This window comes from Pseudomonas sp. NPDC087598, assembly GCF_044743525.1.
Taxonomy (GTDB): Bacteria; Pseudomonadota; Gammaproteobacteria; order Pseudomonadales; family Pseudomonadaceae; genus Aquipseudomonas.
Map to the genome: position 1 here is coordinate 1 of NZ_JBIUWQ010000048.1, position 48,183 is coordinate 48,183.

Below are 48,183 nucleotides of genomic sequence, written 5' to 3' on the forward strand. Positions count from 1 at the left end.
CGCTGCACCTCCTCTCGATGTGTTTGGCTTCGCCAAACGGCGCTGCGCGCCTAACCCCCGGATGAACACCTTCGCTCGGCCTGCCGAAGGGGCTGGAGATCAACAGCCAAATCCAAAGCAGATCAAAAGATCGCAGCCTTCGGTAGCTCAGGGGACTGGGTACACCTACCAGAGTTTGGTTGGCTGTCAGGCCGCCATCGCTGGCAAGCCAGCTCCCACAGGGGTCGAGTACAACCGGTAGAAACAGGTCTACTGTCAGGCAGCCTTCGGTAGCAAGCCCCCATCCACAGTTTGAACCAGGCTCACCAACCAGCGCCTGGTCGGCTGTCAGGCCGCCATCGCTGTCACAAAAAAATGAGTACACCCCAAACGCGGCGCATGCCGCCCCACTCAACACAATGAGCGTTAGCTCGAGTACCGCTCTTGATCTAGAACGCCCGTCGGAAGGCTGAGTGGAGGGATTGATCCGGGGGTGGGAGCGCAGCGACCGTTTGGCGAGCCAAATGCATCGAGAGGAGGTGCAGCGAAGCAAACCGTAGGCGATGCGCCCGGATCAATCCCGCAGCGAAGGAACCCGAGCCTAAGCGAGGGCCGTACGTCAGGGTAAAGCCTTTTGGGTTACCTTTTCGGCGTTTGGAAAAGGTGACTCGCCGTCAGGGCGAAACCCTAAGAAGCCGTTACCGCAGCAATGGATCTGCCCCCCCAACCAATTGACTCAAATCCCCCCTCATGATCTCCTACACAACTTGTTACGGGTGCCCTTCACAGGGTGAAACGGGAAACCGGTGAATCATGTGCTTTACTCTTAAGCCATGTCAGTCCGGTGCTGCCCCCGCAACGGTAAGCGAGCGAAGCGTCAGATCCACTGTGCCAGCACGGCATGGGAAGGTGACGCTTGCAGGTCGGCCTGACGCCAACCCCTCGTGAGCCCGGAGACCGGCCCGCAACACACAGCCCGCATTTGTGCGTCGCTGAACATAACAAACCCGCGGTGGGCGGGCGCTGTTCGAACCCCTGCGTGCCCGACTCGCAAGGGTTTTCATGCGCTCTATTCACCCGCTGACACTCCAGAGGGAAGCGCCATGTCGATCATCAGCAGCACCGGCAGCAACACAGACAAAATCGCCAGCAGCACCACACTGAGCCAACGTCTGACCGCCGCCATTTTCGCGTCGATTCTCGGCGCCAGCCTCGTCTATTTCGCCGGTTTCTCGCACATCGAAGCGGTCCACAACGCTGCCCACGATACCCGCCACAGCGCCGCGTTCCCGTGCCACTGAGACCTGCCGAGATGATCAAACGAATTGCACAAACCGCAGGCTTCACCGGCCTGCTGGCCGCCCTGCTCCTCACGCTGCTGCAAAGTTTCTGGGTTTCGCCGCTGATTCTGCAGGCGGAAACTTTCGAGAAAGCCGAGCCTGTGGCTGAAGTCCACGAACACGCCGCCGGTGCCGCCGCACACACCCACGATGCCGAAGCCTGGGAGCCGGAAAACGGCTGGCAGCGCGTCGTTTCCACGACTGGCGGCAATCTGGTCGTGGCCGTGGGTTTTGCCCTGATGCTCGCCGGTCTCTACACCCTGCGCGCGCCGACCAAGACGTCGCAAGGTCTGCTCTGGGGTCTGGCCGGTTACGCCACTTTCGTATTGGCGCCGACGCTGGGCTTACCGCCAGAACTGCCAGGCACCGCAGCGGCAGATCTGGCTTCGCGACAGATCTGGTGGATCAGCACCGCCGCCTCTACCGCTGCCGGTCTGGCGCTGATCGCGTTCAGCCGTCACTGGCTGATGAAAATCCTCGGCGTGGCGATTCTCGCCGTGCCGCATGTGATCGGTGCACCACAACCGGAAGTGCATTCGATGCTGGCTCCGGAAGCCCTCGAAGCCCAATTCAAAATCGCTTCGCAGCTGACCAACGTCGCGTTCTGGCTGGCCCTGGGCCTGATCAGCGCCTGGCTGTTCCGCCGCAAAAGCGATGGTCAATACCACGCATGAGCAATGACAGCACAGCGCCGACCTTTGTGGTCGGCCTGGGCTGCCAGCGCGGCTGCCCTGCCAGCACGCTGCGCGCGTTATTCGATCAAGCCTTGCAGGCCCATCGCATCGACCTTCTGGCGGTCAAGGCTTTGGCCAGCATTGACTTGAAGCGCGATGAACCCGGTTTACAGGAGCTCGCCGCCCAACTGGCGCTGCCCTTGCTGTACTTCAGCAGTGAAGAACTGGCCAGTTATCAGCAGCGACTGAGCCACCATTCGCAGATCGCCTACGAACGCACGGGTTGCTACGGCGTGGCGGAAAGTGCGGCGCTGGCCCTCGCCGAGCAACTGATTCAAGCCCCGGCAAAACTGCTGATTTCCCGACAAAAATACGCGCAGGCAACGTTGGCATTGGCCGGCGCTGCGTAAAATCCCGATAATCCCCGCCATCGATCATGAACAATCTTCATCTGAAGCGTTGCCGCGCCTCTTTTCCAAAGGATTCAACGATGACCGTTTACTTCATCGGCGCCGGCCCCGGCGACCCGGAATTGATCACCGTCAAAGGCCAGCGACTCATCCGCAGTTGCCCGGTCATCATCTACGCAGGTTCGCTGGTGCCGGCGGCTGTGCTGGCCGGTCATCAGGCTGAAACGGTGGTCAACAGCGCTGAATTGCATCTGGAACAGATCATCGAACTGATCAAGACCGCAGATGCCAAAGGCCAGGATGTGGCGCGGGTGCATTCGGGCGATCCAAGCCTGTATGGCGCGATTGGCGAACAGATTCGCTACTTGCGAGAGCTGGATATTCCGTTCGAAATCGTTCCCGGCGTCACCGCGACAGCGGCGTGTGCGGCGCTTCTGGGCGCCGAACTGACCCTGCCGGACGTCTCGCAGAGCGTGATTCTGACCCGATATGCCGACAAGACCGCGATGCCGGCGGGTGAAGAACTGGGCAGCCTGGCCCGGCATGGCGCGACCATGGCGATTCATCTGGGGGTCAATCATCTGGAGAAAATCCTCGCTGAACTGCTACCGCATTACGGTGCGGACTGCCCGATTGCAGTGATTCATCGGGCGACGTGGCCGGATCAGGATTGGGTGGTGGGGACGATTGAGGACATTGCCGGAAAGGTCGCGGCCAAAGGGTTTCGGCGCACAGCGTTGATTCTGGTTGGGCGCGTATTGGGGAGTGAAGTGTTCAGCGAGTCATCGCTGTATCGCGCTGGGCATGCTCACCTCTATCGCCCATAACGCACATGTGGCGAGGGAGCTTGCTCCCGCTGGATCGCGCAGCGATCCCAAAACCTGTCAACGCATTCATCACGGGAAAATGCATTGCCTGGGTTGTGACTGCTACGCAGTCAAGCGGGAGCAAGCTCCCTCGCCACAGCGCCGTTCTTTATTTCGCAGCGAACACCTTAGTAGTAGGCGTTTTCTTTCTGCGTGTGGTCGGTCACGTCGCGAACACCCTTAAGCTCGGGAATACGCTCAAGCAGCGTGCGCTCGATACCTTCCTTCAGGGTCACGTCGGCCTGGCCGCAGCCCTGGCAACCGCCACCGAATTGCAGTACGGCGATGCCGTCTTCAACCACATCGATCAGGCTGACCTGACCGCCGTGGCTGGCCAGCCCCGGGTTGATTTCGGTTTGCAGGTAGTAGTTGATGCGCTCGTTGACCGGGCTGTCGGCGTTGACCATCGGCACTTTGGCGTTTGGCGCCTTGATGGTCAGCTGGCCGCCCATGCGGTCGGTGGCGTAGTCGACAACGGCGTCGTCGAGAAACGCTTCGCTGAACGAATCGATATACGCGGTGAAGCTTTTCAGCCCCAGCGCCGTATCTTCGGGTTTTTCTTCGCCCGGCTTGCAGTAGGCAATGCAGGTTTCGGCGTACTGGGTGCCAGGCTGGGTGATGAAGACGCGGATACCGATGCCCGGGGTGTTCTGCTTGGATAGCAGATCGGCCAGGTAATCGTGGGCGGCGTCGGTGATGGTAATAGCGGTCATGGAAACTCCTCGCAGGCTTGGGCGCAGTTTACGCCAATCATTGCGTCGGACAAAGTCCTAGTATTTTTGTCGGGAAAGATTCTCGACAGGCTCAACCGTTGGTTCACGACCAATCCGCGCTTTAAGCCACCGATAGCTGCGCTTTTCTACCCATTCATAGCTCAACCACGAGCCCACGCCAATGGCCAGCGCGCAAACGACAAACATCAGATACGGGTTGATGCCGTAGCGCCGCGCGAGGAATCCACCAGCCGACAGTACCAGCACATGCATCAGGTACACCGAATAGGAGCAATCGCCGAGTAGCTTGAGCACACGGCTGCGCTCGACGTAACGCTCCAGCGCCATGCACGACATCACCAGAATTGCGCTCGGCACGCCCCAGTTGAGCAATCTCGGCGCCGGCGCCAAATGGTAAATCGCTAGCAACGCCACGACGATCCCCGCCACCGGCAGCCAAAGCCCGCCGCCAATCCAGCCGCGTCGATAGAGCATGCCGATACCAATCCCCAGCAAGAACTCATAAACGATGTCCGAGCGGTAGAACTCGCTGATCCAGCCAAACCCGGTCCACGCCTGACACACCGCAAACAGCAGCGCTGCGACCACCAGCAGGCGCACCTGCAAACGAAACAGCAGTGCCCAGGCAAACAGCAGGTAGAAGAGCATTTCGTAATTGAGTGTCCAGCCGACATTCAGGGTCGGATAGATCCCGTAACCGCCGGGGTTCTGCGTCGGAATGAACAACAGCGACAGCAGCAGATGGCTCCAGTCCAGCGTTTGATCGGGCAACAGTGGCTGGGCGAAAACCACCAACAACGCCATCAGCAACGTATACAGCCAATACGCCGGGACGATGCGAAACAATCGATACAGCAGGAATTGCCCGGGCCGCAGGCTTTTGTCTTCAGTCGAAAGAAAAATCACCAGACCACTGATGACGAAGAAAATGTCGACGCCCACCGCGCCCTTGTCGACGAACCACTGGCCCACCGGGCCTCGGGCTTCGAAGTCGAAAAAAATCTGCATGAAGTGATGGCAGACCACCGTCCACGCGGCGAGCGCACGCAGGGCCTGCACTGAAATCAACATCGCCCACTCCCATCACAATTCCTGAAGTACCACTAAACCCTGTGGGAGCGGGCTTGCCCGCGATGGCGGAGTGTCAGACCACATAAATGTTGAATGGGTCGCCCTCATCGCTGGCAAGCCAGCTCCCACAGGGAATGTGGGTCTAGTCAGAATTGGGACAGCAGATCACTCTCAAACGATCAAAGATTCTCGTAGCGGTTCATGTCCAGCACGCCCTCTTCCACCGGATCGGTTTCGTGCAGGTACTGGCTCAGATCGTGGAAATAGAACCAGAATTGCGGGTGGCTGCGGCGGATGCCCCAGCGTTCGACGATTTTTTCGAAACGATTGGCATCCTTGGCGCTTTCCATCGCATCGACAAACGCTGGCACCTGGTCGGCCGGAATGTTGAAGATGAAGTTCGGATAACTGCTGAGCACACCCGGATAAATGGTCAGCGTATCCAGCCCCGGCTGATAACGCAGCGACTCACCGAGCAAAAACGCCACGTTGCTGTGGGCGCGATTGCGCAGCAGGCTGTAGACCTCGCGTTTGCCGCTGGCGGTTTCGATGCGCAGCATGGTTGCTTCCGGCAATTGATCGATGACTTTCAGGCCAGCCGCCGGACGTGAGGTCAGGCGACTAAGAGCCTGTTCGGCATTCTGCAGCGCCGGATCAATGTTCGGCCGCGAGCAATAGGCGCCGTCACAGCGGTTAATTGGATCGGGCCGCGCATTGAGATCGCCATAACGCGCCAGCAACTGCATGGCGAAGTCGTATTTCGGGTCTCTCTCGTCGAGCTTCAGCGCGGTCGGCTTGTCGTCGTCGATGGCTTCATAGTCGAGCCACATCTTGAATTGGCCGCTGCTCTGGTACCAATCGTCGAGGTAGTCCTCGCGGGAGTTGGCCGGCATCAGGCGCAGAAAGTTCTGTTCGGCGCCGTTGCGGATCAGGTCGAAATACAGGCGGGTTTGTGCCTGATGCGAGACATTGCCGAACACATCGAAGTTGACCGCCAACTGGTAATAAGTGCGCTCCAGCAACGGATAGTCGAACAACCACATCGTCTGCGGCACTTCACCGATCAGGCCTTTGGTCACCGAGGCGCTGTCGAAGTGACGGAAAATGCTCAACAGCGCGTTGTCGTTGCCGGCCCACAATGTCGACCAGCTCGGCGCCGGTTGATCGGCGTAACTGTCGCGGCGCAGCGCCTCGTATTCGTTACGTTTGTCGCGATAGTTGTGCCACAGACTCAGGACGCTGCCGACATCGTCGTTCTGCCCGGGCATGGCCAACAGCGGCGTGGCCTGGCCGCGATAGTTGGGGTCGGTGATGTACAGGTCATGTTCAGGGGCCTGGAACAGCGCCCAGAAGTTGTCGCGGATCACGTCTGTGGCGATCTGCCCACGGCACACCGGGCCGCGAATAAAGGTACGGACGAAATACTCAGCGTTATCGAGCATGAACTGATAGCGCGCCTGCGCCGGAATCGCCTCAAACGTGGCAAACGGGTTGGCGCGGCTCTGCGGGCCGTAGCCGGGCAACGCGCTGACCTGCCAGTTGCCGTTGTAGAACAGGCTCTTGACCCGCGCCATCTTCGCCGCGCTGAGTGGATAAGTGATGTGGGTTTTATGCACGATCACCCCTTGCACCGGCCACAAGCGGTAGTAAACCTGGGTGCCCGGATCATCGTTGGGGCGGCGGGTGGCAATCAGGTCGATCGGCTGACCTGTCGGCGTGCGCGAGCGTACCCACTGGAAGAAATGCCCCGGCTCGCCATCCTTGAAATAGAGGTGCGCCAGGAACAAGTGCTCGAACAACCAGCGCCCGACCAGGCTCTCACGAGCGCCCGGTGCATTGAGCAGGTTTTCCCACTGGACGATCTGCAAGGCTTCTTTTGCACTTGGTGCCAGCCCTTGCTCGTCAATCGGCGCACCGGACGCCAGCCAGCGCTGCAACGTTTTGTACTGCTGATCGGTGAGCCCGGTCACCGCCAGCGGCATGCCTTCCTTCGGATGCGCGCCGGCATAGCCCTCGAATTCGGCGGGCATCGCGCACATGTTCTCGCGATTCAGGCCGAGCACGATGTCTACGGGGAGTTTGGCATTCGGCGTCAACGGGGTTTTGTGTCCCAGCTCAAGCATGCGCGCCATCAACGCGGCTTGACTGCCCTGAGCATCGAGCACCGAATAGAAGCCCTTCTGCTGCCAGGCACGTTTGCCAAAGGCGTCGTAGAACAGGCGTGTGGTCGGTGCGGCTTGCGTGCGTTCGCCATCATAGACCGGCATTTTACTTGCGCCACGTCCGGCGCCTTCGCCACTGCCCAGATTCAGCTGACAAGCAGAGTCGTAACACGCATGGCAGGCCACGCATTTCTCGGTGAAGATCGGCTGGATATCACGGGTGTAGGAAATCTTGGGTTCCTGCGCAGCGGCGCCCCAGCTGAGACACAACAAAAAAATGCTGACGACGCGGTACGACATGCCCTTGATCCCGATCCTGTAAAAAACGCCGCGATTCTACAGTATGACGCCCGCACCAACATGAGCGATATTCATGCAAAACCTCCACATGCTCTAAATCGGCACAGGTTTGTTATGATCCCGCTCCTTCGTAATGGTCTTTCCGAGTAGTCCAAATGTCCGATCGCAGCGTCCGCCTTCAAGCTCTCAAGCAAGCCCTCAAAGAGCGCATCCTGATACTCGACGGCGGTATGGGCACGATGATCCAGAGCTACAAGCTCGAAGAGCAGGATTATCGCGGTAAACGCTTCGCGGACTGGCCGAGTGACGTCAAGGGCAACAACGACCTGCTGGTGATCACCCGTCCGGACGTGATCGGCGGAATCGAAAAAGCCTATCTGGATGCCGGCGCCGACATTCTGGAAACCAACACCTTCAACGCCACGCGCATTTCCATGGCCGATTACGGCATGGAAGAGCTGGCGTACGAACTAAACGTAGAAGGCGCACGCCTGGCGCGCAAGGTCGCCGACGCCAAGACCGCCGAGAACCCGGAGAAGCCACGCTTCGTTGCCGGCGTGCTCGGCCCGACCAGCCGCACCTGCTCGCTGTCGCCGGACGTCAACAACCCTGGCTACCGCAATGTCACCTTTGATGAGCTGGTGGAAAACTACACCGAAGCCACCAAAGGTCTGATCGAGGGCGGCGCTGACCTGATCCTGATTGAAACCATTTTCGACACCCTTAACGCCAAAGCGGCGATCTTCGCCGTGCAAGGTGTGTTCGAAGAGTTGCACATCGAACTGCCGATCATGATTTCCGGGACCATCACCGACGCCTCCGGTCGTACCCTGTCGGGCCAGACCACCGAAGCGTTCTGGAACTCCGTGGCCCACGCCAAGCCAATCTCGGTCGGCCTCAACTGCGCACTCGGCGCCAGCGAACTGCGTCCGTACCTGGAAGAGCTGTCGAACAAGGCCAGCACCCATGTGTCTGCGCACCCGAACGCCGGCCTGCCGAACGAATTCGGCGAGTACGACGAACTGCCGTCGGAAACCGCCAAAGTCATCGAAGAATTTGCCCAAAGCGGTTTCCTGAATATCGTCGGCGGCTGCTGTGGCACCACGCCGGGGCATATCGAAGCCATCGCCAAAGCCGTGGCCGGTTACGCGCCACGGCAGATTCCGGACATTCCCAAGGCTTGCCGTCTCTCGGGTCTGGAGCCGTTCACCATTGACCGCAGCTCGTTGTTCGTCAATGTCGGCGAGCGCACCAACATCACCGGTTCGGCCAAGTTCGCCCGTCTGATCCGTGAAGATAACTACACCGAAGCGCTGGAAGTAGCCCTGCAGCAGGTCGAGGCCGGCGCGCAGGTGATCGACATCAACATGGACGAAGGCATGCTCGATTCGAAGAAGGCCATGGTGACCTTCCTCAATCTGATCGCCGGCGAGCCGGATATCTCTCGCGTGCCGATCATGATCGATTCGTCGAAATGGGAAGTGATCGAAGCTGGCCTCAAGTGCATTCAGGGCAAGGGCATCGTCAACTCGATCAGCATGAAAGAAGGCGTCGAGCAGTTCATCCATCACGCCAAACTGTGCAAGCGCTACGGTGCTGCGGTGGTGGTGATGGCGTTTGACGAAGCCGGCCAGGCCGACACCGAAGCGCGCAAGAAAGAGATCTGCAAACGTTCCTACGACATTCTGGTCAACGAAGTCGGCTTCCCGCCGGAAGACATCATCTTCGACCCGAACATCTTCGCCGTCGCCACCGGTATCGAAGAACACAACAACTACGCTGTGGACTTCATCAATGCCTGTGCCTACATCCGCGACGAACTGCCGTATGCGCTGACTTCCGGCGGCGTGTCCAACGTGTCGTTCTCGTTCCGTGGCAACAACCCGGTGCGCGAGGCGATCCACTCGGTGTTCCTGCTGTACGCGATCCGCGCCGGCCTGACCATGGGCATCGTCAACGCCGGTCAGCTGGAGATCTACGACCAGATCCCGGTCGAGCTGCGCGACGCCGTTGAAGACGTAATCCTCAACCGCACCCCGGAAGGCACCGACGCCCTCCTCGCCATCGCCGACAAGTACAAGGGCGACGGCAGCGTCAAGGAAGCCGAGACCGAAGAGTGGCGCAGCTGGGAGGTCAACAAGCGTCTGGAACATGCGCTGGTCAAAGGCATCACCACCCATATCGTTGAAGACACCGAAGAGTCGCGCCAGTCGTTCGCCCGCCCGATCGAAGTGATCGAAGGCCCGCTGATGTCCGGCATGAACATCGTCGGCGACCTGTTCGGCGCCGGCAAAATGTTCCTGCCGCAGGTGGTGAAATCCGCCCGAGTAATGAAGCAGGCCGTCGCGCACCTGATCCCGTTCATCGAACTGGAAAAAGGCGACAAGCCGGAAGCCAAGGGCAAGATCCTCATGGCCACGGTGAAGGGCGACGTGCACGACATCGGCAAGAACATCGTCGGCGTGGTGCTGGGCTGTAACGGCTACGACATCGTCGACCTTGGCGTGATGGTTCCGGCAGAAAAGATCCTGCAAGTGGCCAAGGAGCAGAAGTGCGACATCATCGGCCTGTCCGGCCTGATCACGCCGTCGCTGGATGAGATGGTCCATGTGGCTCGCGAGATGCAGCGTCAGGATTTCCATCTGCCATTGATGATCGGTGGCGCGACCACCTCCAAGGCGCATACGGCGGTGAAGATCGAGCCGAAGTACAGCAACGACGCGGTGGTCTACGTGACCGACGCCTCGCGTGCGGTCGGTGTAGCAACCCAGTTGCTGTCGAAAGAATTGAAGGCCGGTTTCGTCGAAAAGACCCGCCTGGAATACATCGACGTGCGCGAACGTACATCGAACCGCAGCGCCCGCACCGAGCGTCTGAGCTACGCCGCTGCCGTTGCCAAGAAGCCACAGTTCGACTGGGCCAGCTACGAGCCGGTGAAACCGACCTTCACCGGCAGCAAGGTGCTGGATAATATCGACCTCAAGGTGCTGGCCGAATACATCGACTGGACGCCGTTCTTCATCTCCTGGGATCTGGCCGGCAAGTTCCCGCGCATCCTCGAAGACGAAGTGGTCGGTGAAGCTGCCACCGCGCTGTACAAGGACGCGCAGGAAATGCTCGCCAAACTGATCGACGAGAAGCTGATCAGCGCCCGCGCAGTGTTCGGTTTCTGGCCGGCCAATCAGGTGCATGACGACGACATCGAACTGTACGGCGATGACGGCAAGCCAATGGCCAAGCTGCATCACCTGCGTCAGCAGATCATCAAGACCGACGGCAAACCGAACTTCTCCCTCGCCGACTTTGTTGCGCCGAAGGACAGCGAAGTGACCGACTACGTCGGTGGTTTCATCACCACCGCCGGCATCGGCGCCGAAGAAGTCGCCAAGGCTTATCAGGACGCTGGCGACGATTACAACTCGATCATGGTCAAGGCCCTCGCCGACCGTCTGGCCGAGGCTTGCGCCGAGTGGCTGCACCAACAGGTGCGTAAAGAACACTGGGGTTACGCCAAGGACGAAGTGCTCGACAACGACGCGCTGATCAAAGAGCAATACAGCGGCATCCGCCCTGCCCCGGGTTATCCGGCCTGCCCGGATCACACCGAGAAGGCTGCGCTGTTTGCCTTGCTCGACCCGCAAGCCGAAGAAATGCGTGCCGGCCGCAGCGGCGTGTTTCTCACCGAACACTACGCGATGTTCCCGGCGGCAGCGGTCAGCGGCTGGTATTTCGCTCACCCGCAAGCGCAGTACTTCGCAGTCGGCAAGATCGACAAGGACCAGGTGCAAAGCTACACCTCGCGTAAAGGTCAGGAGCTGAGCGTGACCGAACGCTGGCTGGCACCGAACCTCGGTTACGACAACTGAGTCCCGACCCGGGCATGAGCGCAGCGTGCGCCCATGCCCGTTCACTCACCCCCTCATTGGCGAGTTGACGGGCCCGGTTGTGGTGAGGACGGGCCAGGCAACTCCACCTCCTCAATCGGGACCAGCGCCCGCATCTCCATGCGCGACAGCTCCATCAGATTAGCGGTACTGGCAGTCGCCAACTCAACCTCGAGTTTGTGCAACGCCTTGGTGTATTGCTCCAGCGCGGGCCCCTCGGTTCTGTCGGGATGCGCCTCCTCGACCTCACCCAGGCGTGTGGAAGCGTTGCGCTCAACGACATCAAATGCGTCGGGATGGCGCTCGCGCAGATAACGCACCCAGTAATCACGCGAAATCAGATCGTTGATAAACACATCGCCTGCCTCATCGGCAAGCACCGAGGCACGCGCACTGGCGAGTTGTTGGCCGCGAATGGGCCGGCCGTACATCATGTGCTCGGGTTGCCCCGGCAACTCCAGCCCGTCGGGCCAACCCGAGGTCATGCCGATACGATATTCCAGACGCACTTCCGCCCTGTCCTGTCCGCGCCCGGCGCGTTCTGCCAGACGGTCGACCCGGCCCAGGCGAAACAGCCGGCGCGACAGATCGAGCAAGGCGCGACCGCGTTGCTCCGGCCGCTGGCGCGGGATATCGCGCAACGCGTTGTATTCATAGACCCGGCTTTCCAGTTCGCTGAATGACAGGATGCGTCCGTCGGTACAAGCGCCGTGGGTCTCGGCATTGATGAACAGCAGTTGCCGCAGTTCGGTGTTTTCCGTAGCGGCTTGTATGACTTGCCATACGCGGTGAGTCAGGTCGGCGCGTGACAGTCGGAAATCACTGGTATTGCGCAGCGTCGACAGCAAATGAAAAAACGCCTGGCGATTGTCTTCCTGGGCGAGTTGCATCCAGAGGCTGGTTCTGCTGGATCGCACATCAGCCCGTGTATCCACGAGCCAATGCTGCAAGGCTGAATCGGACACCTCAAGCGAGGGATTGAGCAGGGTTTCGATCGGCTCGACATTGGCATGAGTATCGTCGCCGCCGTCGCTGGCTCCATCGCTGTCGCCCCCTGAATCGATGTCGGAATCGAAATCACTGTCCGAATCGCTGATGAGCGCTCTGATGCGCAAATCGAGTTCCTCAGGCGATATGCCCATCACCGCAGCGTCGCCGTGCCGAGCGCTGTAATTGCGCATTTGCTCAAGACTCATGAGCGACAACTGATAAGTGTCGGTGAGCTGCGTGCCGCCGACCAGTGGTTCATGAGTGCCGTCCATCAGGCGTTCCGGGATAACCCTGAAATCGTTGCCACTGAGGTTCAAGGTCCGCAGGTTCGGTGCCTCCAGCAGCCCTTCCGGCCACTGCGCCAGACCGTTGTAAGCCAGATTCAGCATCTCGATACGGCTGAAGCTGCGGGCATCGAATTGATTGAGATGGTTATGACTTACGTCCAGCCAGCGCAATTGATCACGACCGGGCAACCGGTACAACGATTGCGCGTCCGAGAACTGGTTGCCGTTGAGCTCCAGGCGTTGCAGCCGGCCCATGCTGTGCACAGCCTCGGGCAGCGCGCTCAGTTCATTGCCGTTGAGCACCAACGTGCTCAACTCCGGGAAAGCACGCAAAAAGCCATTGGAGCCCTGCGCGGTGATTCGCGAGCCTGTCAGATTCAGCGTTCGTACATGGGCGAATTCAGCTGTCAGTGACGGTAGATCGCCGGTCCGCGGCCCCATCAGGTTGAGCACTTGCCCGGCGTCCGGAGTCAGCGCCGTGAGTCCGTCCTGCCAGCATTCGCGAATGCTCAGGGCCGCGAATCCACGTCCATCGGCACTGACCACCGCATGGGTCGAATGGGTCTCGCGGGTAAAGATCCAGCCATTGAGCTGACGCGTCAGTGATTCGCTGCTCAGTTGCCATTCGTCGAGACGGTTGCTGATCTGGCCGTCGCTCATGCCCGCGCTGCGCAGTCGCGAAATGCATTGTTCGGCCTCCGCTGGCGAAATGACCTGATTCAGATTCTGCAAACGTTCCGCCATCCCCGAGGCCTGCGCCCCGCTACTCGCCCGGCTGGGCAGCGGCAACAGGTACCCGGCGATGGACCTGGCCGTTTCGCTCGGAGGAAAGTCTGTCGGCACCGGTTCCAGCGCAAACCGTTGCAACGTCCCTACGGGCAAACCTCTGACGTTTTCAACGCGCAGTTGCGCCTCGCTCAGCGCCGTCTGGCCGGCGGGACTGAGTGTATTCCCTGTCAGGTTAATCTTGAGCAGCGCGTCGTTGTCGGCCAGAACCGACGGCGGCAGCGAATCGATGGCATTGTCGCGCAGGTCGGCCCACTCAAGCTCCGGCAAATGCTCGGCGCCGGCGGGCCAGGCCTGAAGTTCAGTGGCGCGCAGGTTCAGCGCCTTGAGACGCGTCAGCGGGGTGACGTCCAGCACCGTCAGCGGATTCTGGCTGGCATTCAAGTACTCAAGACTGGACAAGTGACTGAACTGGCTCTGTACGTGCGGCGTGACGGCAATGCGGTTTTGCGAGATATCAAGACGGCTCAATTGCGGCAAGTCGCCTGGCGCGAAAGGCAGCTCGCTGAAGCCATTGCCACTGATTTCCAGGGTCTGCGTGCCAGCGAAAGCCCGAATGAAATTGCCCACCTGCTCGACCGGCGCATCCAGCCAGCCCAGCCGCAAGGTGGTTACATCGGAGAATATTCCGGCCGGCAACGGCGGCAGTTCGCTGAGCTTTTCATAGCCCAACAGTTGCGACATCTGCACACCCGATGCGGGCAATTCGAACAGGGTGACTTTGTCATTCAAGCCATAGCGGGCACGTACGGCGACGCGCCAGTGGTTCTCCAGTGCCCGCAGTACGCTGGCGTTGGGTTCGTGGGTCCAGCGCAACACGCGCTGTGCCGTGCGCAGTTCTGCCGAAGTGCCGGGCTGAAAGAACTGGCGAAAGATCCCGGCGTGTTCGGCACGCAACGCTTCTATAGCGGCGAGCCTCGTCGCGGGCGTCTCCCAGAGCGTAAGAATCCGCTCAGGCAAGCGGTTGATCAGTCCGGCCTCACCGGTCAGAAACCCCAACTCTCCGTAGCAGTAGCCGCGCACCATCAGCGGCAGATCAACCAGATGCCCCAACGGCCCGGAGTAATTCCTGACGTACTCGTACGCGGGTTTGAAAGCGTCATGGGTAAACTTCGACCAATCCAGCGACAGTCCCGCCCAGAGTTTTTCATGTCCGCTGTAGAGGGCCTGCGGAATGACATTGATCGAGGTGTTGGACAGGTCCAGCCGCTCCAACTGTGGAAGATCCTGCGCATAGGCAGGCCACTGCGTCATGGCCGGCGCATCGATCGTGAGACTCTTCAATTGCGTAAGCGGCGCCAGATCAAGGTTGTGCACGGCGGCGGGATCGACTCCGTCGCACTCAATGTGCAACGTTTCAAGGGATGTCAGTCCCTGTAATCGTGTCGGGAAATCGCCGGCCAGCTTGTACGCATGGGATCTGAATCGCAGGCTCTTCAACGAGTGCATCGCGCTGACCGAGCGCGGCACGGTCGTCAGCGGCTGTGCACCGGCCGTGTAGATGTCGAGAAAGTTGCCGCGTTCGCCCAGCGAGAGTTTTTCCACGTTGGCAAAGTGCGCCAGAAAATCCTCGGCATTGGCATCCGTCAGCCCGCGCCCACCCACGGACAACTCGCGTACATGGCTGAAATCGGTGGTCAACCTCGGCAGCGGTTCGAGACTGCTGATCACCAAACGATCCGCACCGGGTACTTCTGCTGACAACGGCGCCTGTCGCCAACAGTCTTTGAGTGCTTGCGCGGTCAGGGTCTTGCGCTCATACGTGGCCTGTCCATCGGAGCCTGCCGGTACACCGCGAAGCGGGCGCTCCGGTGCGGGTCCCAGCCATCGTTCAAGCGAGGTATTCAGCGCGTCCCAATCGCGCTGGCGGTTCTGCAACAGGTTGAAAATGTCCTTGTCGGTTTTCCCGGTTTGCAACTGCCGGAGGATGAAACCGTTGGCCTGCTGATCGGTCAGGTGCGGATACACATCGCGCACGCGCACGGTCAAGTGCGGATTCATGCCCGGCCCGCGACCACTGGCGTAGTAGCCCAACAGCTTTTCGTTGACCCGTGTTGGCGGTTTGAACCAGGCGGCCTGCGGTTCCAGCAGGGTCACTGCCTCAGTGCGATGCTGATCAGCATGCTCGATGATGCTGCGGCGTAACTCGGCACTCTGGCTGACCTCAGGCACCCTGAGACTGCGACGGGCGTCATCGGGCAAGGCGTGCATGATCGAAGCATAGAAATTGTCGCCGACGTCTGGCTGGCTGTTGAGGGCTTCTCCTCGCTCATCGAAGGCCTGAAAACGCTGGCCCTTTTTGATCAGGTACTTTTTGTCGCGGGCGTTCTCGCTGCCAACGCTGTCGAGCAACGCGCCGCGTTCGCTGCCCTGACGAACTTCGAGGCGAACGGTTTCAGGCCAGCCCCGCAGGTTTTGCAGGGTGTGTAACGCCAGACGCCGGCTATCGGCGGTCGCGATATTTTCACTGCGCAGTCCCGCGTAAGCGCGAGTCTGGCGTCCCTGTTGCACGAACCAGCGCGCCTCTTCGACCAGACGCAGGGGCACGCCTCGGTTCGCGTTGATCCGCTCGATCTCGTCAGGCCTGGCGTGCGCAAGGATCTCCTCGGCCGCGGCGTCGCTGAGCCCCGGACGGATTTTCTGCAACAACCTGACACGCGTGTCGGCCGGCGAAGTCCCGCGATAAATACTGTCGAAAATCGCCGGCTGGCGGGCTCGGGCGTAATCGGCAATCTGCTGACTGAACTCATTGGAACGAGCCTGTCGTACGCGCGCGCCGCCCTCACCGAGCAGGCGGTTGATTTCAGGTTCATCCATCTGGGCGAGGATGCGTGCGGTCAGGTCGCCACGCAGGACGTCGGCGCGGCTCACCTTGATCGGCGCCCTGGCGACCGCACCGCGCACCTGACGCTTGGCGCCATAGGTGACCGACTCGCCGCTCAATCGGTCCTCATTGAAGATCTGCAGCACGCGGTTGGCCGGCCAGCGCTGCATTTCCGTCACCAGCGGCAATGCGTGCAGGTACAGCGGGTCAACCGCTTGGCTGCCGCGTAGTTGCGCAATCACCCGTGCAGAATCCGTATCGGCCTTGAACAGTCGCATGGCGTCCTGCAACTCGGGTGGCGGCGCTGCGTTATCCAGATGCATTTTGCGCAACGCGTTATCGCTGACCCCGCTGACATCAGCAACCCTGAGCAACTGCGCGTCGGAAAACCCATCGGTGGCATGCCCCATGCGCCGCAACAAGGTCAACCGGTCCCATTGCAAAGGACGCTCCAGCGTATGCCGCCAGGCACCTCGGCCATTGTGTTCAAGCACGGGCTGGTAAGCCTGCGGATCAGAGGGATGGCGAATGCGCCATTTGCCCAGTGATTCATCGAAGAACTGTTGGTAGGCCTGACCGCCCTGACGAAAATAGGCGTTCCCGTCGAGCAGATGCTGCCCGGACAGATTCGCACCGGTGCTGGCCTCCAGGTCCACCGGCGAAGCATAAGCACGCAGATCCGCTTTCCACAGCCGGGTTTTGCCATTGGGCAATGTCACTGGGTGCAGGTCTTCCAGCACTGCGGGGGCTTTGGCCGCCTGAAACTTGCGCACCCCGGCACCCACCCCGGCCATCAGCGCAATCTGCACGAGGTTTTCGGCCACATCCACCAGATGATCCTTGGCCGCCCGACGATCACCCTCTCCCCACTCGACCGCCCCCTCAAGGGTTTCGTACAACAGCTGCCCGGCCATCACCACCATCATCACTTCGCCGAGCACCGGCACGAACATCGACACCAGGTTCAGGCCCAGCAGACCGACTTGCATCAGGTGGGCGAGTTTCGCCTCTCGGGCCTTGGCGTCGACCTCTTGGGTCGGCACCGCATGACTGCGCGCATCGGCCAGTACCTTGGCGCAATGTTGCCGGTGGAGGTACTCCCAGAGATCCTCGTTTTCCGCCCAGATGCCTCGCCCCTTGCGCGTGAGGGTCGAAGGTGCGAGATACGGATCCGGCGCCGGTTCCAGTTTCGCCGCAATCTCCGGTGGCAACTCCTTGATACGGGTGAATGCCGTGGTGGGCATCACCGCGTCGATAATCGTGCGCCAGGGCGAGCGCCAAGGATCGCTCGGGGAGTCGGCAGCCTTCTGCGTGAACTGGCTGAAATAGTACGGACGCTGGTCGTAGGGGACGAACTGGCTGAAAAAGCGTTGGTGCGGCGTCGGCTCTGCGCCGGCCAGCGCGGCGCTTCTTGCGGTGAACTGGCGCTTGAACTCCTGCTTCATCTGCGAGCCGCCGTAGCGCTTGAGCGGGTGCTCGGGATCGTTGGGAACGTAGAGAATCACTTCGTCGCTGTAACGATATTTTTCGCAGATCGAGAAGGCCACGCAGCCGGTCATGCGCTTTTTCATCAAGCCCAGGTCTTCGAACCAGACTTGCTTGTTGCCCATCCACGGATGCCTCTCGCCGTTGATCACCGAGACGATCATGCGGTAGTCCGCAGGTTCGATGTCTTTTTTCAGCAGCGCCAGTTCGGCGGCAGCGCGCATGGCTGCCTTCTGACTGGCGATGAACGGCTCGCGAAGTGCGGTGGGCGCCGTCGTGGCGTGCGGATAAAAAAAGCCCTTCAGGTACGCCTGGTATTGCTTGCCGATATCCAGGCTGCGGCACAACGTCAGAAACTGGCTGACGCTCAGGTTTACCGCCACCGCTTCGTAAGTGCCCGGCGCAGTGGTTTGCACAACGAACCCGGAAGTCGCGTGATAGGCCCCCGGCTGGCATTCGTAAGCTTCGAAATTGTGCAACGTGGCGTCGAGCATCGATAGCTTGAGCACTTCAAACGACGACAGTTCGATCTCGAAAATGCTGATTTCCAATGGGCGTCGCAGGCACAGCAGGGTCTTGTCGACATCGACCTGAAGCTGGAATTGGTCTTTCAGGGCCTTGATCAACAGAGGCCGGGCGAAGGCATCAACGTCCTGAAACGCCGCCATGCTTTTGTCCAGCCGATTCTGCGCATCAAGACTGGCCACGAGGCTTGCATTCAATGCCTCGCGCTGGTCAGCACGGGCGTTCCGATACCACACTGGCAACGTTGTATGAATGTCCTTGAACGCCTGGCGTCTTTGCGCCGAAGCGTCGGTCAACCATTGCGGGATGGATTGTTCGAGGAAGTCGCCGTGCAGGCTTTGGGTGGCCGCCGGCGGCACAGTTGGCGCAGGAGATGGGATTACGGTCATGGTCGCTCCTTTTTGGTGGAGCCAAGAGCAGACCATCTCGGGCACGGGCATCTGCGGTAGATAGATATCGCGCGATGAATGGATACCTGTCGACTGTATGGGCGTGCGGCGGCAGGCCATCAAGTGGCAAGTTGGCTATGCTCATCTGGACAACTGACGTTACGAGGGATTTATGGACGATCCAGTCGACAACAAACCGCCGAGCTTCTGGCAAATGCTGCACAGCGTGATGGCCGCCGCGTTCGGCGTGCAGAGCGGCAAGAACCGGGCAAGGGACTTCACCCATGGCAAGCCCAGCCATTTCGTGGTGCTGGGCATTCTGTTCACGGCGGTGTTCGCCCTGACCCTGTTTGCCATCGTCAAACTGGTGCTGCATTTCGCCGGGGTGTGACGATTTTCAGTGCATCAGGGTCTGCAAGGTGAACGGGTAACGGTAAGAGGCCGGCCGGCCCTTGGCCGATAGTTTGCGAAAACTCACGCCGTAGTTCGGCGACTCGCCCATGGCGAGCATTTGCCGGGCCTGTTTTTTGTCGATCAGTTGCAGCAAGGGCAACTGCCGGTCACGCCCGCCGAACTGATTCAGATCGACGCCTTGCTGATAGTCGTGCACTTCCACCAGCGCCCAGCCGCCAAGGGTGAAATGCCCGCCCAACAACGCACTCAGACGCCCATCGACCATTGCCTGCAACGCCGCCGGTGAAGTATTGACCGCGCTGAATAGCGCGTCCTTGCCCGGAACCTTGCCGGCCTCGGAAAACGCCTGCATCGCGCCGAACGCCATCTCATCATTGGCCGACCACACCAGTGACACTTTCGGATACCGGGCGAACAGCTGTTTTGCCTGTTCGTAGGCGCGTTGCTGCGTCCAGCCGCTGTAAACCAGTTGACGCAGGCGAACCTGCGGATGCTCGGCCAGGGCGCGCTGCATGCCGTGTTCGCGCAATTGCGCCGACGGGGTGATCTTCAGACCGGAGAACGCCAGCATTTCAATCGCTTCATTCGCAGCCACGGGCGGGTGCAGACGAATCAGTTCCTTCATCATCAGATAACCGCCCTCCTCGTCATTCGGCACCAGACTGCCGATGCGATCGGTGCGCTCGCCGACCAGCGCCTGCTGATTCGGCGTCAGCGCGGCGTTGACGATGAACAGCTTTACGCCGCTGTTCTGCGCAAGCCGCAGGATCTGCGGCGCAACGTATTGCTCGTTGGCGAAAATCAGATAGTCGGGCCGATTCGGCCCCTGCAACGCAAGACGGGCCTGAGCCAGGGTGAGTTCCGGCTGGCGCTGGGAATAGAGGATTTGCAGATCGATCCCCAGATCCCGGGCGGCCGCCTGCATGAATTGCGAATAACTGCGCCAAAAGGCTTCCTGCGTCGAGCCCGGGTTCAGAAACAGCACAGACTCTGCGCGCGTGCAGGTGGAAAACACCGCACCGAACAACAGAAAGCTGACGTGGAGAAACTTGAACATGAATCATCCGGGCCCAAGGAAAAATGGCCGCGCATTATAGCCATCCAATCACCGGCTATTGACGCCTGATCCCGTTTTTTGTCCGACAATCGTCGGGCGCGGGCCCGGATGGGTCGTTTACTGATGACTGACCCAGAATACCGCTGTCCCCACGACCAGAATGATCAGGAACAAAATGGCCCATGCATCAACGCTGCTATCGCTTTTCCTTGCCTTGGTCGGATTGCTCATTGCATCGCCTCTTATCGGTTTTATCGGTGATTGCAGAAAGACTCGTCCACAGTTAAGACGATGATTGTCCGCACGACAAATGTGGAATAGTTAATAACCGTTCTCGTTAGGCGATTTGGTTCTTTACATATACTCAAACATCACTTTTGCGCATAACTGCAAACGGGTATATTGCCCCGGCTCCGTTAGGGAGCGCGCGGCCGTGCGCGCAGAATTGCAGAGGCACCATCGGACTCCAGCAAGCGAAAACGCAGCGTTTTCCGAGTAGCCCAAAGCCTGAGAACAGGACTTATATGTACGTATACGACGAGTACGATCAGCGGATCATCGAGGACCGCGTCAAGCAGTTCCGTGATCAGACCCGACGCTATCTGGCAGGTGAGCTGAGCGAAGAAGAATTCCGCCCCCTGCGCCTGCAAAATGGCCTGTACATCCAGCGCTTTGCGCCGATGTTGCGTGTGGCGGTGCCTTACGGCCAACTGACTTCGCGTCAGACGCGCATGATGGCCAAAATTGCCCGTGACTACGACAAGGGCTACGCCCACATCAGTACCCGGCAGAACGTGCAGTTCAACTGGCCGGCGGTGGAAGACATCCCGGATATCCTTGCCGAACTGGCCACCGTGCAGATGCACGCGATCCAGACCAGCGGCAACTGCCTGCGCAACGTCACCACCGACCAGTTCGCCGGTGTCGCCGCCGACGAATTGATCGACCCGCGCCCATGGTGCGAAATCGTCCGCCAGTGGACCACCTTCCACCCGGAATTCGCCTACCTGCCGCGCAAATTCAAGATTGCCGTCAACGGTTCCACCGCTGACCGCGCCGCCATCGAAGTGCACGACATCGGTCTTGAACCCGTGCATAACGCAGCCGGCGAGCTGGGTTTCCGCGTACTGGTTGGCGGTGGCCTCGGTCGTACTCCGGTGGTCGGTGCGTTCATCAACGAGTTCCTGCCATGGCAGGATCTGTTGAGCTACCTCGACGCCATCCTGCGGGTCTATAACCGCTACGGCCGTCGCGACAACAAATACAAGGCGCGGATCAAGATCCTCGTCAAAGCCCTCACGCCTGAAGTGTTCGCCCAGAAAGTCGATGCGGAAATGGAGCACCTGCGCGGTGGCCAGACCACGTTGACCGAAGCCGAACTGCACCGTGTGGCCAAGCACTTCGTCGATCCGGACTACAAGGCGCTGGACAACCAGAACGCCGAACTGGCCGCACTCGACAAGGAACATCCAGGCTTCGCCCGCTGGCGCACCCGCAACACCCTGGCGCACAAGAAGCCGGGTTATGTGGCCGTGACCCTGTCACTGAAGCCAACCGGCGTTGCCCCGGGCGACATCACAGACAAACAGCTCGACGCTGTTGCCGATCTCGCCGACCGTTACAGCTTCGGTCAACTGCGCACCTCCCACGAGCAGAACATCATTCTTGCCGATGTCGAGCAGGACAAGCTGTTCACCCTGTGGGGCGAGTTGCGTGAAGGCGGTTTCGCTACGCCGAACATTGGTCTGCTGACCGACATCATCTGCTGCCCTGGCGGTGATTTCTGCTCGCTGGCCAACGCCAAGTCGATCCCGATTGCCGAATCGATCCAGCGCCGTTTCGACGACCTCGATTACCTGTTCGACATCGGTGAGCTGGACCTGAACATCTCCGGTTGCATGAACGCCTGTGGTCACCACCATGTGGGCCACATCGGCATTCTCGGCGTGGACAAAAAAGGCGAAGAGTTCTATCAGGTCTCCCTCGGCGGCAGCGCCAGCCGTGACGCGAGCCTGGGCAAGATCCTCGGCCCGTCCTTCGCTCAGGAAGCCATGCCTGACGTCATTTCGAAGCTGATCGACGTGTACGTGGAACAACGTACCGAAGACGAGCGCTTCATCGACACTTATCAGCGTATTGGCATCGACCTCTTCAAGGAACGCGTCTATGCAGCGAATCATTAAGAACAACGAAGTCGTCGACGAAACCTGGCACTTGCTGCCCAAGGATTTCAACATCGACGAGATCAGCAACTGCGACGATCTGATCGTTCCGCTGCAACTGTGGCGCGAACACAGCCGTATGCTCAAGGCCCGCGATGGCGGCCTGGGCGTGTGGCTGGACGCCGACGAAGAAGCCGAGGAAATCGGTGACGACGTCGCCGAGTTCCAGGTCATTGCCTTGAACTTCCCGGCCTTCACTGACGGCCGCAATTACTCCAACGCACGCCTCCTGCGTGACCGATACGGTTTCAAAGGCGAGCTGCGGGCAATCGGCGACGTGCTGCGCGACCAGTTGTTCTACATGCACCGCTGCGGCTTCGACGCCTTTGCGGTGCGTGCGGACAAAGACCCTTACGAAGCCCTGGAAGGTCTCAAGGACTTCTCGGTGACCTATCAGGCCGCCACTGACGAACCGCTGCCGCTGTTCCGTCGTCGTTGATAATCAAACCTTGAGCCCGTGTCCACGGGCTCAAGGCTTTTCGCTTCCCTCCTTCCTTCATACGATCATTCGCCTGCCACGGGAAACGGCCTGCCCATGGCTGCCCAGTCCCTGAACAGCTTCGCGCGGTTTTCCAGTACTTGGAAAAGCGCCATGGGGTTGTCTGCATCGTCCGCAGCGGCTACTACGTTTTGACTCAATCGGTGCCAGAGATCGGGGGATTCATCCGCCTCGCTCAACAGCCGCCAGACCCGGACTTGCAACTCCGAATAGATAACGCGAAATTCCGGCGTCAGGCTGACCCCGTCAAGCGTGCGCAAGAAGCGTCTGCCAACCGGTTTGGCGGCCAGGCGCTGCCAGATCGCCAAACGGGCATTGCTCAGTTGCTGCTCCGTATTGCGCAGCCATACTCCGGCTTCTCCATGCAGAGGTCCCGGTGCGCCCAGCCAGACGTTGAAACCACAACGCCGCCGATGCGCGACAAAGCGTAACAAGGTGTCCTCATCTGTCAGCGGATTGCCCCACAACTGCACGCGCCCCGGAGCGATGGCCTGCGCGAGCACTGCCCGCGGAACCCGGGCAATCTGGTTGCCACGCAGATCCAGCGACGTCAGATAAGGCTCGTCGCGAATCCCGATCGGGCACGTGCTGATACCGGTATTGCGCAGACTCACTTCCCGCAGATTGTTCATGCCTTGCAACATCGGCGGGACGCCCAGCGGGTTTTCACTCAAGTCCAGCACTTGCAGATTGCTCAGGCTGCCCAGTTGCGCAGCGGTGTTCTCTCGCAGAACCAAATGGGTTGCGCGCAGATCCAGCTTCGTCAGTTGCACAAGCGACGGGATCACCGAGGGCAGCGCGCTGTGCAACACGCCCATGGCATCGGCCACCCGCAGATCGACGCTTTCCAGATTCAGCGTTCGCAAATGGGGGAAAGACTCAAGAAAGCCGTTCAGGCTCTCGCGCTCGACCACGTGGAAGCCACGCAAGGACAGCTCGATCACCTCATTGAAGCGGGTACTTACCTGCGGCAAACGGTGAAAATCTTCGAACTCCAGGTTCAGCTTGTAGCCCGTCAACACACCGTCAACGTAAAGGCGACTTTCCGCAGGCGGCCGCTTCTGCCAGATTTCGAGCAGTTCCTCGGCCAGTTCCCGGCGACACTCTCGTTCGTAAGCCAGCGTGTGTTGCAACAGGTTGACGTTGTACGCCTCGATTTGCGCGGGCGTCATGCCGGCGGCATCTTCGTCGTCAGCATCCATGAACTCGATATCCATGTCATCGACATCGGTCAAACTCTGTTCGATCCAGCCATTCAGATCCATGACCAACACCTGCAACTGCTCCTTCAGGTGATCGAGGCGCAACTGCGCATTGGCGCCCTCCCGCAACAGCCATGCATCGACCTCCACATAGCTGAAACCGGGATAAACATCCCTGACCTGTAAGCGCATCATTGCGTGGGTCAGCGCCGCTGACTGTGCAGTGTCGGGAAAACCGCCTCCGCGCAATCCCTGCATTTCGAAGGGCAACCCCATGTCCATTCTGCCAAGCCCCGCTGCCAACGCTGAACGCGACAACGCCAGATCGCGCAACTTGAACTTGAGTCCGTCAGCCACGTTCAGCACGGGTAACTGCAGCGCCGAGCGCTCGTCGGGGGTCAAAACTTGGGTAATTGCTTCGAAAATATCCGCATGACCCACGGTGCCTGGAGCGGCATCAATGGACTGATAGCGCGTGCCGATTTTTATCAAGTGACGACACGTGGCGGCATCCAGCGCTCCGGTGCGATCCAGCACACGCCCGAGCGCAGAGCCATCGCGAATTTCCAGTCGCAAGTCTTGCGGCCATCCGGGGAGATTTTTCAGTGAATGCAGTACCAGTGTGTCCGAATCGGCGTGGCTGACCGATTGCAGATAAAGGCTTTCGTGAGCGCGAACCCAGCGGACATGCTCCTGATACTGTCGCGCCTTGCTGTCGAGGTTCTTGAACAGCACCCTGGCACGGGCCGTCTCAGGCGTGCCCGCGAGATCGACGCCATAGCGATCAAGCATCTGTTCAACAGCGTTTTTCGGCAACCCGGGGTATTGCTGCTGAAAAAGCCGCACCCAGGCATTTTCTGAACGCTGGAGGGCCTGATAGCGATCGTCGAACCATGCGGCTCGGCGGGCCTGCAACGCCTCTTGAACGGCGCTGTCCTTTGGCAGGTTTTTCGCGTCGAACTGCATTGAGCGCAAAGCTTGCGTCACGTCCTGATCAATCTGGAACCGACTGATAATGTCGGCCAGCATGGGATCGGGCTGACGGCCGCTGCGAATCATGCGCAGCACATCGTCATCGACGGCGCTGACCTTGCCAATCTGTAGCAGTACCTCGTCGCTGAAGCTCTGCACCGTGGGGCCAATGCCCCGCAACAAGCTCAGGCGGGTTTGCGGCTCGACTGGCACCGCAGGCGTTTCCACAGCGGCAAACTTTTCTGAAGGTGCCACCGGCTGTTCATCTTCCAGACTGGTGACGAGCGTGGCTTCACGGCCTTCATTTTTCAGGCTGGCCAGTGCACCGGCCAACGGCAAGGAGTTGAGTAAACCGAAGACCGTGCGGGTCACACCAGCGGCACGCTCATTTGACGTTTCACCGTCAATGGCCTGATCCAGACCATACGCCGCGTCGATCAGGCCAGCCAGGGCCAGGATCCCTTCACCACCCGGGAAAAACAATGCCAAGGGCGCAAAGCGGTTGAGCCACTGCACTACCGGCTCGACAATCGAGCTGAGGCTGTCGCGGTTGACCTGACCGTCGTCACGAATGCTCGAGACGCTGTCCCCGGCCACCTGCTTCATCGCTGCCACCAATTGCGCAAACGGATCGACGCCAGCGAGCACGCTTTCAAAATCGATGTAGTCGTGCGGATCCCAGTAACCGTCGTTGTTGAAGAATCCAGCCTCCTTCGTCAATCGGTGCATCGCCGGATAGATCGCCATCCCCTCAAGCGCGGTCAGGACGCCCGCATGAAAGGTGCCATCCTGGCGGTCATCCTTCTGAAAATGCTCCGAGAGGGCTTTTTTGGTCGAGTCCGCTTTGCCTTGGGTGACGATCCACTCCCGCAAGGCATGCTCATCGGCGAACTCATGCAAGGGCGAAGAGTTGCCGGGAATGTAGAGCAACAGCATGGAAGCCGAGCGCCGGCGAAAACACCAGATGTCCGTCGCGGTATAGCGATACAGCTTCAGACGACTCGCTTCGAAACCTGGCGGGATTCGGGTCGGCGCTTGCAGTTGTTTGAGGGTCAGGCTTTTCCAGGTTTGCAGGACAGGCAACGCTGCCGCTTGCAGGGCAAGCGCAAGGCCCTGAACCGACAGACTGCCCTCAAAACGTTGCAGGTGGGCCGCCATGACAAATGCAGCCTTCACCGAGGTTCTCAATGGATAAGGTGCCGCCGCGCCGATGACCGGGTCTGACGGCCAGGATTGATCGAGGTAGGTCTGATACAGGTCTGCCAGCATCAGGTCCCAGACCCATTTCTTGAATTCGGCGGGCCGCAACTGAATCTGGGTGCCCGGCCCATAGGTCTGTGGAACCGTTGCGCGGTAAATGCCTTCATACGTGTCGTGATTGCCGCTGCCAGTCGTGGCGAATTCATCCACGTTGTCGACAATCCGCACTGTTGGCCCCAGATCGGGTGGTTGATACAGCCCGAATGCAGTTTCGCCAATACGCCCGTCACCCGTGACCTGGTAATTGCCGAGCAACGCATTGATCAGGGTTTGCGCGTTTTTCACGCGTCCCTGATGAATGCCTTTCCTGGCAGGGTGCCCACGGTAGTTGTAATCCAGCGTGACCAGTAATGCGCTATGCGGATCAATCGCAGTGCCCCACTTCTTTTTGATCAGGGCGCCACCAAACTGCGCGGGGGTTTGTGGCAAGGCGATGTCCACCGCGGCCTGGAGCTCACCAGACAATGTGGCGGCGGACGTGAGCGGCGCGTCTTGGGCTGAGTCAGTCATGTGCATTCCATTGCAACAGATTGGAAGCACCAGACTACCCAGACCCGAAGCACGAGTCAGTCGGACTGATCGGCAGGATGCCTAGGACGTTTCGCTGCTGTGACGGGAAAAATGCCTGACGGCAGACGAAAAAAACCGCGGAAGTCCGCGGTTTTTTGTCTGCCGGTGACGAACGCCGGATTACCAGAAACGTTGCTGGGTCAAACGACTCCACCAGCTCAACAGCACGCGATCCACCGAACCGCTGGCCGCCATGCCGATGCGCTCTTGCAGGCTTTTGCGCTCGGCGTAATGCAAGTGATAGACCTCGGCCTGTTTGGCTTTCTGTGCGAGGTACTCATCGCTGGTCTTGAGTTCATCGACCAATTGTTTGTCCAGCGCCGCAACGCCGAGCCAGACTTCGCCGGTCGCCACTTCGTCGATGGCCAGTTGCGGGCGGTAGCGGGCAACGAAGTTCTTGAACAGTTGGTGAGTGATGTCGAGGTCTTCCTGGAACTTCTCGCGGCCCTTCTCGGTGTTTTCGCCGAATACGGTCAATGTGCGTTTGTACTCACCGGCGGTCAGCACTTCAAAATCGATATCGTGCTTCTTCAGCAAGCGATTGACGTTAGGCAACTGCGCAACCACACCAATCGAGCCCAGAATCGCGAATGGCGCACTGATGATCTTCTCGCCGATGCACGCCATCATGTAGCCGCCGCTCGCCGCGACCTTGTCGATGCACACCGTCAGCGGCACGCCGGCTTCGCGGATACGCGCCAGTTGCGACGATGCCAGACCGTAGCTGTGCACCATGCCGCCGCCACTTTCCAGACGCAGGACGACTTCATCCTTGGGCGTGGCGAGGGTCAGCAACGCGGTGATTTCGTGGCGCAGGCTCTCGGTGGCCGAGGCCTTGATGTCGCCATCGAAATCCAGCACGAACACGCGAGGTTTGGCCTCGGGCTTTTTCTTTTGCTTCTTCTCGCTTTTCTCGGACTTGGCCTCGCCCTTGCGCAACGCCTTGAGCTGATCCTTGTCGAGCAGCGTCTGCTCCAGACGCTCACGAAGGCCTTTATAGAAATCATTGAGCTTACTGACCTGCAACTGCCCCGCCGATTTGCGCCGGCCCTTGCTGCGCAACGCGGCAAAACTGGCGAGCACCACCAGGATGGCGATCACCAAGGTGACGGTCTTGGCCAGGAAACTGGCGTATTCGGTGAAAAACTCCACAGAGACTCCTCAAAACGATGTGTGGATGTGCGGCAAGCGCGCAATGGTTCCAGCATACCCATGCGCCGGCTCGTCGGCCAGCCGTGAAACCTCTGGCAACACGCCTGTAACGGGCATTTCAAACAAGCGTATGTTTTTTCATTGACAGCTCTGCATCATCCTCATAACCTCGCCAAACCTTCAACGTACCGGGATGACGCGGACGTGGGCAGCATCTATTTGATTCGACATGGCCAGGCCTCCTTTGGTGCAGACGACTATGACGTCCTGTCGCCGACCGGTGTGCGCCAGGCAGAAATCCTCGGCCAACACCTGGCTGAGCTGGGGATCCGCTTCGATCGCTGCCTGGCGGGTGACCTGCGCCGTCAGCAACACACGGCCACCAGCGCGCTGGAACAGTTCACCGCCAAAGGCCTGTCGGTGCCGACGCTGGAAACCGATTCCGCCTTCAACGAATTCGATGCCGACGCGGTGATTCGCGCCCTGCTCCCGGCGATGCTGCCGGACGAACCGGAAGCCCTCGAGATCCTGCGCAACGCCGCGCAAAACCGTGGTGAGTTCCAGCGCATCTTTGCCTTGATCATCGAGCGCTGGCTGGCCGGCACCTACGATACTCCGGGGCTGGAGAGCTGGCTGGGGTTCGTCGAGCGTGTCCAGGGCGGCTTGCACCGGATTCTCGAGCAGGCAGAAAAGAACCAGAAAATCGCGGTATTCACCTCTGGCGGCACCATCACTGCCCTGCTCCACCTCATTACGCAAATGCCTGCCAGGCAGGCCTTTGAGTTGAACTGGCAAATCGTCAACACCTCGCTCAACCAGCTGAAGTTCCGCGGTCGCGAGGTGGCTTTGGCCTCCTTCAACAGTCATGCACATCTGCAACTGCTGAAGGCCCCGGAACTCATCACTTTCCGTTGAGTCCGGATTACCGTGAACCTTGCTGTATCAACCAGCTTTTATTACCCAAGAAAGGATTGAACCATGACCTCCGTAGCTGACGCCGTACAAGCAATGAAAGCCAAGTTCAACCCAGCCGCTGCTGCCGGTCTGGATCTGGTCTTCGGTTTCCGCATCGACGACACCAAGAACTTCTCGCTGATCGTCAAGGACAGCACCTGCGAGCTGCAAGAAGGCGAGAACCCGGACGCCCAGGTCACTCTGGTGATGGACGGCGAAACCCTGGAAGGCATCGTCGACGGTTCGACCGACGGCATGCAGGCGTTCATGGGCGGCAAACTGCGCGCTGAAGGCGACATGATGCTGGCGATGAAACTGTCCGAGCTGTTCCCTTCGTAAGACTGCGGTTCGCTTACAAACAAATCCCGCCTGGTTGGCGGGATTTGTCGTTTCAGGGTCACTGGATGCCGTCGGCGTCCAGCTCCTTGAAGACCTGCCGATCGGCGATCTGGGTCTGACTGTCGGGGTACATTAACTGGACGCTGCCACCGGGGATGATTTCACCGGTTTGCGCATCACGGGCGAAGGTGATGACATACCGCTCACCCTGATACTTCAGGTAAATGTTGTAATAATCCTGCGGCTGATCCGGCGCTTCGAAGGCGCTGTAGCGATAGCGGATGCGTGGAACCAGCATCGGCCATTCCTTGCCAAGCAAGTCGCCATTGACCGGCGGATCCGCCGCCTCGAGGGCAACAATGGCGCCGGCTACCAACTCATCGTTGTCGCTTGGTTTGAAAGGCAATGGTCTGTTACGAAGCATGGTTACAGCGCTTTTTTTTCCATCGACAACATCACTACGGTACATGTCGGTACGAAACCATTTTGTTGCATCAAAACGGTTCTCTTCCGGACTCCAGTCGCCGTAATACATCATCACTTTCTCGCTCATCGCATCTTCCCTTGTGTGCAGATATAGACCCATCGCACTAAAAACCAGCAAAAAGGCCGCTATGACACCCACGCGCTTGTGAAAATTAACAGTCATGGCTGTGCCGGTTGCCCTTTTTTAAACTTCAGTTGCTGCTTCGGTGGGCCCAAAGGCGTATTGCCTGACCGCACCTTTCCGACAGCCCCATAATCGTCCAGCGGATAGCTCATGTTCTTTTCATTTTTCGTGCGGCTCTGGGCATGCATCAACAGCTTTTTGTCGTTTTCGGTCGCCAGCGCCGGCGGCTGGACCGGGGCTGTTTCGCCCGGCAGCTCCAAGGTGTCGTCCTTCTTCGACAATCTGTATTCAGCGAGACGCCGTTCGTAGCCAGCCTTCTTGATCCTGAATGCAGATTTGGCTCGATCGTCCGACGCTACGCGCGCCTTCGCCCCCTCCAGACCATCACGATCTGCATCGCTGCCATACGTTTGGTCGTAAAGGCTGCGCCGCGGGTAAGCATGAATAGTTGCCCCGGTGGAATCAGCAAGTCTCTGTGCAAGACTGAGTTCGTAATGCTCCTGGCCTTCACTGACCAGCGCAGTCTCGTCCACCCCCAAACCGGTTCGGCACGCGTAAGAAAAAATATTGGCGCCCAAGGCAAAGGCATCAGGCTGCAACTGACTGGCCTGCGCAGGTCCAAAGCGGTAGCTGGCGTCCTTGCCTTCGATTTCGTAACCGAACTCGATATTGAACACCACGCCGTGGGCAAAGATATCAAGCTGTTTGATCTCGCGCTTTTCTTCTACCCGCTTGTTTATGAAAGCAACCAGTTCGGCGGCTGAATCAATCTCAAGGTATTCGGCTTTGTAGGTATTAACGACAAGTTCTTTAAGCGTGGCGCGCATTTTGGGGTCGTATTCCGCGACAAACAGCAGAAAGAAGGTCTTGTCCGCGGCCCCCTTTTTAACGTTCGAATAGTCTCTCAACTGGCCGACACCTTGGTTGATGAAACTCATCTTGTTACCGTAATTTCCGCGAATCTCCGTCCAGCGACTAATGTGGTAAGAGCCAACCACCGTTACATAATCGTACTTGAGCGTGCCCTTCACCTGCGTCGTCGCGTGTTGATCGCTGGTCTCGCCCTGTTTCTTGTCCGGTGTCGCCACGGTGAACCTTCCTTAGTAAGCGATGCCCAGTGCATCCAGGTGAGCGGCGGCTTCCTTGCCCCATTGCACGACAATGGAAGTCGGATCAGCGGTGAACACCCGTGCGGCGTTGCCGTGGTTGTCGGTATGGCCGACAAGGCGTTGGCCGTCACCGGTTTCGATGCAAAAGAGCATGTCGGGAATGGCTTCGCCGGTGGTTTCGTCGACCAGTTGGAAACGTTCACTGTGTTTGGGGACCGTCACGATCGGAATGAACGGTGCGGCGCCGGCCTGGGTGCCGACGAAGACGTCGCCAGAGCCGGTGATGATCATGCCGCCGTGGGCGGTGGCACTGCCGAGAAACGCAATGGGTTGGCCATTGATCAGGATGTTACCGATGCCTTCGCTGACCGCATCGCCGCAGGCCGTGGCGTCGCCGACGCGCAACACCGGCATGCCGTTGATGTTCACGTTGGGTGAACCGGCGGTGCTTGCATTGGTGCCGTGGCCGGTTACCGGGCAGGCGTTGAGATCACTGAGTCGGGCGGCAGGTTTTGCCATCATCTACATCCTTGTGAGAGCCAAGCCGCGGAATGTACCGGATCTAGACCAGGGATAAAAGTCTGTCCTTGGCTGCAAGGGGCAAATCCGGCGCAGCGAACGATGCGGCCAGCAACTCTCGCGTATAAGGATGGCGCGCCTGACGAAACAGCTCATCCGTTTCGCCTCGTTCCACCACCTCGCCATCCTTCATTACGATCAAGTCATGCGCCAGCGCCCGCACCACCGCCAGATCGTGGCTGATGAACAGGTAGGTCAAGCCGTACTCCTCCTGCAATCGCCGCAACAAACCAACGATCTGTTTTTGCACCGTACGATCCAGCGCCGAGGTCGGTTCATCCAGCAGGATCAGGTCCGGTTTGAGCACCAGCGCGCGGGCGATGGCGATGCGTTGTCGCTGACCACCGGAAAACTCATGGGGATAGCGATGACGCGTTGCCGGATCGAGGCCGACTTCGCGTAGCACGGCAATCACCGCCTGCTCCCGCTCGTCAGCGTTCAGATCACTGTGCACGCGCAGTCCTTCGGCGATGATCTGCTCCACGCAAAGACGCGGGCTGAGACTGCCGAACGGATCCTGAAACACCACTTGCAGACGTTTGCGCAGTGGCCGCAGTTGCTTGCCGCTCAGCAGTTCCAGCGCCTCACCCTGAAAGCGAATGCGGCCCTCGGCATCAATCAGGCGCAGGATCGCCTGCCCCAGTGTGGATTTGCCGGAACCTGATTCGCCGACGATCCCCAGAGTCTTGCCGCGCTGCAGCGTCAGACCAATCCCCTTCACCGCCTCTAGATAAGTCTTGGGCCGCAGCCAGCCACCGCCCAGTCGGAAACGGACATTCAGATCACTCACCTGCAACAGATCTTCCGCCGCATCGCGACAGAGTGCCGTGCCGCCCGGTTCGGCATTGAGCAATTCAATGCTGTAAGGATGCTGCGGTGCGCTGAACAACCGCTCGCAAGACGCCTGCTCGACAATTAATCCACCGCGCATCACTGCCACTCGCTGAGCGATAGTGCGCACCAGATTAAGGTCATGGCTGATGATCAACAGCGCCATGCCCAGGCGCGACTGCAACTCTTTCAACAGCAGCAGAATCTTGCGCTGCACGGTGACGTCCAGTGCTGTGGTCGGTTCATCGGCGATCAGCAGTTGCGGCTCGCACGCCAGCGCCATCGCGATCATCACCCGTTGCCGCTGACCACCGGAGAGTTGATGCGGATAAGCCTTAAGCCGTTCGCGTGGACGCTGAATGCCGACCAGTTCCAGCAGTTCAAGAATACGCTCGCGGGCGGCCGCACCGGCCAGGCCCTTGTGCAGGGCAAGGCTTTCACCGAGTTGTCGTTCAATGCTGTGCAGCGGATTCAAAGAACTCATCGGCTCCTGAAAAATCATCGCGATGCGATTGCCGCGCAGTTGCCGCAGATAACGCTCATGTACGCCCAACAACTCTTCACCGGCATAACGAATGCTGCCGTCGATCCGGGTGATGGACGGGGCGAGCAACTGAAGGATGCTATGCGCCGTCACCGATTTGCCGGAACCGGACTCGCCCACCAGTGCCAGGCATTCACCGGGACGGATGTCGAGGTCGATGCCGTGCACCACTTCCTGGCCATTGAAGGCCACGCGCAGGTCGCGTATTTCGATCAGGTTATCGCTCATTTCAAGTCCTTGGATCAAAAGCATCGCGGCAGGCTTCGCCGATAAACACGAGCAGGGACAGGATCAGCGCCAACGCAAAAAACGCGGTCAGCCCCAACCATGGCGCCTGCAGATTGTTCTTGCCCTGGCCGATCAGTTCTCCCAGTGAAGCGCTGCCGGCCGGCATGCCAAAGCCGAGAAAATCCAGCGCCGACAACGTCGCAATCGCGCCGGTAAGAATGAACGGCAGGTAGGTCAACGTCGCACTCATGGCATTGGGCAGGATGTGCCGGACGATCACCTGAGCATCACCAACCCCCAGCGCCCGCGCAGCTTTGACATACTCAAGTCCCCGGCTGCGAAGGAATTCAGCGCGCACCACGTCGACCAGACTGAGCCAGGAAAACAGCGCCATGATCCCCAACAGCCACCAGAAATTCGGCTCGACGAACCCGGACAGAATGATCAGCAGATACAACACCGGCAGCCCCGACCACACCTCCAGCAAGCGTTGCCCGATGAGGTCGATCCAACCGCCGTAATAACCCTGCAACGCACCAGCGGCGATGCCGATCAGCGCACTGGCGGCGGTCAGTGCCAAGGCGAACAACAGCGATACCCGCGCCCCGAAAATCACCCGCGCCAGTACATCCCGCGCCTGATCGTCGGTGCCCAGCCAGTTCTCGCCACTGGGCGGGCTCGGTGCCGGTTCCGTAAGGTCGTAATTGACCGTGTCGAAACCGAACGGGATCGGCGCAAACCACATCCGCCCGCCCTGCCCCTCGATCAACTGGCGCACCTGCGCGCTGCGATAATCCGGCTGGAACGGCAGTTCCCCGGCAAAGTCCTGCTCGGTGTAACGCTTGAACGCCGGGAAGTACCAGTCGCCCTGATAGCTCACCAGCAGCGGTTTGTCGTTGGCGACCAATTCGCCGCCCAGACTCAGGCCGAACAGCGCGAGAAACAGCCACAGCGACCACCAGCCACGCCGATGCGCCTTGAACCGCGCCCAGCGACGCTGGCCGATAGGAGATAACGTCAGCATCAGGCAGCCCTCGCGGTGAAGTCGATGCGCGGGTCGACCAGCGTGTAGCAGAGGTCGCCGAGCAGTTTTATCAGCAGGCCGAACAAGGTGAAGATGAACAGCGAACCGAACACCACCGGGTAGTCGCGTGACACCGCCGCTTCGTAGCTGAGACGGCCGAGGCCATCGAGGGAGAAGATCACTTCGATCAGCAACGAGCCGCCGAAGAACACGCTCACCAGAGCCTGGGGCAATCCAGCGACCACCAGCAGCATCGCGTTGCGAAACACATGACCGTACAACACCTGCCGCTCACTCAAGCCCTTGGCCCGGGCCGTGACCACATACAGCCGTGAGATTTCATTGAGAAAGCTGTTCTTGGTAAGGATCGTCAACGTGGCGAAACCACCGATCACCAATGCCGTCACGGGGAGCACCAGATGCCAGAAGTAATCGGCAATCTTGCCCCACAGCGACAGTTCGGCGAAGTTGTCCGAGACCAGCCCGCGCACCGGAAACCAGTCCAGCGCCGTGCCGCCGGCAAACACCACGATCAGCAGCAATGCGAACAGAAACCCCGGCATCGCGTAACCGATGATGATCGCCGCACTGCTCCAGACATCGAACGCCGAACCGTTGTGCACAGCCTTGCGAATGCCCAGCGGAATCGACACCAGATAGGTGATCAAGGTCGCCCACAAGCCCAACGACAAGGTCACCGGTAGCTTCTGCCAGATCAGCTCGGTGACGCTGGCACCCCGGAAAAAACTCTGGCCGAAATCCAGTTGCGCGTAGTTCCGGAGCATCAGCCACAAGCGTTCGCTGGCAGGCTTGTCAAAGCCATACTGGCGCTCGATGTCGGCCACCAGTTGCGGATCAAGGCCACGGGTCGCGCGGGATTCGCCGCCGACACTCTCGACATGGCTGGAGCCCACCGCGGCCCCGACGCCAATCCCCTGCAAACGCGCAATGGCTTGCTCCACCGGACCGCCCGGTGCGGCCTGGACGATAACGAAATTGACCAACAGAATCGCCAGCAATGTTGGCACGATCAGCAGCAGACGCCGCAGGCTATAACCCCACATGGGCAAACTCCTTTTGCTGATGCTGCATCTGGGTCGAGGTCAGTGCGGTAGGGCTGATTTCCCACCAGGTGTCGAGGCCGGCGTCGTACAGCGGCGCAATCGCCGGGCGGCCGAAACGGTTCCACCACACGGTGGAAAGGCCCGGCGGGTAATAGTTGGGCACCCAGTAATAACCCCACTGCAACACCCGATCCAGGGCACGGGCATGACGCAGCAGACTTTCGCGGTTATGGGCTTGTACCAGCCCTTCGAGCAGCGCATCGACCGCCGGATCGCGCAGCGTCATGTAGTTGTTCGAACCGGGATCGTCGGCACCGTCGGAGCCGAAGTAATTGAACATCTCGCGCCCCGGTGCCTGACTGACCGGGTAACCGACAACGATCATGTCGTAGTCGCGATTGCGCACGCGGTTGGTGTACTGCGCGGTGTCGACCTGACGGATATCGAAGCCGATACCGATCTGTGCGAGGTTGCGTTTGAACGGCAACAGCAAGCGTTCGAAGCCTTTCTGGCCATTGAGAAAAGTGAACTGCAGCGGTTCGCCTTTGCTGTTGACCAACTGATCACCCTGGGGTTTCCAGCCTGCCGCCGCCAGCAGTTTCAGTGCTTGCAACTGCTCGGCGCGGACGTTACCGCTGCCATCGGTTTTCGGCGCCTCGAAGACCTGGGTAAAAACTTCGTCGGGAATCTTGCCGCGCAACGGCTCAAGGATTTTCAGTTCCTCGGCATCCGGCAGTTCGGTGGCCGACAAGGCACTGTGGGAAAAGTAGCTGCGTTGGCGCAGGTACATGCTGCGCATCATCTGCCGGTTGGTCCATTCGAAATCCCAGAGCATGGCGATTGCCTGCCGCACCCGGCGATCCTGAAACTGCGGCTTTTGCAAGTTGAACACAAAACCCTGCGAGCCTTGGGCGGCGCCGGGCGCGAGATGCTCACGGCGCAATTTGCCCTGCTCCAGCGCTGCACCGGCATAGCCGATGGTGAAACTGGTCGCCGAGAACTCACGGTTGTAATCGAAACCGCCGGCCTTGAGCACCTGGCGCGAGACGTCGGTGTCGGCGAAAAACTCCACGCTCAAATGATCGAAGTTATACAGCCCGCGAGTAATCGGCAGATCCTTGGCCCACCAATCCGTGACCCGTTGAAATTTCACGCTGCGTCCGGCATCCACCGCACTGATTCGATACGGGCCGCTGCCCGGCGGAATCTCGAAACCGCCACCCTCTGCGAAGTTACGGCTGCGCCACCAATGCTCGGGAAGGACCGGCAACGTCGCCAGATCCAGCGGCAAGGTGCGACTGTCGCTGTTCTTGAACAGGAAACGCACCTGAGTCGGCGACTCCACCTGTACTTCGGCGACGTCACGAAACTGCTGGCGGTATTTGAGGCTGCCCTGGGTGGTCAGTAGTTCGAAGGTATAGCGCACGTCTTCAGCGGTGATCGGCGAGCCGTCTTCGAAACGTGCGTGGGGGTTCAGGTAGAAACGCAGCCAGCGGCGATCAGCGTCCAGCTCCATCTGCTGCGCCACCAGACCATAAACGCTGTACGGCTCATCCTTGCTGCGATAGGCCAGCGGCGCGTAAAGCCAGCCGTCGACATCCGCCACGCCGGTGCCTTTGTCGATGTAGGGAATCAGATGATCGAACGGGCCGCTTTCCAGCGAAGACCGGCGCAGGGTGCCGCCCTTGGGCGCGTCGGGATTGGCGTAGGCGAGGTGCTGGAAATCGGCGGCGTACTTGGGGGCTTCGCCGTAGACGGTGAGCGCCGGTTGCGGGGTTGCCCAGCCGAACGGCGTCAAAAGCCCACAAACGCTGAATAAAATGAGTCTGGAGAACATTGGCAGATCCCTTTTATACGGTGCTGCTGATGGCCTCATCGCTGGCAAGCCAGCTCCCACAGGTTTTCTGCTGCTCGCGAATGTCTGTGCAAGCTGGCTTGCCAGCGATGAGGCCCTAACAGTCACTACACAATCTGCCTACCTGTGATGTGCACCAGGTCGGCCATTTTTATAGGGCAGGCTTTAGATCAATAAGTCACTAAAAGCCCACCCGACTGCGAATACCGTTTCCCAAGGAGCTGCCTGCGGCAGCTCCTACAGGGTCAAATTCAGAATTTGTAGCTGACTCGCGTGTACAGCGTCCGCCCGAACGGGTCGCCGTATTTCGGGTCGTAGCCGCTCTGGAAGGTGTAGGTCTGGTTGCTGAACGGCGGCTCGCGGTCGAACAGGTTTTTCGCGCCGAGGGTCACGCTCAAGGTCTTGCGCCAGGTGTAAGTGCCGGCCAGGTCCCAGACGTTGTACGAACCGACGTAGTCGTGGGCCTCGCGATCCGAATCGTGATAACCGCTGGTGTAGCGGTTGGTCAGCGCAACGCCATACGGGCCGTAATTCCAGCTGCCGGTCAGGCTATGTCGCCAGCGTGCCACGGCGCCGGCCGAGGCAAAGTCGCCGCCACGGAAGTCGCCAAGCTTGTCGATGTAATCGCCCTTGAGCTGCTGCTGATAGTCATAGCGGGTGACGTAAGTGCCTTGCAGACCGATGCCGAAATTGCCGTACGGGGTACTCGGCAAGCGATAGTCGAAACTGACATCGACGCCGTTGGTTTTGATCTTGCCCAGATTGGCGAGCCCCGTGACGATGTGGTCAATGGAGCCGTCAGGCTTGCGGATCAGGCGATCCGGGTACAACTCGGGATTTTCGAACACCGCCGATTCCGGAAACTCGGCGATCTGATTGGCAATGTCGATCCACCAGAAATCCAGCCCGGCCGTCAGACGTTCGAACGGCTGATAGACAAAACCGAGGGTGACGTTGCGCGCAGTCTCCGGGCTCAAGTCGGTGTTGCCACCGCTGGTGCGGTTGAATTGCTGCGCGCAGTCACGGTTGGCGATGCCGCCATTGCCCGGATTGCCGCCGGCGCACAGGCGCGGGTCGTTGTAGTTGGCGTTGGTGAAACTGGTGAAGGTCGGGTTGTACAGCTCATACAACGACGGCGCGCGGAAACCTTCACTGTAGGCACCGCGTACCACCAATTCCTTGAACGGCTGAAAGCGGAACGAATATTTCGGGTTGGTGGTACTGCCGAAATCGCTGTACTTGTCGTGGCGCACAGCGGCCGACAATTCCAGGCTGTCGAGCACCGGTACGTTGACTTCGGCGTATTCAGCCGAAACGCTGCGATCTCCGGCCACGCTGCCGTTCGGGTCCACCCCAAGGCTCTGCACGTCACCGGCAAATTGCGCGAAATCCTGATGGAAGTCTTCCTTGCGGTACTCACCGCCCAGCGCCAGGGCTGAGGGGCCGGCGCCGAACCAGTCGCCAATCTCGCGGCTGATACGCCCATCGATAGCCTTCACACGCCCGACCGCCGTGGCGTAATCGCCGTCCACCGCGTTGGCCGCCAACAGCGCCGAACCGGCGCCGGTCTGTGGGCCGAACGGGTTGATCAGGCCATTGGCAATCCCGGCGCTGACAGCGCGGTCATTCACGTAGCCACTCTGAATGGTGTTGACCACTTTGTTCTGGTTGTACGAGGCGCCGACGTTGTAATCCCAGCCCACCAGTGTGCCGTCGAAACTCAGCAGCAGACGCTGACCGGTGTTGTCGTCCTCATGCTGACGGGCGCCCACCGCCGTTTCGCGCCAGTTCACATCGACCGGTTGCGTCGGGTCCAGGGCAAAACCGCTCGGCCCGGGCGTGATGCCGTTACCCGGATAGAACGCGGTGCCAGGGTTGACCTGATTACCCATCAACGTACCCGGACCAATCTGCGTGCGGTTTTCGTTGCGCGCCCAGAAGTATTCGAGGCTGACGTTGTGGTCGTCCGACAGTTTGCCGGTGGCTTTGGCGAAGGCCGAGGTCTTTTCGGTTTCCGGCACCAGGTCGAGATAGTTCCACAGGCTCTGGCGGCAGATACCGTTGCGCGAGAGCAAACCGGGCGCGTTGCAACCGGAACCGGCCAGCGGGTTGGTCGCATTGCTGCCCTGACTCCAGTTGGCTGGCGAGGCGGTGCCGGAGGTGTAATCGAGACCGCGACTGGGCTGGTAGTTGTAGGTGTAACCACGGTCCTCGGCAGCCAGTCGCTGCTGTTTGTCGTAACTGACCACGCCGAACACGTTGAAGCGGTCATCCTGCAAATCACCGAACCCCCAGCTGCCGCTGAAGTTACGGCTTTCGCCACCACCGGAATGGGTCGGTGTGTCGTAGTTGGTGCTGATCTGGCCTTCGGTAAGGCTGGTCTTGGTAATGAAGTTGATGACCCCACCGATTGCATCGGTGCCGTACAACGCCGACGCGCCATCGCGCAGCACTTCCACCCGGTCGATCGCGGCGAACGGAATGGTATTCAGGTCGACTCCGGATCCGTTGATCGCATTGGTGGCGTTGTTACTCAGACGCCGACCGTTGAGCAGCACCAGCGTCTTGTTCGGGCCGATCCCGCGTAAATCCGCGTAAGACGCACCACCGCTGCTCGATCCCACCGAGCGCCCGGAGCCGACCGAAGACTGGTTGGCGGAAATGCGACTGACCAGCTCTTCCGTGGTGGTCACGCCCTGCTCGCGCAACTCTTCGACGCGCAGAATCGTGACCGGCACTGCGGTTTCCGCATCGACCCGGCGAATCGCCGTACCGGTGACTTCGACCCGTTGCAGTTGCGTGGTCGGCTCGGTCGCTGTGCTCTCAGCAGCAATCGCCGGCAGCGTGTTGATTGCCAGCAGCAAGGCCAGGCTCAAAGGGGATTTAACGGGTGAAAAATGGATCATGAACAGCCATCCCTGCGTTTTGGTTTATGCAGGGATGTGCGATGACGAATAAGGATTTATAGAGGGCGAGTTAGACCGTTGGGTGATGAGGTTATGCACAAAATGCCATGGGCGCACATCAGGCCAACGCCATCTCCCTGAGTAACCGTGTATCCAACCCAAACCGCTCTTGAGAAACCATTTTGAACTGCCCCTCTGCCAGTTCGCAGCTCACCAGCAAGTTCCACGAATGCCGGGTGGCCGCCGAGGGCATCAGCACAAACGGGTATTCAGCCAGCAAAGCGTCGGCAAAGTCCCGTTGATTGGGTGAAGGCCGTGCGGGGCTCAACCAGTAAGGATTCGGCACTTCCTCTGGCTGCACCACTCTGACCTTTGCGTCACTGATGACCTCAAAACAGGTCAGTACATAAGGCTCACTGTCCAGCACATCAAAACTGTGATTGGCCGCCACCTCCAGAATGGCCGACGACGGGTCGACTGATGCATAAACCACTCGCCGACCGGGTGCATTCCATCGTCCTCCTTTGAGCTTTGAACCCATCCCGCTGTCCCAGGTGCATCCGTAGGCTTCGGGGTCCAGCCGCCACGCATACCAACGCTCGTCCCATGGCAAGGGATTCATTGGTGGACCCCGTAAATGATCTGCCCCAGATATTGCTCCACCATCTGGAAACCCAGTGAATGTCGGGTCAGTTCCGACGGCACGTAACCGTTCAGGTAAGGAGTGGGCTGCTGCAACCACTCTTCTGCCTTTTTTTGACGCCCGAATGCCCGAATAGCCATTTGCAGCACCAAGGCATACTGGTAAGCGATGACACTCTGATGCGGATCAAGGCGTACCGACAAGCCTTCCTTCATCAGCCGTCGCACGGTTCTGACCGACTTGCCGGTGATACGCTTGACCATCTCGCCTTGCTGGTACAACTCGGAGGTGGAAAGCATGTTGACGACGTCGCTGAGTTCAAAGCCCTGATCTGTCAGCTCGATGATCAGCGTGGCATCGTCACCGACGTTCTGACCCTGCACGAGTATGTCGACAGGTTTGCCTTCGACTTTTTTCAGCCCCGTGAGCCGAGGCGCTTTCACTGCGGGCATCGCGACATCCTCCATGGGGCATCGGGCGCGATCGTCGCGCCAGTAATGGCGAGGGGAATAAGCAGGGGTTTCGATCTCAAGGTGTGAGGTACGCATTATTGATCCTTTATCCGGGAGCCTGAGCGCTCAAGCCGCTCAGCGACTTCAATGTCATCGCTGATGCTATAGGTCGCGCTTCCGACGACCAACCTGAAAAAGTCGTCGGAAATATCCCCGCACTTGCGCAAAAGCTTCCGGTTTCCGTAGGACGTCAACAGAACGATCAACTGCCGAAGTGATAACTCACATCCAGCCACCACTGGCGCCCATAAGGGTCGTAGTTGCCGGTGGGGTAATACGGCCAGCCTGCAGAATCGTCGTGTTTGATCTGATTGAGCACGTTGTTTACCGTCAGGCCGACACTGGCGCGATCGTTGAGCTTGTAGCGCGCACTGGCGTTGAACACAGTCCACGGCGACAGACGCCCATCCCCCGCGCCATTGGTGACGGAGCCGTAGCGAATGCCCATCAGCGTTGCCGTCGCTTTCTGATAATCCCAGGTCAGGCTGGCGTTGACCTTGCTGCGCCAGTCGTAGTTGGTCTGCGATGTGCGCCAATCCTGGGTCGGCGCCTCATCCGATTCCTTGTAGTAGTGCGACAGCACCAGGGTGTAACCCAGCGTCGAACTGAACGCACCGTACTGGCCGGCGCCCCAGCGAATGTTGCTCTTGAAGTCCAGACCGCTGACGCGCTCACTGGCAGCGTTGATCGCGTTCACCCGTACGCGCTGCAACTGGTTCGGATCGACAGCGGCGTTGCCGGCATTACGGTCGATGCGCGCCAGGGTCGACTGGCAGTTGGCCGAGTTGATGTCCTGCGTGCCGTTGCGGCATTCGTTCTCCTGCTGCAACAGGCGGTTTTCGTCGACCGTGGTCAGCAGGTCATCGATCTCCACACGCCAGAAATCCGTGGAGAAATCGAAATTGCGCGACGGCGACCAGACAAAACCATAGGTCCACGATTTACCGCGTTCGGATTCAAGGTTGGCCGTGCCGCTTTGCGTGTAGTCGACCCGCCCGCGATCACAAGCGCCCTCCACGCCCTGGCTGCAGCCGTAATAGTCGATCTGTGCCGGGTAATAACCGTTGCTGTCGGACTGGTAGATGTAGTTCAGGTCCGGCGCGCGGAAACTGGTGCCGTAACTGCCACGCAACAACAGACTGGTAACGGGCCGCCATTCCAGTCCCAGGTTGTAGGTTTTCTGTTGTTCGGTGCGGCCGCTGAATTTGTATTGGTCCCAACGCCCCGCTGCGGTCGCCAGAATCGCGTCGGTGACCGGAATGCTGAACTCGCCGCCCGCAGCGTAACGCTTGCGCGAACCGCCGGAGCTTTGCGCGGGAGAAACGCCATAGAACGTGCCGTCGTTGAGGCCGTCATCCGGGTCGACGCGATATTCCTGCTTGCCCGCCTCCAGCACGCCGGCAAACCCCACTGGCCCTGCCGGCAAGTCAAACAGATCGCCGTTGACCGAGGCGTTGTAACTGGTCGATACCGATTTGCTGCTCTGGGTCAGGTTGCTGCGAAACTGCTGCCATTCCTGCGGCGTCAGCGGCCGATCCAGGCGCGAGGCGTCCGGAGCGAAGACCGGATATCCGTCGCGGGTGCCCAGTTGCGGGCCGAGATAGAAATCCTGAATCGATGACAGTGGCGTGTAACGGGTCGTGCGCACGCTGCGATATTCCGAGCGATTGGCCGCCAGGTCGTAGCGCCAGCCCGTGTCGGCAATCTTGTCGGAAAGACCGAGGGTGCCCGTCCACGAAGTGTCACGCCACTTGCTGTTATTGCTGGTGCGCCCGCCGATCTCCTCTTCGCCGTAGCGTCGATACCAGCGCTCCAGGTTGCCGCTGTTCTGGTTGATGAAATCCGGCGAAGTGAAGGTCGGGCCGCGGGTGTTGTTCTGGATGTGGTCAAGGCCGTACATCAAATCGGCAAACACTTCGCCGCTGTCGCTGAAGTGCCAGGTGCCGCGGGTGTAGCCGTCGTAGTTTTCCTTTTGGGTCTGGATAGTCCAGTAATCGTTGTACATCTGATCGGTACGGCAGCGGCCGGCACTGTTGACCAGTTTGTTGTCGAAGGTGCCCTGATACGCGCCGCACCCCGGCCCCAGATACCGGCTATTGGTCAGGTCACGGCGATAACCGACGTCCGCCAACGGGCCGCTTTGCATGAAGCCACGGTCGTCGGCCCAGATCGGATCGCGGTGAGTCAGCTCCAGGCCGAACAAGCCATCGAAGTCGCCCCAACTGCCGCCGCCACTGATCTGCAAGCGCTGGTTGTCACCACCGCCACGCTCGCTGGTGCCGCCCTTGAGATTGACGTCAACGCCGTTGATTTGCTTCTTGAGAATGATGTTGACCACCCCGGCAATCGCATCCGAACCATAGATCGCCGAGGCGCCGCTGCTGAGGATTTCAATGCGTTCGATCACCGCCGACGGAATGTTCGCCAGGTTGGTAAAGTTGACCTTGCCGTCGTACGGCGTCGGGTAGTCGGCGACGCGCCGCCCGTTGATCAGCACCAGCGTGTGATTGGGGCCGAGGCCGCGCAGGTTCAATGCACTGGCCGCCGGTTGCCAGGTGTTGCCGTAGTCTTCGCCCTGGGTCATGCCGGTGTTTTGCGTCTGGGTCGCCAAGGCGTCGTAGACGTTTTTGTAGCCGCGCGCTTCCATTTCCTCGTGGGTGATGACGTTGACCGGGGTTGCGCCGTCGCTCTGTGCGCGGGCGATTCGCGAGCCGGTGACGGTGACTTTCTCCATGCGGTAATCAGCGCTGGTAGCGGGTGCCACGGTGGTGACTTTCGCAGGTACGGAAGTCACCGCCTCGCCTTCACGCACACTCAGGCCCTGAGCACTCTGCTCGACTTGCAGACCGCTGCCGAGCAAAGCTTTCTCGACCGCCTCGCGCCCACCCAATGCACCGCGTACGGCGCTGCTGCGTTTGCCCTGCACCAGATTCTGACTAAAGGAAATCGGCACTCCGGTCTGCCGCGAGATGTCCAGCAGCACCTCGTCGAGCGGGCCGCTGGCAATGTCGAAAGTGAACACGGCGGCAGCCGGTTGTTGGGCGAAAACGTGCAATGGGCTGATGCCCATCGCCAAGGCAACGGCGAGGGTCAGTCGAGGTAATTGTTGTTTGAATAAGAACATCGAGGGGCTTCCCTGTTGAAGGCGTCTGCAGGGAATGAGCAGCGGGACTGCGCTTTTTATAGGTCGGCGATTAGGCCAAGAAGGCATATCCCTATAACCGTATTTGCCGCATCCCTTTATCCGGATTCATCCCCTCTGTAGGAGCTGCCGCAGGCTGCGATCTTTTGATCTTCAAAAACAAAATCAAAAGATCGCAGCCTGCGGCAGCTCCTACAGGGATGAGGTTGGGCGGGGGTCAATGCTGACCCAGTAAGGGTTGTGCCAGATGACGCGGATCGGCAGTGAACGGGCGAGCAACTGCAGCGTCTGGTCACTGTCGTCGAGCGAATAGAGGCCGCTTAGGCGCAAGTCGGCAACCTCCGCGCTGACATGCAAGATGCCGCGACGGTAAGGGCGCAAGCTGTCGATGACTTCGCCCAAGGGACGGTCGCGGACTTCCAGCCGGCCTTGCAGCCACGCACTTTCATGGCCCTTGTTGCGTTGCAGGCTGAGGATGTTCTGGCGGTTGAACAGCAGGCTCTCCCCCGCCTCAACCACCTGCCGCGAACCGCCTGCGGTCAGCACTTCGACCTGCGAATGGAGCATCACCAGGCGCGTGCCGTCCTCGCCTTGCTGGACAAGAAATTTCGTCCCGAGGGCGCGCATCCGGCCGTGCTCGGTCTCGACCACAAACGGTCGTGCCGTATCTTTCGCCACGTCCACCAGTAATTCCCCACTGCGCAACGCCAGCAACCGTTGATGACCATCGAACAGAGGCACCACGCGACTGCGCGCATTGAGCGTCAATGCACTGCCATCGGCCAGGGTGAAATCTCGCCGCTCAGCCGTGCTGGTCGCCAACTCTCCCGCTTCCGGCAACCAGCCATAGCGCCGCCCTATCCCCCCGGCCAGCAGCGCAACACCGAGCACACTCAAACTGCCGCTGATAAACCGTCGCCGGCTCGACGGTGCGTTGAGGCTGTGCAGCAGACTGTTGCGCGGCAGCCCGCGCAGAGTCGGATTGCGCAGCAGGTTCAGACCGCCGCCCATTTGCTCGATGATCTGTTGGTGCCGTGGATCGGCCATGCGCCAAGCGTCGAACGCGGCGCGCTCGCCCAGACTGACTTCGCCCGATTGCAATAACGCCATCCATTGCGCCGCTTCATCGATCACCGCTTCGTCGGCCCTCATGCCTGCATCGCCTGATAGCAACGTTTGAACGCCTCGACCATGTACTGCTGCACGCGACTGGTGGAAACCCCGAGGCGTTCGCCGATTTCGCTGTAGGTCAGGCCGTCGAGCTGATGGTAGAGAAACGCTGCTTTGGCCTTGGCCGACAAACCATTGAGCAACCGATCGACCGCCAGCAACGCCTCGATCACCAGCGCGCGTTCTTCCGGCGAGGGATGCACCGGCGTCGGCGCCAACGCGAGGCTTTCCAAGTAGGCGCGCTCGAGATCCTGGCGGCGCCAGCCTTCGTACACCAGGCGCCGGGCGATGGTGGTCAAGAGTGCACGCGGCTCACGGATCGCCGTCGGGTCCGGCAATGCCAGCACCCGCAAAAAGGTTTCCGAGGCAATGTCCTGTGCACTGTGCGGGCAGCCCAGCGTGCGGCCGACGGCAGCGCACAGCCAGCGATAGTCCTTTTGAAACATCTGCCCGATGATCTGGTAATGCGGGTTATGCCCACCCATGCCTTGCTCCCTGAAACGGGCTCCACCCGCTGCGAAAAACCGTCGTTCTGCCGGGATCCTCCGGCATTGATCAGGCGCGACTGTGCAATAGCGCAGCGGGCATTTGAAGTAATAAAAAATATACATAAGCAAACTATTGAGCATAAGACGCTTCGTCGCCGCAGAAACATTGGCTGACACAACGTTGACCTCGATCACTGGTGTGCAGACGGCCAGTCATTAATCTTCCGGCTCCATCGAAGGCCAGGGAAGGCTCACCGGGAGCCTGCGGCTGATCCCATTCAAGGAAGAACTTTCATGCGACCACTCAAGATCATTCTGCTGTCGTCAGCGTTCAACGGCCTGACCCAACGTGCCTGGCTGGAACTGCGCCAGGCCGGGCATTCGCCCAGCGTGGTGGTGTTTACCGACGAGGCTTCAGTGTGCGAACAGATCGAACACAGCGGCGCGGACCTGGTGATCTGCCCGTTCCTCAAGGACCGCGTACCGCAAGCACTCTGGAGCAACACCGAACGCCCGGTGGTGATCATCCATCCCGGCATCGTTGGTGATCGTGGTGCCAGTGCCCTCGACTGGGCGATCACCAACGAGCTGTCGAGCTGGGGCGTGACCGCGCTGCAAGCGGTCGAGGAAATGGACGCCGGACCGGTCTGGGCAACCTGCGAGTTCAATCTGCCGAGCGGTCTGCGCAAGTCCGAGCTGTATAACGGTCGGGTCAGCGATGCGGCCATTCGCTGCATTCGCGAAGTGGTGGAAAAATTCATCGAAGGCTTCCAGCCAGTCGCGCTGGATTACACCAATCCCGCCGTGCGCGGGCGTTTACAGCCGAACATGAAACAGGTCGACCGCAGCTTCAGTTGGCACGATTGCGCCCGTTTCATCAAACGCTGCATCGATGCGGCGGACGGCCAGCCCGGAGTGCTGGCGAGTCTGGCGGGCGGTCAGTATTACGTGTACGACGCCCATCTGGATTCGCGCACCGGCCTGCCCGGCGAGATTCTTGCGGTGCATGACGATGCGGTACTGGTCGCGGCGGGAGACCACAGCGTGTGGATCGGTGCGTTGCGGCGCAAACCGCTGCCGGGTGAAGAAACCTTCAAGCAACCGGCGCGGCATGTGCTGGCCGGACAATTGGCCGATGTTCCGACGCTGGACTGGTCGATTGCCAGCCAGCCGTTCAGTGACGAGGCGTATCAACCGATTCGTTACCGTGAATCCGGGCATGTCGGCGAGCTGACCTTCGAGTTCTACAACGGCGCGATGAGCACCGAGCAATGCCAGCGCATGGTCGAGGCATTGCGCTGGGCCAAGTCCCGCGACACGCAGGTGTTGTTGATCAAGGGCGGGCGCGGCAGCTTTTCCAACGGCGTGCATTTGAATGTGATTCAGGCGGCGCAGGATCCTGGCGCTGAAGCCTGGGCGAATATCCAGGCGATCGATGATGTCTGTGAAGAACTGCTGACGGCGCGGCAACTGGTGGTCAGCGGCGTCACCGGCAATGCCGGCGCCGGTGGTGTGATGCTCGCGCTGGCCGCCGATATCGTCTTCGCCCGGGCGGATATCGTGCTCAACCCGCATTACAAAAGCATGGGTCTGTATGGCTCGGAATACTGGACCTACAGCCTGCCCCGCGCCGTCGGCCCGGCGCTGGCGGAGCAGCTGACTCAGGCGTGTCTGCCGGTGAGCGCCATCCAGGCGTGGCAGATGGGCATGATCCAGGAAGTCGGTCCACGTTGCCCGGATGAATTTTCTCTGTGGTTGCTGCAACGGGCCAACAGCACTCTGAGTGACCCGACCTATGCGCCGGTGCGTGAACGCAAGTCGCGGATTGATCAAGCGCTGATCCAGCAATGTCGCGAAAGCGAGTTGCAGGAAATGCAGGAAGACATGCTTTACAACCGCAACGGCTTCGCCGAGAAGTGCCGGCACTTCGTCTACAAACGCAAGGCGTGTGGCACGCCGGCGCGGTTGGTCGAGGATTGGGCGCGGGTAGGTGAAGTTGAACTGACCGACTGATCTTCAGCGTCTACGAGGGCCTCATCGCTGGCAAGCCAGCTTGTATGCTGGTACTTGAAGGGAGGAGAAGGGACAAAGCCAGATTCTGACTGTTGACGCAGTACAGATCCGTGGGAGA

General features: G+C 59.8%; 31 protein-coding genes and 1 riboswitch. Of the genes, 11 read left to right on the forward strand and 20 right to left on the reverse strand.

All coding sequences use genetic code 11. The annotated features are described in order from the left end of the window. Positions 1–736 precede the first annotated feature (736 nt). Positions 737–960, forward strand: a riboswitch (cobalamin riboswitch). 122 nt (positions 961–1,082) lie between these two features. The 4 genes from ACIOWE_RS22355 to cobM all read left to right on the forward strand — a co-directional run bounded on the left by ACIOWE_RS22355 (position 1,083) and on the right by cobM (position 3,230). Continuing rightward, positions 1,083–1,280, forward strand: a complete 198-nt coding sequence (locus ACIOWE_RS22355; protein WP_201238428.1) for a CbtB domain-containing protein — start codon at positions 1,083–1,085, stop codon at positions 1,278–1,280. An 11-nt stretch (positions 1,281–1,291) separates the two neighbouring features. Next, positions 1,292–1,993, forward strand: a complete 702-nt coding sequence (locus tag ACIOWE_RS22360; RefSeq protein ID WP_201238429.1) for a CbtA family protein — start codon at positions 1,292–1,294, stop codon at positions 1,991–1,993. Then, positions 1,990–2,403, forward strand: coding sequence for a cobalamin biosynthesis protein (locus ACIOWE_RS22365; RefSeq protein WP_401395947.1), 414 nt, complete (start codon positions 1,990–1,992; stop codon positions 2,401–2,403). The genes ACIOWE_RS22360 and ACIOWE_RS22365 overlap by 4 nt, the downstream gene beginning before the upstream one ends. 80 nt (positions 2,404–2,483) lie before the next feature. Further along, positions 2,484–3,230 (forward strand): precorrin-4 C(11)-methyltransferase, encoded by a 747-nt coding sequence (gene cobM, locus ACIOWE_RS22370; protein ID WP_401395950.1) that lies wholly within the window; start codon positions 2,484–2,486, stop codon positions 3,228–3,230. Between the two features lie 167 nt (positions 3,231–3,397). Here cobM and nfuA read toward each other — a convergent pair whose 3' ends face one another. The 3 genes from nfuA to ACIOWE_RS22385 all read right to left on the reverse strand — a co-directional run bounded on the left by nfuA (position 3,398) and on the right by ACIOWE_RS22385 (position 7,536). Further along, positions 3,398–3,982: a Fe-S biogenesis protein NfuA gene (gene nfuA, locus ACIOWE_RS22375; protein WP_003225494.1), complete on the reverse strand. Its 585-nt coding sequence runs from the start codon at positions 3,980–3,982 to the stop codon at positions 3,398–3,400. 57 nt (positions 3,983–4,039) lie between these two features. Then, positions 4,040–5,074 (reverse strand): acyltransferase family protein, encoded by a 1,035-nt coding sequence (locus ACIOWE_RS22380; protein WP_401395953.1) that lies wholly within the window; start codon positions 5,072–5,074, stop codon positions 4,040–4,042. 179 nt (positions 5,075–5,253) lie between these two features. Then, entirely contained in the window at positions 5,254–7,536 is a 2,283-nt protein-coding gene (locus ACIOWE_RS22385) for a fatty acid cis/trans isomerase (RefSeq protein ID WP_401395956.1), read from the reverse strand. A gap of 155 nt (positions 7,537–7,691) precedes the next feature. Between ACIOWE_RS22385 and metH the strand changes: the two genes are divergently transcribed. Continuing rightward, a complete protein-coding gene (gene metH / locus ACIOWE_RS22390; RefSeq protein ID WP_401395959.1) occupies positions 7,692–11,402 on the forward strand; it encodes a methionine synthase in 3,711 nt (1,236 codons plus the stop codon). A 53-nt stretch (positions 11,403–11,455) separates the two neighbouring features. On the opposite strand, the gene ACIOWE_RS22395 is transcribed toward metH, so the two are convergent. Next, positions 11,456–18,706 carry an NEL-type E3 ubiquitin ligase domain-containing protein gene (locus ACIOWE_RS22395; protein WP_401395962.1) on the reverse strand — a complete coding sequence of 2,417 codons (7,251 nt, stop codon included), beginning with the start codon at positions 18,704–18,706 and terminating at the stop codon, positions 11,456–11,458. Between the two features lie 172 nt (positions 18,707–18,878). On the opposite strand from ACIOWE_RS22395, the gene ACIOWE_RS22400 reads away from it, so the two are divergent. Then, the gene (locus ACIOWE_RS22400) at positions 18,879–19,097 is read left to right on the forward strand and encodes a DUF2970 domain-containing protein (RefSeq protein WP_401395965.1); all 219 of its coding nucleotides are present in this window, start codon (positions 18,879–18,881) and stop codon (positions 19,095–19,097) included. A gap of 6 nt (positions 19,098–19,103) precedes the next feature. On the opposite strand, the gene ACIOWE_RS22405 is transcribed toward ACIOWE_RS22400, so the two are convergent. Beyond that, positions 19,104–20,177 (reverse strand): ABC transporter substrate-binding protein, encoded by a 1,074-nt coding sequence (locus ACIOWE_RS22405; RefSeq protein ID WP_401395968.1) that lies wholly within the window; start codon positions 20,175–20,177, stop codon positions 19,104–19,106. 524 nt (positions 20,178–20,701) lie between these two features. On the opposite strand from ACIOWE_RS22405, the gene ACIOWE_RS22410 reads away from it, so the two are divergent. Beyond that, positions 20,702–22,360, forward strand: a complete 1,659-nt coding sequence (locus ACIOWE_RS22410) for a nitrite/sulfite reductase (protein WP_401395971.1) — start codon at positions 20,702–20,704, stop codon at positions 22,358–22,360. Further along, positions 22,344–22,838 carry a DUF934 domain-containing protein gene (locus ACIOWE_RS22415; protein WP_095189786.1) on the forward strand — a complete coding sequence of 165 codons (495 nt, stop codon included), beginning with the start codon at positions 22,344–22,346 and terminating at the stop codon, positions 22,836–22,838. The genes ACIOWE_RS22410 and ACIOWE_RS22415 overlap by 17 nt, the downstream gene beginning before the upstream one ends. A 65-nt stretch (positions 22,839–22,903) precedes the next feature. On the opposite strand, the gene ACIOWE_RS22420 is transcribed toward ACIOWE_RS22415, so the two are convergent. Both ACIOWE_RS22420 and sohB read right to left on the reverse strand, forming a co-directional pair. Further along, positions 22,904–26,842, reverse strand: a complete 3,939-nt coding sequence (locus ACIOWE_RS22420) for a dermonecrotic toxin domain-containing protein (protein ID WP_401395974.1) — start codon at positions 26,840–26,842, stop codon at positions 22,904–22,906. A 180-nt stretch (positions 26,843–27,022) separates the two neighbouring features. Then, entirely contained in the window at positions 27,023–28,054 is a 1,032-nt protein-coding gene (sohB, locus tag ACIOWE_RS22425) for a protease SohB (protein WP_401395977.1), read from the reverse strand. Positions 28,055–28,258: 204 nt separating this feature from the next. Here sohB and ACIOWE_RS22430 point away from each other — a divergent pair, with 204 nt between their 5' ends. Together ACIOWE_RS22430 and ACIOWE_RS22435 are read left to right on the forward strand one after the other, a co-directional pair. Further along, positions 28,259–28,969 carry a histidine phosphatase family protein gene (locus ACIOWE_RS22430; RefSeq protein ID WP_401395980.1) on the forward strand — a complete coding sequence of 237 codons (711 nt, stop codon included), beginning with the start codon at positions 28,259–28,261 and terminating at the stop codon, positions 28,967–28,969. Positions 28,970–29,032: 63 nt separating this feature from the next. After that, positions 29,033–29,347 (forward strand): SCP2 sterol-binding domain-containing protein, encoded by a 315-nt coding sequence (locus tag ACIOWE_RS22435; protein ID WP_008015934.1) that lies wholly within the window; start codon positions 29,033–29,035, stop codon positions 29,345–29,347. A 58-nt stretch (positions 29,348–29,405) separates the two neighbouring features. On the opposite strand, the gene ACIOWE_RS22440 is transcribed toward ACIOWE_RS22435, so the two are convergent. The 13 genes from ACIOWE_RS22440 to ACIOWE_RS22500 form a co-directional block, all read right to left on the reverse strand. Next, on the reverse strand, positions 29,406–29,996 hold the full coding sequence (locus ACIOWE_RS22440) for a hypothetical protein (RefSeq protein ID WP_401395982.1): 591 nt from the start codon (positions 29,994–29,996) through the stop codon (positions 29,406–29,408). Further along, entirely contained in the window at positions 29,993–31,045 is a 1,053-nt protein-coding gene (locus ACIOWE_RS22445; protein ID WP_401395985.1) for a hypothetical protein, read from the reverse strand. Before ACIOWE_RS22445 ends, ACIOWE_RS22440 begins: the two co-directional genes overlap by 4 nt. A gap of 12 nt (positions 31,046–31,057) precedes the next feature. Then, positions 31,058–31,585 carry a PAAR domain-containing protein gene (locus ACIOWE_RS22450; RefSeq protein ID WP_201203231.1) on the reverse strand — a complete coding sequence of 176 codons (528 nt, stop codon included), beginning with the start codon at positions 31,583–31,585 and terminating at the stop codon, positions 31,058–31,060. Positions 31,586–31,628: 43 nt separating this feature from the next. Beyond that, on the reverse strand, positions 31,629–33,248 hold the full coding sequence (locus tag ACIOWE_RS22455; RefSeq protein ID WP_401395988.1) for an ABC transporter ATP-binding protein: 1,620 nt from the start codon (positions 33,246–33,248) through the stop codon (positions 31,629–31,631). A 1-nt stretch (position 33,249) separates the two neighbouring features. Next, the gene (locus ACIOWE_RS22460; protein ID WP_401395991.1) at positions 33,250–34,272 is read right to left on the reverse strand and encodes an ABC transporter permease; all 1,023 of its coding nucleotides are present in this window, start codon (positions 34,270–34,272) and stop codon (positions 33,250–33,252) included. Beyond that, positions 34,272–35,336 (reverse strand): microcin C ABC transporter permease YejB, encoded by a 1,065-nt coding sequence (locus tag ACIOWE_RS22465; RefSeq protein ID WP_401395994.1) that lies wholly within the window; start codon positions 35,334–35,336, stop codon positions 34,272–34,274. The genes ACIOWE_RS22460 and ACIOWE_RS22465 overlap by 1 nt, the downstream gene beginning before the upstream one ends. Then, positions 35,323–37,173, reverse strand: coding sequence for an extracellular solute-binding protein (locus tag ACIOWE_RS22470; RefSeq protein WP_401395997.1), 1,851 nt, complete (start codon positions 37,171–37,173; stop codon positions 35,323–35,325). The genes ACIOWE_RS22465 and ACIOWE_RS22470 overlap by 14 nt, the downstream gene beginning before the upstream one ends. Before the next feature lie 269 nt (positions 37,174–37,442). Continuing rightward, positions 37,443–40,097, reverse strand: a complete 2,655-nt coding sequence (locus ACIOWE_RS22475) for a TonB-dependent receptor (protein WP_401396000.1) — start codon at positions 40,095–40,097, stop codon at positions 37,443–37,445. Positions 40,098–40,215: 118 nt separating this feature from the next. Then, a complete protein-coding gene (locus ACIOWE_RS22480) occupies positions 40,216–40,719 on the reverse strand; it encodes an RES family NAD+ phosphorylase (RefSeq protein WP_201238450.1) in 504 nt (167 codons plus the stop codon). Continuing rightward, positions 40,716–41,192 carry an antitoxin Xre/MbcA/ParS toxin-binding domain-containing protein gene (locus ACIOWE_RS22485; RefSeq protein WP_401396004.1) on the reverse strand — a complete coding sequence of 159 codons (477 nt, stop codon included), beginning with the start codon at positions 41,190–41,192 and terminating at the stop codon, positions 40,716–40,718. Before ACIOWE_RS22485 ends, ACIOWE_RS22480 begins: the two co-directional genes overlap by 4 nt. 262 nt (positions 41,193–41,454) lie before the next feature. Next, positions 41,455–44,376 (reverse strand): TonB-dependent receptor domain-containing protein, encoded by a 2,922-nt coding sequence (locus tag ACIOWE_RS22490; RefSeq protein ID WP_401396007.1) that lies wholly within the window; start codon positions 44,374–44,376, stop codon positions 41,455–41,457. A 210-nt stretch (positions 44,377–44,586) separates the two neighbouring features. Beyond that, on the reverse strand, positions 44,587–45,546 hold the full coding sequence (locus tag ACIOWE_RS22495) for a FecR domain-containing protein (RefSeq protein ID WP_401396010.1): 960 nt from the start codon (positions 45,544–45,546) through the stop codon (positions 44,587–44,589). Next, positions 45,543–46,049, reverse strand: coding sequence for a sigma-70 family RNA polymerase sigma factor (locus ACIOWE_RS22500; RefSeq protein WP_201238454.1), 507 nt, complete (start codon positions 46,047–46,049; stop codon positions 45,543–45,545). The genes ACIOWE_RS22495 and ACIOWE_RS22500 overlap by 4 nt, the downstream gene beginning before the upstream one ends. Before the next feature lie 297 nt (positions 46,050–46,346). Here ACIOWE_RS22500 and ACIOWE_RS22505 point away from each other — a divergent pair, with 297 nt between their 5' ends. Then, positions 46,347–48,065 (forward strand): hydrogenase maturation protein, encoded by a 1,719-nt coding sequence (locus ACIOWE_RS22505; protein ID WP_401396013.1) that lies wholly within the window; start codon positions 46,347–46,349, stop codon positions 48,063–48,065. The last annotated feature ends 118 nt before the right edge of the window (positions 48,066–48,183 follow it).

Bases quoted from the DNA above. Each gene is read 5' to 3' on its own strand.
- ACIOWE_RS22355 (WP_201238428.1), top strand. From the start codon at position 1,083: ATGTCGATCATCAGCAGCACCGGCAGCAACACAGACAAAATCGCCAGC.
- ACIOWE_RS22360 (WP_201238429.1), top strand. From the start codon at position 1,292: ATGATCAAACGAATTGCACAAACCGCAGGCTTCACCGGCCTGCTGGCC.
- ACIOWE_RS22365 (WP_401395947.1), top strand. From the start codon at position 1,990: ATGAGCAATGACAGCACAGCGCCGACCTTTGTGGTCGGCCTGGGCTGC.
- cobM (WP_401395950.1), top strand. From the start codon at position 2,484: ATGACCGTTTACTTCATCGGCGCCGGCCCCGGCGACCCGGAATTGATC.
- nfuA (WP_003225494.1), bottom strand. From the start codon at position 3,982: ATGACCGCTATTACCATCACCGACGCCGCCCACGATTACCTGGCCGAT.
- ACIOWE_RS22380 (WP_401395953.1), bottom strand. From the start codon at position 5,074: ATGTTGATTTCAGTGCAGGCCCTGCGTGCGCTCGCCGCGTGGACGGTG.
- ACIOWE_RS22385 (WP_401395956.1), bottom strand. From the start codon at position 7,536: ATGTCGTACCGCGTCGTCAGCATTTTTTTGTTGTGTCTCAGCTGGGGC.
- metH (WP_401395959.1), top strand. From the start codon at position 7,692: ATGTCCGATCGCAGCGTCCGCCTTCAAGCTCTCAAGCAAGCCCTCAAA.
- ACIOWE_RS22395 (WP_401395962.1), bottom strand. From the start codon at position 18,706: ATGACCGTAATCCCATCTCCTGCGCCAACTGTGCCGCCGGCGGCCACC.
- ACIOWE_RS22400 (WP_401395965.1), top strand. From the start codon at position 18,879: ATGGACGATCCAGTCGACAACAAACCGCCGAGCTTCTGGCAAATGCTG.
- ACIOWE_RS22405 (WP_401395968.1), bottom strand. From the start codon at position 20,177: ATGTTCAAGTTTCTCCACGTCAGCTTTCTGTTGTTCGGTGCGGTGTTT.
- ACIOWE_RS22410 (WP_401395971.1), top strand. From the start codon at position 20,702: ATGTACGTATACGACGAGTACGATCAGCGGATCATCGAGGACCGCGTC.
- ACIOWE_RS22415 (WP_095189786.1), top strand. From the start codon at position 22,344: ATGCAGCGAATCATTAAGAACAACGAAGTCGTCGACGAAACCTGGCAC.
- ACIOWE_RS22420 (WP_401395974.1), bottom strand. From the start codon at position 26,842: ATGACTGACTCAGCCCAAGACGCGCCGCTCACGTCCGCCGCCACATTG.
- ACIOWE_RS22435 (WP_008015934.1), top strand. From the start codon at position 29,033: ATGACCTCCGTAGCTGACGCCGTACAAGCAATGAAAGCCAAGTTCAAC.
- ACIOWE_RS22440 (WP_401395982.1), bottom strand. From the start codon at position 29,996: ATGACTGTTAATTTTCACAAGCGCGTGGGTGTCATAGCGGCCTTTTTG.
- ACIOWE_RS22450 (WP_201203231.1), bottom strand. From the start codon at position 31,585: ATGGCAAAACCTGCCGCCCGACTCAGTGATCTCAACGCCTGCCCGGTA.
- ACIOWE_RS22455 (WP_401395988.1), bottom strand. From the start codon at position 33,248: ATGAGCGATAACCTGATCGAAATACGCGACCTGCGCGTGGCCTTCAAT.
- ACIOWE_RS22460 (WP_401395991.1), bottom strand. From the start codon at position 34,272: ATGCTGACGTTATCTCCTATCGGCCAGCGTCGCTGGGCGCGGTTCAAG.
- ACIOWE_RS22465 (WP_401395994.1), bottom strand. From the start codon at position 35,336: ATGTGGGGTTATAGCCTGCGGCGTCTGCTGCTGATCGTGCCAACATTG.
- ACIOWE_RS22470 (WP_401395997.1), bottom strand. From the start codon at position 37,173: ATGTTCTCCAGACTCATTTTATTCAGCGTTTGTGGGCTTTTGACGCCG.
- ACIOWE_RS22475 (WP_401396000.1), bottom strand. From the start codon at position 40,097: ATGATCCATTTTTCACCCGTTAAATCCCCTTTGAGCCTGGCCTTGCTG.
- ACIOWE_RS22480 (WP_201238450.1), bottom strand. From the start codon at position 40,719: ATGAATCCCTTGCCATGGGACGAGCGTTGGTATGCGTGGCGGCTGGAC.
- ACIOWE_RS22485 (WP_401396004.1), bottom strand. From the start codon at position 41,192: ATGCCCGCAGTGAAAGCGCCTCGGCTCACGGGGCTGAAAAAAGTCGAA.
- ACIOWE_RS22490 (WP_401396007.1), bottom strand. From the start codon at position 44,376: ATGTTCTTATTCAAACAACAATTACCTCGACTGACCCTCGCCGTTGCC.
- ACIOWE_RS22495 (WP_401396010.1), bottom strand. From the start codon at position 45,546: ATGAGGGCCGACGAAGCGGTGATCGATGAAGCGGCGCAATGGATGGCG.
- ACIOWE_RS22500 (WP_201238454.1), bottom strand. From the start codon at position 46,049: ATGGGTGGGCATAACCCGCATTACCAGATCATCGGGCAGATGTTTCAA.
- ACIOWE_RS22505 (WP_401396013.1), top strand. From the start codon at position 46,347: ATGCGACCACTCAAGATCATTCTGCTGTCGTCAGCGTTCAACGGCCTG.